This window comes from Campylobacter concisus (genome assembly GCF_002092855.1).
In the GTDB taxonomy this organism is placed as follows: domain Bacteria; phylum Campylobacterota; class Campylobacteria; order Campylobacterales; family Campylobacteraceae; genus Campylobacter_A; species Campylobacter_A concisus_AI.
Genome location: NZ_LVLC01000001.1, coordinates 1 through 57671, shown reverse-complemented (window position 1 = coordinate 57671; position 57671 = coordinate 1). Strand labels below are relative to the sequence as shown.

General features: G+C 37.5%; 59 protein-coding genes and 1 other RNA gene (1 of these 60 running past the window's edge). 24 read left to right on the top strand and 36 right to left on the bottom strand.

Annotation, left to right across the window (positions count from 1 at the left end; translation table 11 throughout):
* The 4 genes in view from A3223_RS00300 to A3223_RS00285 are tightly spaced (at most 24 nt apart) and all read right to left on the bottom strand, a layout consistent with a single transcriptional unit that may run on beyond the window.
* Window positions 1-382: the 5' portion of a tRNA1(Val) (adenine(37)-N6)-methyltransferase gene (locus A3223_RS00300; protein WP_084107876.1), read on the bottom strand. It extends 326 nt beyond the left edge of the window; only the first 382 of its 708 coding nucleotides appear in the window; it begins with the start codon at window positions 380-382; its stop codon lies off the left edge, out of view.
* Window positions 379-2631 carry a vesicular transport factor Uso1p gene (locus A3223_RS00295; RefSeq protein ID WP_084107875.1) on the bottom strand — a complete coding sequence of 751 codons (2253 nt, stop codon included), beginning with the start codon at window positions 2629-2631 and terminating at the stop codon, window positions 379-381. The genes A3223_RS00300 and A3223_RS00295 overlap by 4 nt, the downstream gene beginning before the upstream one ends.
* 2 nt (window positions 2632-2633) lie before the next feature.
* Complete coding sequence (locus A3223_RS00290; RefSeq protein WP_072594292.1) at window positions 2634-3590, bottom strand: NAD(P)/FAD-dependent oxidoreductase; 957 nt, start codon at window positions 3588-3590, stop codon at window positions 2634-2636.
* A gap of 24 nt (window positions 3591-3614) precedes the next feature.
* Window positions 3615-4955 (bottom strand): class II 3-deoxy-7-phosphoheptulonate synthase, encoded by a 1341-nt coding sequence (locus tag A3223_RS00285; protein WP_084107874.1) that lies wholly within the window; start codon window positions 4953-4955, stop codon window positions 3615-3617.
* Between the two features lie 145 nt (window positions 4956-5100).
* Here A3223_RS00285 and rarD (A3223_RS00280) point away from each other — a divergent pair, with 145 nt between their 5' ends.
* The 5 genes from rarD (A3223_RS00280) to A3223_RS00260 are packed head-to-tail and all read left to right on the top strand — an operon-like array spanning window position 5101 to window position 10392.
* Window positions 5101-5988, top strand: coding sequence for an EamA family transporter RarD (rarD, locus tag A3223_RS00280; protein WP_084107873.1), 888 nt, complete (start codon window positions 5101-5103; stop codon window positions 5986-5988).
* Window positions 5972-6859 carry an EamA family transporter RarD gene (gene rarD / locus A3223_RS00275; protein ID WP_103644755.1) on the top strand — a complete coding sequence of 296 codons (888 nt, stop codon included), beginning with the start codon at window positions 5972-5974 and terminating at the stop codon, window positions 6857-6859. The genes rarD (A3223_RS00280) and rarD (A3223_RS00275) overlap by 17 nt, the downstream gene beginning before the upstream one ends.
* Complete coding sequence (locus tag A3223_RS00270) at window positions 6852-7304, top strand: aryl-sulfate sulfotransferase (RefSeq protein WP_084107871.1); 453 nt, start codon at window positions 6852-6854, stop codon at window positions 7302-7304. The genes rarD (A3223_RS00275) and A3223_RS00270 overlap by 8 nt, the downstream gene beginning before the upstream one ends.
* 54 nt (window positions 7305-7358) lie before the next feature.
* A complete protein-coding gene (locus A3223_RS00265) occupies window positions 7359-9230 on the top strand; it encodes an McrB family protein (protein ID WP_084107870.1) in 1872 nt (623 codons plus the stop codon).
* Window positions 9202-10392 carry an McrC family protein gene (locus A3223_RS00260; RefSeq protein ID WP_084107869.1) on the top strand — a complete coding sequence of 397 codons (1191 nt, stop codon included), beginning with the start codon at window positions 9202-9204 and terminating at the stop codon, window positions 10390-10392. Before A3223_RS00265 ends, A3223_RS00260 begins: the two co-directional genes overlap by 29 nt.
* A 17-nt stretch (window positions 10393-10409) precedes the next feature.
* Here the strand turns inward: A3223_RS00260 and A3223_RS00255 are convergent, their stop codons facing one another.
* The 14 genes from A3223_RS00255 to A3223_RS00190 form a co-directional block, all read right to left on the bottom strand.
* The gene (locus tag A3223_RS00255; protein ID WP_084107868.1) at window positions 10410-11465 is read right to left on the bottom strand and encodes a glycoside hydrolase family 3 N-terminal domain-containing protein; all 1056 of its coding nucleotides are present in this window, start codon (window positions 11463-11465) and stop codon (window positions 10410-10412) included.
* On the bottom strand, window positions 11462-12352 hold the full coding sequence (locus tag A3223_RS00250; protein WP_084107867.1) for an NAD(P)H-dependent glycerol-3-phosphate dehydrogenase: 891 nt from the start codon (window positions 12350-12352) through the stop codon (window positions 11462-11464). The genes A3223_RS00255 and A3223_RS00250 overlap by 4 nt, the downstream gene beginning before the upstream one ends.
* A 12-nt stretch (window positions 12353-12364) precedes the next feature.
* Window positions 12365-13786 carry an Asp-tRNA(Asn)/Glu-tRNA(Gln) amidotransferase subunit GatB gene (gene gatB / locus A3223_RS00245; RefSeq protein WP_084107866.1) on the bottom strand — a complete coding sequence of 474 codons (1422 nt, stop codon included), beginning with the start codon at window positions 13784-13786 and terminating at the stop codon, window positions 12365-12367.
* Between the two features lie 162 nt (window positions 13787-13948).
* Window positions 13949-14632, bottom strand: a complete 684-nt coding sequence (locus A3223_RS00240; protein ID WP_084107865.1) for a F0F1 ATP synthase subunit A — start codon at window positions 14630-14632, stop codon at window positions 13949-13951.
* Window positions 14633-14697: 65 nt separating this feature from the next.
* A complete protein-coding gene (locus A3223_RS00235; protein WP_084107864.1) occupies window positions 14698-15459 on the bottom strand; it encodes a TSUP family transporter in 762 nt (253 codons plus the stop codon).
* Window positions 15460-15613: 154 nt separating this feature from the next.
* Window positions 15614-16150 (bottom strand): superoxide dismutase family protein, encoded by a 537-nt coding sequence (locus A3223_RS00230; protein ID WP_084107863.1) that lies wholly within the window; start codon window positions 16148-16150, stop codon window positions 15614-15616.
* A 66-nt stretch (window positions 16151-16216) separates the two neighbouring features.
* Window positions 16217-16984, bottom strand: a complete 768-nt coding sequence (locus tag A3223_RS00225) for a TIGR02757 family protein (protein ID WP_084107862.1) — start codon at window positions 16982-16984, stop codon at window positions 16217-16219.
* Window positions 16981-18852 carry a flagellar hook-associated protein FlgK gene (gene flgK / locus A3223_RS00220; RefSeq protein WP_084107861.1) on the bottom strand — a complete coding sequence of 624 codons (1872 nt, stop codon included), beginning with the start codon at window positions 18850-18852 and terminating at the stop codon, window positions 16981-16983. The genes A3223_RS00225 and flgK overlap by 4 nt, the downstream gene beginning before the upstream one ends.
* Before the next feature lie 4 nt (window positions 18853-18856).
* Complete coding sequence (gene flgN / locus A3223_RS00215) at window positions 18857-19288, bottom strand: flagellar export chaperone FlgN (protein ID WP_072594306.1); 432 nt, start codon at window positions 19286-19288, stop codon at window positions 18857-18859.
* A gap of 13 nt (window positions 19289-19301) precedes the next feature.
* Window positions 19302-19505, bottom strand: coding sequence for a flagellar biosynthesis anti-sigma factor FlgM (locus tag A3223_RS00210; protein WP_180378683.1), 204 nt, complete (start codon window positions 19503-19505; stop codon window positions 19302-19304).
* A gap of 58 nt (window positions 19506-19563) precedes the next feature.
* Window positions 19564-19863 (bottom strand): rod-binding protein, encoded by a 300-nt coding sequence (locus tag A3223_RS00205; RefSeq protein WP_021091392.1) that lies wholly within the window; start codon window positions 19861-19863, stop codon window positions 19564-19566.
* Window positions 19863-20915: a flagellar basal body P-ring protein FlgI gene (locus A3223_RS00200; protein ID WP_084107860.1), complete on the bottom strand. Its 1053-nt coding sequence runs from the start codon at window positions 20913-20915 to the stop codon at window positions 19863-19865. The genes A3223_RS00205 and A3223_RS00200 overlap by 1 nt, the downstream gene beginning before the upstream one ends.
* A 64-nt stretch (window positions 20916-20979) precedes the next feature.
* A complete protein-coding gene (gene rsmD, locus A3223_RS00195) occupies window positions 20980-21534 on the bottom strand; it encodes a 16S rRNA (guanine(966)-N(2))-methyltransferase RsmD (RefSeq protein ID WP_084107859.1) in 555 nt (184 codons plus the stop codon).
* Window positions 21531-21875 carry an ornithine carbamoyltransferase gene (locus A3223_RS00190; protein WP_084107858.1) on the bottom strand — a complete coding sequence of 115 codons (345 nt, stop codon included), beginning with the start codon at window positions 21873-21875 and terminating at the stop codon, window positions 21531-21533. The genes rsmD and A3223_RS00190 overlap by 4 nt, the downstream gene beginning before the upstream one ends.
* A 119-nt stretch (window positions 21876-21994) precedes the next feature.
* On the opposite strand from A3223_RS00190, the gene A3223_RS00185 reads away from it, so the two are divergent.
* The 4 genes from A3223_RS00185 to A3223_RS00170 are packed head-to-tail and all read left to right on the top strand — an operon-like array spanning window position 21995 to window position 24754.
* Window positions 21995-22390 carry a FlaG family protein gene (locus tag A3223_RS00185; RefSeq protein WP_084107857.1) on the top strand — a complete coding sequence of 132 codons (396 nt, stop codon included), beginning with the start codon at window positions 21995-21997 and terminating at the stop codon, window positions 22388-22390.
* Between the two features lie 2 nt (window positions 22391-22392).
* Window positions 22393-24153 carry a flagellar filament capping protein FliD gene (fliD, locus tag A3223_RS00180; protein ID WP_084107856.1) on the top strand — a complete coding sequence of 587 codons (1761 nt, stop codon included), beginning with the start codon at window positions 22393-22395 and terminating at the stop codon, window positions 24151-24153.
* 9 nt (window positions 24154-24162) lie between these two features.
* On the top strand, window positions 24163-24534 hold the full coding sequence (gene fliS, locus A3223_RS00175) for a flagellar export chaperone FliS (protein WP_035167483.1): 372 nt from the start codon (window positions 24163-24165) through the stop codon (window positions 24532-24534).
* A complete protein-coding gene (locus tag A3223_RS00170) occupies window positions 24527-24754 on the top strand; it encodes a hypothetical protein (RefSeq protein ID WP_084107855.1) in 228 nt (75 codons plus the stop codon). Before fliS ends, A3223_RS00170 begins: the two co-directional genes overlap by 8 nt.
* 14 nt (window positions 24755-24768) lie before the next feature.
* On the opposite strand, the gene rnpB is transcribed toward A3223_RS00170, so the two are convergent.
* From rnpB to A3223_RS00150, 4 genes are all read right to left on the bottom strand, one after another.
* Window positions 24769-25094, bottom strand: an RNA gene (gene rnpB, locus A3223_RS00165) — RNase P RNA component class A.
* Window positions 25095-25239: 145 nt separating this feature from the next.
* Complete coding sequence (locus tag A3223_RS00160; protein WP_180378682.1) at window positions 25240-25857, bottom strand: Type 1 glutamine amidotransferase-like domain-containing protein; 618 nt, start codon at window positions 25855-25857, stop codon at window positions 25240-25242.
* Window positions 25858-26312: 455 nt separating this feature from the next.
* Window positions 26313-27437 carry a tRNA pseudouridine(13) synthase TruD gene (truD, locus tag A3223_RS00155; RefSeq protein WP_084107853.1) on the bottom strand — a complete coding sequence of 375 codons (1125 nt, stop codon included), beginning with the start codon at window positions 27435-27437 and terminating at the stop codon, window positions 26313-26315.
* Window positions 27415-28236: a thiamine-phosphate kinase gene (locus A3223_RS00150; RefSeq protein WP_084107852.1), complete on the bottom strand. Its 822-nt coding sequence runs from the start codon at window positions 28234-28236 to the stop codon at window positions 27415-27417. Before A3223_RS00150 ends, truD begins: the two co-directional genes overlap by 23 nt.
* Before the next feature lie 60 nt (window positions 28237-28296).
* Between A3223_RS00150 and A3223_RS00145 the strand changes: the two genes are divergently transcribed.
* Window positions 28297-29310, top strand: coding sequence for an HdrB C-terminal domain-containing protein (locus A3223_RS00145; RefSeq protein ID WP_084107851.1), 1014 nt, complete (start codon window positions 28297-28299; stop codon window positions 29308-29310).
* A gap of 11 nt (window positions 29311-29321) precedes the next feature.
* Here the strand turns inward: A3223_RS00145 and A3223_RS00140 are convergent, their stop codons facing one another.
* From A3223_RS00140 to A3223_RS00110, 7 genes are all read right to left on the bottom strand, one after another.
* On the bottom strand, window positions 29322-29762 hold the full coding sequence (locus tag A3223_RS00140) for a hypothetical protein (protein ID WP_084107850.1): 441 nt from the start codon (window positions 29760-29762) through the stop codon (window positions 29322-29324).
* Entirely contained in the window at window positions 29759-31183 is a 1425-nt protein-coding gene (locus A3223_RS00135) for a Mur ligase family protein (RefSeq protein ID WP_084107849.1), read from the bottom strand. The genes A3223_RS00140 and A3223_RS00135 overlap by 4 nt, the downstream gene beginning before the upstream one ends.
* Window positions 31180-31965 (bottom strand): alpha/beta fold hydrolase, encoded by a 786-nt coding sequence (locus A3223_RS00130; RefSeq protein ID WP_084107848.1) that lies wholly within the window; start codon window positions 31963-31965, stop codon window positions 31180-31182. Before A3223_RS00130 ends, A3223_RS00135 begins: the two co-directional genes overlap by 4 nt.
* Complete coding sequence (locus A3223_RS00125) at window positions 31955-32185, bottom strand: type II toxin-antitoxin system Phd/YefM family antitoxin (protein ID WP_072594322.1); 231 nt, start codon at window positions 32183-32185, stop codon at window positions 31955-31957. Before A3223_RS00125 ends, A3223_RS00130 begins: the two co-directional genes overlap by 11 nt.
* A 64-nt stretch (window positions 32186-32249) precedes the next feature.
* Window positions 32250-33290, bottom strand: coding sequence for a D-alanine--D-alanine ligase (locus tag A3223_RS00120; protein ID WP_084107847.1), 1041 nt, complete (start codon window positions 33288-33290; stop codon window positions 32250-32252).
* Window positions 33291-33301: 11 nt separating this feature from the next.
* Window positions 33302-33856 (bottom strand): Holliday junction branch migration protein RuvA, encoded by a 555-nt coding sequence (gene ruvA, locus A3223_RS00115; RefSeq protein WP_084107846.1) that lies wholly within the window; start codon window positions 33854-33856, stop codon window positions 33302-33304.
* Window positions 33857-33873: 17 nt separating this feature from the next.
* Window positions 33874-35787 carry a flagellar assembly protein A gene (locus A3223_RS00110; RefSeq protein ID WP_084107845.1) on the bottom strand — a complete coding sequence of 638 codons (1914 nt, stop codon included), beginning with the start codon at window positions 35785-35787 and terminating at the stop codon, window positions 33874-33876.
* Window positions 35788-35910: 123 nt separating this feature from the next.
* Between A3223_RS00110 and murJ the strand changes: the two genes are divergently transcribed.
* From murJ to A3223_RS00060, 10 genes are all read left to right on the top strand, one after another.
* On the top strand, window positions 35911-37311 hold the full coding sequence (murJ, locus tag A3223_RS00105) for a murein biosynthesis integral membrane protein MurJ (RefSeq protein ID WP_084107844.1): 1401 nt from the start codon (window positions 35911-35913) through the stop codon (window positions 37309-37311).
* Entirely contained in the window at window positions 37298-38692 is a 1395-nt protein-coding gene (gene cysS / locus A3223_RS00100) for a cysteine--tRNA ligase (RefSeq protein ID WP_084107843.1), read from the top strand. The genes murJ and cysS overlap by 14 nt, the downstream gene beginning before the upstream one ends.
* Window positions 38685-40409 (top strand): ABC transporter ATP-binding protein, encoded by a 1725-nt coding sequence (locus A3223_RS00095; RefSeq protein WP_084107842.1) that lies wholly within the window; start codon window positions 38685-38687, stop codon window positions 40407-40409. The genes cysS and A3223_RS00095 overlap by 8 nt, the downstream gene beginning before the upstream one ends.
* A 53-nt stretch (window positions 40410-40462) precedes the next feature.
* Complete coding sequence (locus A3223_RS00090; RefSeq protein ID WP_084109233.1) at window positions 40463-41536, top strand: quinone-dependent dihydroorotate dehydrogenase; 1074 nt, start codon at window positions 40463-40465, stop codon at window positions 41534-41536.
* Between the two features lie 11 nt (window positions 41537-41547).
* A complete protein-coding gene (locus A3223_RS00085) occupies window positions 41548-42789 on the top strand; it encodes a M16 family metallopeptidase (RefSeq protein ID WP_084107841.1) in 1242 nt (413 codons plus the stop codon).
* A 26-nt stretch (window positions 42790-42815) separates the two neighbouring features.
* Complete coding sequence (gene dapA, locus A3223_RS00080) at window positions 42816-43685, top strand: 4-hydroxy-tetrahydrodipicolinate synthase (RefSeq protein WP_219336695.1); 870 nt, start codon at window positions 42816-42818, stop codon at window positions 43683-43685.
* A complete protein-coding gene (locus A3223_RS00075; protein ID WP_054196728.1) occupies window positions 43685-44473 on the top strand; it encodes an enoyl-ACP reductase in 789 nt (262 codons plus the stop codon). The genes dapA and A3223_RS00075 overlap by 1 nt, the downstream gene beginning before the upstream one ends.
* A 33-nt stretch (window positions 44474-44506) precedes the next feature.
* On the top strand, window positions 44507-45052 hold the full coding sequence (pgsA, locus tag A3223_RS00070) for a CDP-diacylglycerol--glycerol-3-phosphate 3-phosphatidyltransferase (protein ID WP_084107839.1): 546 nt from the start codon (window positions 44507-44509) through the stop codon (window positions 45050-45052).
* Between the two features lie 195 nt (window positions 45053-45247).
* Window positions 45248-46357, top strand: a complete 1110-nt coding sequence (rseP, locus tag A3223_RS00065; RefSeq protein WP_084107838.1) for an RIP metalloprotease RseP — start codon at window positions 45248-45250, stop codon at window positions 46355-46357.
* A complete protein-coding gene (locus A3223_RS00060; protein WP_180378681.1) occupies window positions 46354-46992 on the top strand; it encodes a YggS family pyridoxal phosphate-dependent enzyme in 639 nt (212 codons plus the stop codon). Before rseP ends, A3223_RS00060 begins: the two co-directional genes overlap by 4 nt.
* Window positions 46993-47072: 80 nt before the next feature.
* On the opposite strand, the gene A3223_RS00055 is transcribed toward A3223_RS00060, so the two are convergent.
* The 5 genes from A3223_RS00055 to lepA form a co-directional block, all read right to left on the bottom strand.
* On the bottom strand, window positions 47073-47642 hold the full coding sequence (locus A3223_RS00055; RefSeq protein ID WP_084107837.1) for a ComF family protein: 570 nt from the start codon (window positions 47640-47642) through the stop codon (window positions 47073-47075).
* Complete coding sequence (locus tag A3223_RS00050; RefSeq protein ID WP_084107836.1) at window positions 47642-48199, bottom strand: YajG family lipoprotein; 558 nt, start codon at window positions 48197-48199, stop codon at window positions 47642-47644. The genes A3223_RS00055 and A3223_RS00050 overlap by 1 nt, the downstream gene beginning before the upstream one ends.
* Window positions 48200-48210: 11 nt before the next feature.
* Window positions 48211-48933 (bottom strand): hypothetical protein, encoded by a 723-nt coding sequence (locus A3223_RS00045; protein WP_084107835.1) that lies wholly within the window; start codon window positions 48931-48933, stop codon window positions 48211-48213.
* The gene (locus A3223_RS00040) at window positions 48927-49157 is read right to left on the bottom strand and encodes a 2-hydroxymuconate tautomerase family protein (protein WP_084107834.1); all 231 of its coding nucleotides are present in this window, start codon (window positions 49155-49157) and stop codon (window positions 48927-48929) included. The genes A3223_RS00045 and A3223_RS00040 overlap by 7 nt, the downstream gene beginning before the upstream one ends.
* 215 nt (window positions 49158-49372) lie before the next feature.
* Complete coding sequence (gene lepA, locus A3223_RS00035; RefSeq protein WP_084107833.1) at window positions 49373-51163, bottom strand: translation elongation factor 4; 1791 nt, start codon at window positions 51161-51163, stop codon at window positions 49373-49375.
* A gap of 136 nt (window positions 51164-51299) precedes the next feature.
* Between lepA and A3223_RS09900 the strand changes: the two genes are divergently transcribed.
* The gene (locus A3223_RS09900; RefSeq protein ID WP_084107832.1) at window positions 51300-54464 is read left to right on the top strand and encodes a restriction endonuclease subunit S; all 3165 of its coding nucleotides are present in this window, start codon (window positions 51300-51302) and stop codon (window positions 54462-54464) included.
* Between the two features lies 1 nt (window position 54465).
* Here the strand turns inward: A3223_RS09900 and A3223_RS00025 are convergent, their stop codons facing one another.
* Both A3223_RS00025 and A3223_RS00020 read right to left on the bottom strand, forming a co-directional pair.
* Entirely contained in the window at window positions 54466-55386 is a 921-nt protein-coding gene (locus tag A3223_RS00025) for a cation diffusion facilitator family transporter (protein ID WP_084107831.1), read from the bottom strand.
* A complete protein-coding gene (locus tag A3223_RS00020) occupies window positions 55364-56248 on the bottom strand; it encodes an ABC transporter six-transmembrane domain-containing protein (protein WP_084107830.1) in 885 nt (294 codons plus the stop codon). The genes A3223_RS00025 and A3223_RS00020 overlap by 23 nt, the downstream gene beginning before the upstream one ends.
* Before the next feature lie 161 nt (window positions 56249-56409).
* On the opposite strand from A3223_RS00020, the gene A3223_RS00015 reads away from it, so the two are divergent.
* The 3 genes from A3223_RS00015 to A3223_RS00005 form a co-directional block, all read left to right on the top strand.
* A complete protein-coding gene (locus A3223_RS00015; protein WP_084107829.1) occupies window positions 56410-56784 on the top strand; it encodes a cupin domain-containing protein in 375 nt (124 codons plus the stop codon).
* Between the two features lie 36 nt (window positions 56785-56820).
* Window positions 56821-57327 carry an NAD(P)-dependent oxidoreductase gene (locus A3223_RS00010; protein ID WP_084107828.1) on the top strand — a complete coding sequence of 169 codons (507 nt, stop codon included), beginning with the start codon at window positions 56821-56823 and terminating at the stop codon, window positions 57325-57327.
* A 115-nt stretch (window positions 57328-57442) separates the two neighbouring features.
* The coding region (locus tag A3223_RS00005) for an Rrf2 family transcriptional regulator (RefSeq protein ID WP_141081786.1) at window positions 57443-57671 on the top strand (229 nt) is incomplete at its 3' end.

Sequence of the window (57671 nt, the reverse complement as noted above, 5' to 3'; positions counted from 1 at the left end):
AAGAGCTTGTGTATCTACTAGCCTTTATATGCTCATCTTCGCTTTGTTTTGCACCCTCGTGATAAAATGGTGGATTTGATACGATGAGGTCAAATTTCTCACTATCTTTAAAATCTACAAAATTAGCATTTATAATTTCTGCCTCCAAGCCGTTCTTACTGGCATTAAATTTAGAAATTTCACCATTTATCTGCAAGATATCAAGCAAGCTTAGGCTGGAATTTTTAAAGTCACGTTTAAGCAAAAGCCCAAGTATCCCGCACCCTGCGCCAACGTCTAAAATCCTGCCTGAAAAATTTTTCAAACTTGAGCTTATAAAATCATAAAGTACCAGCGTATCGCTGTTGTAGCGATAGCCACTTTTTAGCTGAGCCAAGATCATCTATAAACCTTGATGATAAAGCCACGCGTGACATCTTTTACGATCACTTCGGAGCTAAAGCTTATCCTTGCAAAATCGCCAAATTCTTCTTTTATAAGCTCGGCTGCTGCCTTTGCGCGCTCTTTACCAACGCCATAATTTACATAGTTATTTAGCCTGCCAAGATCATCTTTTTTGATGCTTTGCGCTACATTTGATGGGATGACAAAATTTTTCTTATCTACGATCGGAATTATCTCATAAAGGTAGTTTGAGTTAAATCTTTGCAAAAATTCGCTCACCCTATTCTTACACATCACGCTAATCTTATCTTTTGCGTCCATGTCATCACACTCAAGGCTAGAGATCAAAACTAGCTTTGTTGGAGTTTCAGGTTTTGTCGTAGCTTGCAAAATATTTTTTAAATTTACATTTTCATTTTCAAGCTCATCTTGCCTATTTAAATTTTGCTCGATATCTTTTTGAAGTTCGATGATCTTGGCATTTACTGGACTTCCTTTTACGCTAGATGAGCTAAGTTCATTTATTTTAGAATTTAACCTCTCAATCGTCTTATTACTCTCGTTTAATTTATGTTTTGCGCTTTCAAGCTCGTTTTGTAAGCTTAGTAAATTTTTACCGCCGCTTTTGTTGCTATCAGCAAAAAGAGCTGATGTATCAGCTATCTTTTTTTGCAAAATATTTATTTGCTGACGCAAAATTTCATAATTTTGCATATCGATCTTTAGCGTCCTTTTTTGAGCTTCTAGCTCACTTTGCTTTGCTGCTAGCATTTGACTTGTTTGCGTGAGATTATTTTCCAGCTCTTTTATCTTTTCATCTTTTAAATTTATCTTTGCACTTAAATTTTTCAACTCGCTGTCATTTAAACCAAGCTTTTGAGTCTGCAAAGAGATAGTTTGATTTTGCTCAAACAAAGTTTTTAAAAATTTATTCGTCTTTGTATCAAGCGTCTTTAGCTCATCTCGTGCATTTTTAAGGCTCTCTTCACTCAAATTTAGCTTTTTATTTAGCTCACTTAAACTTGTATTTACATCTAAATTTTGCTTCTCTAGCTTTTTATTTAACAAATTTACCCGTTCAAGCTCTTTTTTAAGCAAGCTTATATTTTCATTTGCGAGTTTATTTTCCTGCTCGCTTTTAAGATTTTTTTCTTTTAGATCATTAAAACTTTTATGAAGTGCCGCAAGAGAGGCATTTAGCTCTAAATTTTTACCATTATAGTTTTCAACTGCCAAATCTTTTGAGTTTAAATTTTTCTTTATCTCATCAAGTTCATAAATTCTATCTTTTAAGGCAGTCTTGCTTGACTCAAGAGCCTCCTCAAGATCAATTATCTTATTTGCCTTTTTTGAAAGCTCATCCTCCATAACACTCTTTTGCGTTTCAAAGCCATCAGTTAGTGCATTTATCTCTTTTTCGTAGCTAAATTTTTGTGTATTAGCGTCATTTTTTGCTCGCTCGATCTCCTCTTTTAAAAGCAAAATTTCTTTTTTTTCGTTTTTATCTTTTTCATTTTGAGTATTTTCATACTCTTTTATTAGCGCATCTTTTTGAGCCAGTGTCGTATTTAGCTCTATATTTTGCTCTTTTAAAGCTGTGTAATTTGCCTCAGCTGCCTCTTTAAATTTAGCAAAATTTGCTTCAATGTCTTTTACCTTACTTTCATCGCCATTTTTTGCCTCATTTATCGCATTTTCAAGGTCTATTATCTTTTTTTCATAGGCTTTTGAGCTCTCTATCATATCAGCTTGAGCTTCATTTAGCCGTTTTGTGAGAGTTTGTATATTTTCAAAGTGTTGTGCTTCAAGCTCGCCTAGCGTCTTTTGATTTTTTTCAACTATCTCATTTTTTTCATTTTCGATATTTTTTTTCATCTCTGAAATTTTGCTTATAAAGTCCAAATTTTTCTCGCTGATATCGACATTATCGGTAGCTAAAATTTTATTTTTTTTACTTAGCTCACGAACTTGTTCTTGAAGTTCATTTACATCATTTGATAAATTTTGATCGCTCGTTTCAGTAAAATTTTGGATATAGCTTTTTGGAGTTATATATCCGCCATATTCGTAAAGATCGTCTTTACTGATGTATTTTTGTCTCTCTTCTTCTGGCAAATTGTCAAAATTTATAGAATAAATCGTTTGATTAGTATCTTTCGGTGTCTCATCTTCTTTTGGAGATTTAAAAAACGATAGGCAAAAGCCAACTATCAAACAAAAAATAGCTAGTAAAATTTTATTTATCAAGCTTATGCCTTGCCCTTTAAAATGTCTTTTATGACGTGATGAGCGTGATTTAGAGCAACGACTATTGAGCCGCCATTTTTTAGCACGATGTCACCGCCCACATAAAGTCCTGGCACGCTACTTTGGTAGTTACTATCAACTATTGGAGTGCCTTTTTCATCGATTTTTATCTGACATTTTTGTAAAAAATCAACCGGACTTGAGCCGCCTATTGCATAGACAACTCTGTCATAAACGCGAATTTTACCATTTTCGTAATGCACTCTAACTTTGCCTGATTCGTTATCTATCTCTTTTATATCGTGATTTAGCCTAACTTTTATCTTGCCGTGCTTTTCTAACTCCCAAAGTGCGCTTAAATTTGTCTCATTTACGCGGCTAAAATTATCTTTTCTATAAGCGATTGTGGTTTTATTGTATTGGCAAAGCTCGATCGCATACTCAACTGCTGAGTTTCCGCCACCTACAACAAGCACCTTTTCGCCGTTTGTACAGCTATCGAGGTTAAAATTTACAACTGAGTTTAGTGAAGGTGGGATTTTATAATCAGGCTTATTTGGTCGTCCCATTTTGCCAATTGATATCATCACATTTTTAGCTTCATAGACGGCTTTTGAGGTAGTTACTTTAAAAATTTCTCCATCTTTTTTTACGCTCTCTACTTCAGAGTTAAAAAAAGCTTCAATCTTTTCAGTATCAAGCAGCTTATCAAAATAATCAAGCGTACTCTCTTTCGTGCCATCCTCAAATGAAACTACACCATGTATCGTACTATCTTGCCCTTTATACTCTTTATCTACGCGTTTATTATCTTTATAAAATTTTCTTATCGTTTGGCTGTGATTATCGCCTTTTTCAAGAAGCAAAACGTTGTTTAAACCATTTCTTTTTGCCTCAACTACGCTAGCAATTCCACAGGGTCCGCCACCAACAACAATTAGATCATAAACATTTACCATCTTTTTCTCCAAATTTTATAAATTCTAAGCTTTTTTAACTAGATCAGCCATCAAAAATGCAAGCTCAAGTGCCTGATCAGCATTTAACCTTGGATCACATTGTGTTTCATATCTTTGCTCAAGCGAACTTTCAGTGATATTTAATGCCCCACCAGTGCACTCTGTCACGTCTTGACCTGTCATCTCAAGATGTACGCCGCCAGCCCTTGTGCCCTCAGCTTTGTGAATTTCAAAAAAGCTTCTAACTTCGCTTATTATCTTGTCAAATTCTCTGGTTTTATAGTTATTTGATGTTTTTACAGTATTGCCATGCATTGGATCAATACTATAAACGATATTTAGTCCTTCTCGCTTTAGCTCTCTTAAAATTTTTGGTAAATTTTCGCCTATCTTGTCAGCGCCCATTCTGATTATCACATTTAGTCTGCCAGCTTCATTTTCTGGATTTAGTTTATTTGCAAGTGCGACGACATCTTCAGCCTTTGCACTTGGTCCGATCTTTACACCGATAGGATTTTTCACACCACTTAAAAAATGTACGTGAGCATCATTTGTACCACGCGTCCTTTCACCTATCCAAAGCATATGAGCCGAGCAATCATACCACTCACCGCTAAGACTATCAACCCTAGTTAGCGCCTCTTCGTAAGGGAGTAAAAGTGCCTCGTGAGATGTATAAACCGCGGTTTGATTTATGACTGGCGTATTTGCTGAAGTGATGCCACAAGCTGCCATAAATGAAAGCGTCTTTGTTAGTTCATCAGCTAGTTTTGCGTATTTCTCGCCGATCTCTGGCTTTTTAACAAAGCCTAAATTCCACTTATGCACTTGATGAAGGTCGGCCAAACCACCTCTTGAAAAGGCTCTAAGTAAGTTCATCGTAGATGCGCTTTGATAATACGCCTCTATCATACGTTTTGGATCAGGCACTCTTGCCTTTTCGTCAAATTCAAAGCCATTTATGATGTCGCCTCTATAGCTTGGAAGCTTAACGCCATTTACCTCCTCAAAATCGCTACTTCTAGGCTTTGCAAACTGCCCTGCTACGCGGCCCACTTTGACCACAGGATAGCCACCAGCAAAGGTTAAAACTATCGCCATTTGAAGTAAAACCTTAAACATATCTCTGATGTTATTTGCATTAAAATTTGTAAAACTCTCAGCGCAGTCGCCACCTTGAAGCAAAAATGCCTCGCCATTGCAAACTTTTGCAAGTTCTTCTTTTAAACTTCTAGCCTCGCCAGCAAAGACCAAAGGAGGAAGTCCTTTTAATTTTTCTTCGACCTCTTTAAGCTCTTTTAAATCTGGATAATTTGGTTGTTGCAAGATATTAAATTCTCTCCAGCTATCGCGGTTCCAAGTCATTTATTTTCCTATCTTTTTTGCCTTAAATTAGACGCTGATTATATCACGCAAAACTTAAAAAATAAAAGCCATTAATGGGCTATTAAAGATATTTTGCATACAATCGCTACTTTAAATTTACCCAAAAAAAGAGAAGATTTTTTTCATGATAAAAGGCATTTTTTATTCGCTTTTGGCATCAGTTTTATTTAACTGCATTTACTACATGTCAGTGCTCATGAACCCCATCAGCACACAAGCTCTTATTGGATACCGCATGATCTTTGCCATGCCTTTTGTCATCGCCGCCATTTTTTTGTTAAAACAGCAGCGAAATTTCAAATTTTTACTTCTAAAAATAAAGCTAAAACCTAAAATTTTACTAGTTTTGCTTGCTACCTCGCTCATTGTCTCATTTCAGATGTGGCTCTATCTCTGGGCTCCAAGCAACGGATCAGCGCTAAAAGTCTCTATCGGCTACCTCATCATGCCAATAGTCATGGTCCTTTTTGGACGGATATTTTTTAAAGAGCACCTCTCTAAAACAAAGCTAGCCTCGATATTTTTTGCAGCCCTTGGCGTCTTTAGCACAGCTATACTAAGCGGCGGCATCTCGTGGGAGAGCGCTGTAGTTTTTTGCCTTTATCCAGTCTATTTTGCCATTAGAAAGTACTACAACCTTGCAAATTTCTCAAGCTTTGTTATAGAGATAATTTTTATGTTTTTATTCTCATTTTATTTTGCGCTCACAGCCGATATGAACTACGTGATGAGCCAAAATCCAAACATCTACTATCTGCTCATCTTGCTTGGTGCTATCAGCGGCATAGCCCTCATCGCCCAGATCCTCTCAAGCACGCTCGTGCCGATAAATGTACTAGGTTTGCTTACATATTTTGAGCCTATAATGATGCTTTTTGTCTCATTTGCTATCGGCGAGAGACTGGAGAAAAGCTCATACTTTTTAATGATCTGCCTAGCCATCTCGGTCACACTTTTGATGATAGATAGTATAAATTCTATAAAAGGCGACAAAAATACCAAGACTAAATGAGAGCCAAAAAGGCGTTATTCTCGCGCTTAGCGCCTTTTTTATGTGGGGGTTTTTGGCGGTTTATTTCAACCTCTTTAGCAAAGATGTCGATGCTTATGAAATTTTAGCCCACAGAGTCATTTGGTCATTTTTCTTAATGGCTGGAGTGCTTTATTTTAGTGGCAAAATGGGTGAAATTTTTACTTTACTTAAAGATATTCGTTCGCTAAAAATCCTATTTTTGAGTGGCATATTTATCACCACAAACTGGGGCGTTTATGTATATGCGGTTAGCAATGGCAAAATTTTAGACACAAGCTTAGGATATTTTATAAATCCCTTAATAAGCATGCTCCTTGGTGTTATCATCTTTAAAGAAAGGCTAAATAAAAGCGGAATTTTAGCCATTTGCATAGTCGTTTTAGCCATTAGCGTACAAATTTATGCCCAAGGCGGATTGCCATTAGTTTCCATCATCTTGCCACTTTCATTTGGATTTTACGCAGCAGTTAGAAAGATGGCAAAGATTAGCGCATTTAACGGGCTTTTTATAGAAACATTTTTTATGTTCCCATTTGCACTTGCTTACGTTTTTTACATAGCATTTTTAGGTAAAAGCCACTTTGGACTAAATGAAGACTCGCTTTTAATGATCGCCTCAAGCATCGTAACCATCGTGCCACTTGTCGCTTTTAACGCAGCGGCAACAAGGATAAATTTAACAACGATCGGCTACTTGCAATACATCTCACCAACCATCGCGATCCTTTGTGCGGTCTTCATTTACGGCGAAAATTTAGACGGCTACAAGGTCATCTCGTTTTGCATGATCTGGCTGGCACTTGCGATAATTAGCATAGATAAATTTAGAAAAAGGAGTAAAAATGAATAATGTGACGATTTATTTGCTGCTTGGGTTTTTTGCAGCGCTTATTTTATATTTTCAGATACAAAAACTAACCAAAAAGCTCGACGAAGAGGGAGCGGTGCCAGCTTATCAAAAGGCTACGCAAGAGGTTTTAGAAAATTTAAGCAATGCTGAAAAATATCCAAAATTTTGCAATGTAATATTTAAAAAAATAAACGCCTTAAGGCAAGATATTTTATTTGAAGATGCGCTAAATAGCGAGTCTGATAAAGATAAAGCATTAGATGCCTTAGAGCAAATAAGAGAAAAACTGGAAACTTTATCAAAGCAAGAAAATTTAAGCTGGGAGAGTGAGCTCTTTGCGATCTTGGACGATCTAGATGGCTTTATAAAGATAAATTTCAAAAACGGCGAAGATAGAGCTGAGAGCTTAAGAGACCAACTAAAAAAAGAATTTGATGGGTTATAAAAAGATATTCAAAAGACCTAAAGTTATAAAATAATAAAAACTAAGGATAGAAATATGATAAGCGATAATTTAAAAAATGAAATTTTGGATGGATTTGATTTTTACAAAAATAGATACGCCGAAAATACAAAATATAGATCGGACGACAAAATAACGTATGATAAGTTAAGTAACTTTCGTAAAAATTTAATAACTTTTTCTGATGATATTTTTAATGGCTTTAAAGTTATAGATCATGGAAAATGGCAGAATAGTGGAAATATTTCAGAGTATATATGGAATAGATACAAGCCCCATGGAATAGAAAATAAAACAAATTTAATTATTTGTTTTGCCGTCTTGGCTGAGCCAGCTAGTTTTTATATATCTATTGACCTAATCAAAGATAATATAAATAATGAAGAAAAAAGGCAAAAAGATAAAATATATGAGTTTTTAGAAACCGAATGCAAAAAGATACATATATCTGGCTTCAAACTTGATAAACTTGCATGGGAAAAGTATATATACTTTACCATAGAAAATATATATACTTTTACAACTCTTGACTACACAAGCTTACTAAAAGCACTAACAAATGTATATAGGTTGGCATATGAGAAATTTTATAAAAATACGGAAAGCAATCAACAAAACAATAGTGATAATGAAGGATATAAAATGACCGACAATGACAAGAAATTAACTTATCCACTTAATCAAATTTTATACGGTCCTCCTGGAACTGGAAAAACATATAACGTTGTTCGTAAAGCACTAGAAATTATAGAAGGCAATGCGTCAGATGATATGTCTAAATTTAAAAGGTATATTGAAAGCGGACAAATAAAATTCGTAACATTTCATCAAAGCTATGGATATGAGGAATTTGTTGAGGGTATAAAACCTATTTTTAACCAAGATAAGGGATTAGAATACAAAATAACAAATGGAGTTTTTAAAGATATTTGCAAAAATGCAATTTTTAATGTAGGAGATACGATAGAAGGATATACAATCTCTTATGTTGGAAGTGAACTCATAAAACTAAAGAAAAAAAATATAGAAGGAGAAATTCCTGTCCCAATCTATTTAATAGAAGAATTAGTAAGATTATTAAAAAATGGGTCTATTACAATAGAAGATATTAAAAATAGGAGTGCAGCAGAAAAAAATCCAGAAATACTCGAAAAATATATAGTAAATGGTTATACAAATTTGTTCACGTATTTAGTTGAATACTATATGGAAAAATCAAGCATAAAAACAAAAAAACGAGTATTAATCATCGACGAGATCAACCGCGGAAATATATCTAAGATTTTTGGGGAGCTCATAACTCTTATAGAGCCATCAAAAAGGCTCGGAGCAGATGACGAGATAATGGTCGAGTTGCCATACTCAAAAGAGAAATTTGGAGTGCCGTCAAATTTATACATAATAGGCACGATGAATACGGCAGATCGCAGCATAGCTCTTATGGATACGGCGCTTAGAAGAAGGTTTGAATTTGTGGAGATGATGCCAGAATACAATAATCTAAAAGAAGTTGCTGGCATAGATATCGGACAAATGCTAAAAACGATAAACGAACGCATAGAATATCTTTACGACAGAGACCACACGATAGGACATGCTTATTTTATAAATGTGTCAGACATGGAAACGCTTGCAAATGTCTTTAAAAATAAAATTTTACCGCTGCTACAAGAATATTTTTACGACGACTGGGAGAAGATTAGGCTGGTTTTAGGCGATAGTCAAAAAGATGAAAATTTACAGCTTGTTAAAATCAAGAGAAATATGGCAGTTGAAAAACTATTTAGAGGAAAAATCGACTATATAGACGATAAGATTTTATACGAGATAAATAGCGAAGCTTTTAACAATCCGCAAAACTACATAGAAATTTATAAAAATGCAACAAAGCCAGATAACGATAACTGAGTTCGAGCGTATATATCAGCACGATATATACAAAAAAGACTTTGACGATATAGAAAATTTTATTCTTAAAAATAGCGATGAAAATGCGCCTTTTTTAAGGATAGTAAGCGGGGTTGGCGGAAAATTTATACAGGCAAGAAACTATGTCGGCGTTTTGCAAACAAAAAGTGGCTTAACGATAGAGATTTTGCCAAAAATAGCAGACAAAAACGACGCCGAAAGATCAAAAGTGGTTTTTATAAAAATGCTAAATACGTTAAAAAATTTCCCATTTAAAAGCTCAAATTTAGCCAGTTTAAAAATACAAAATTTACCGCTTTTGGAAATTTTCATCTCTATGTTTTTGTGCGAGCTTGAAGCTCTTGTAAAAAAGGGGATAAAAAGCGACTATGTGACGCTAGAAGATAACCTAAAATTTCTAAAAGGAAAGCTCAATATAAACGAGCAGATCAAAAGAAATAGTATCCACAAAGAACGGTTTTATGTAGGATACAGCGAATTTTTAAGCGACATAAAGATAAATCAAATCATAAAAACAACGCTTAAATTTCTATACAAAAAGTCAAATTTCAGTAAAAATCAACAAAAAATACGCGAGCTTTTGTTTATATTTGATGACGTTTCGACATGTAGCGATTATAAAAACTTCTTTGCCAACTATGCCATAAACCGCCAAGTAAAGCACTACGAGCAAACTCTTTTATGGTGCAAGATCTTTTTGCTTAACAACTCATTTACACCGCACAAGGGCGATGATCTAGCCCTTGCCTTGCTATTTGATATGAATGCGCTTTTTGAAAGCTATGTTGGAAATTTTATAAAGAAAAGCTTTCCAGGCACAATATTACAACACTCAGAAAAACATCTCGTAGAAAACCCAAAAAGCTTTAGGCTAAGGCCTGATATATTTTTAGAAGGCAAATTTATAGCCGATACAAAATGGAAGATCATAAGATCAAGAGATGATATATCGCAAGCCGATCTATACCAGTTATATGCCTACGGCAAAAAATACGAGTGCGATAAGCTCTATCTAATATATCCAAAGATAGATGGCATAAAACAAGAGTCTATGGATTTTAAATACGACGATGAAATGCGGCTTAAAATTGTATATTTTGATCTTGAAAAAGACGAAAATAACGCAAATTTACTAACATAACTTTCTAAAAGCCAAATTTAAAGCTTCGCTTTTAGAGCCATTATCCTCTTATATGAAACGTCAATTCGCTCTTTGCTGATTTTTTTCTCATTTACAGCATCGATTATGATCTGAGTGATAAGATCAGCCGTTCTTTGGTTATTTATCTTAAACTCGCTAAAGAGCAAGATGTCGCCACCAGCGTTTATAAATTTCACCACTTTTTGAGTCAATGTCTCGTCGCCGACGCCTTTCATTAGCATATCATCGCTTATGACTACGCCATTAAATTTAAGCTCATTTCGCAAAAGATCGGTTATTATTTTTTTAGAAAGTGTGGCTGGATTGTCCTCGTCGATACCTTTTACAAAAAGGTGTCCGACCATGATGATCTGCGCTCTACCAGTGCTTATGGCGTCTTTATATGGTAGCAGCGCATCCTTGCTTAGCGTGACCTCGCTCTTATTTTTATGCGAGTCCTCTTTTGAGCTGCCGTGTCCCGGAAAGTGCTTAAGTGTCGTTAGGATGCCCTGCTCTTTAAATGCGTCCATAAAGGCATCAGCGTAGATCACTACCTTGCTTGCATACTCGCTAAACGCCCTTTGCTTTGCAGCAATTATCGGCGAGTTTTCGTCGTGTATATCTACCACTGGGGCGAAATTTAAATTTATGCCACACTCCTTTAAATTTATAGCCATTTTTGAGTAGAGATCGTATGCGCTTTTGATATCAAGCGTGCTTGCGACCTCGTATGCGCTAGGATATGGGCCATCAAAGCTCTTATCTTTCATACGGCTTACGTTGCCGCCCTCTTCATCGATAGCGATGAAAATTTTAGGACTTTTCTCTTTGATAGCTTTTATGCTAGCTTTTAGCTGGGCTTTACTAGTGACGTTTCTACCAAGTAGCATCACACCGCCAAACCTCTCATATCCAGCGTCGCTTAGCATCGCACGAAATGCAGCGTCTTTTGTGCTAGCTCCGTTAAAGCCAACCATTATCATCTGCGAGACCTTGGCTCTTAGGCTCACTTCAGCGCCGCTTAGCTCTAGAGCAAAAATAGCCACAAAAAATATAAATTTAAAAGCTTTCATCTTCTTCCCAAAAGCGATTTAACGCTTTCAAAAACGTCTTTGCCATTTAGCATATTTTCAACCTCACTGGCAATCGGCACATATATGCCCTTTTCTTTAGCGATCTTACTAATAGCCCTTGCAGTATCGACGCCCTCTGCCACCTCACCAAGCTCATTTAAAATTTTCTCTAGTCTCTCGTGCCTTGCGATACCAAGACCTACGCGGTAGTTGCGTGAAAGTATCGATGAAGCGGTTAAGAAAAGATCCCCTGCACCGCTTAACCCCATAAATGTCTCATCTTTTGCGCCAAAAAATTTACCAAATCTAGCCATCTCTACAAGCCCACGTGAAATGAGGCTTGCCCTTGCATTGTTGCCAAGACCAAGTCCGTCACAGATGCCACCAGCTATGGCGATCACGTTTTTATAGGCACCACACACCTCAGCGCCGATCACGTCATCAGAGGTGTATGCTTTCATGTAGCTTGGGAAAAATGAAGCAAATTTTGAAGCTAAATTTTGGTTTTTAGAATTTACCACCAAGGCGCAAGGCAGCTTTTGCATGATCTCTTTTGCAAAGGTCGGCCCTGAAAGAAAGGCTAAATTTTCTCTATCAACAAAGTCTTCATAAATTTCATTTAGAAATTTAAGATTTTCCGTGTCTATGCCCTTGCTGGCGACTAAGATCTTTTGACCTTTGTTTTTGTAGTTTTGCTTTAGCCATAAATTTGTAGCTTGCGTTGGGATCGTGCAGACTAGGTATTCGCACTCCAAAGCTTCATCCAAGCTTACAAAATTTGGCATCTCTCTTGGCGTTCTTGAGCTGATGACACACTCGTTATTTTCACTAAATGCGTGAAACAGTGCACTGCCCCACTTGCCAGCTCCGATGACTGCTATGCTCATTTTAGCCCTTTTTTAGCCTATTTTGGCCTTTAAAAGCTCATTGACCTTGCCTGGATTAAAGGCACCCTTGCCCTCTTTCATCACCTGACCAACAAAGAAGCCAAACATCTTATCTTTGCCGTTTTTATACTCTTCGACTTTATCGGCGTTTACAGCTAAAATTTGATCTATGATCGCGATGATCGCTGAGTCATCGCTCACTTGTTTTAAGCCAAGTTTTTCTATGACACTATCAACGCCCGCGTCGTTTTCCATTATGTAGTCTAGCACCTCTTTTGCAGCCTTGCCGCTTATCGTGCCATCTTCTATACGTTTTAGTAAATTTATCATCTTAGCGCTGCTAACTGGGCTTGTCTCGATCGTTACGCCGTTATTTAAACGACCAAGAAGCTCGACTATGAGCCACGTAGTAGCAAGCTTTGGTTGAATTCCAGCAGCGATCAGCTCTTCAAAATACCTAGCCATCTCAACGCTTTGAGTTAAATTTAGTGCATCACTCTCTTTTACGCCTAGCTCGCTAACATATCTTGCGACCTTTTGCTCGGCAAGCTCTGGAATTTTTATCGCTTCGTTATACATCTGCTCTGACACTTCAACAGGCAGCAAGTCAGGGTCAGGAAAGTACCTATACTCCGCGCTATCCTCTTTGCCACGCATTGATCTTGTCACTAAATTTGTCGTGTCAAACAGCCTTGTCTCTTGATAGACCTCTTCGTCATATTTGCCATCTTCCCAAGCTGCACTTTGGCGCTCTACCTCGTAGTCGATCGCTTTTTGGATAAATTTAAATGAATTTAGGTTTTTTATCTCAACTCTTGTATAAAGCTTGGTATCACCTTTTGGACGGATAGAGACATTTGCGTCGCAACGAAAGCTACCCTCTTGCATATTTGCATCACTGATGTTTAAAAAGCGAAGAATCGAGTGCAATTTTTTAAGATAAGCCACCGCCTCATCACTGCTTCTAAGATCTGGCTCACTGACTATCTCAAGAAGTGGCGTGCCAGCTCTATTTAAATCAACTAAACTTTCGGTTTCTTCGTGGATGTTCTTGCCAGCGTCCTCTTCAAGGTGTGCTCTTGTTACACCGATGCGTTTTTTAGTACCATTTACGTCGATGATGAGCTCGCCACCTTCTACGATAGGTATCTCAAACTGGGAAATTTGATATGCCTTTGGAAGGTCTGGGTAGAAGTAGTTTTTTCTATTAAAGACTGATTTTTTATTTATCTTAGCGTTTATCGCCGTGCCAAAGCTGATAGCCTTTTTTACAGCCTCTTTGTTTAGCACAGGTAGCGCTCCAGGCAAAGCTAAGCAGGTCGGACAAACGTGAGTATTTGCCTCGTCACCGAAGCTAGTTGAACAAGAGCAGAAAATTTTAGTTTTTGTATTAAGCTGAGTATGAACTTCTAAACCGATAACGACTTCAAACATATTTTTACCTTTAAATTTATGCAAATTTTTAAGGCGTATTTTAGCGATACTTTCTTTTAAAATATCTAAAAATGAGCGTTTTGACTGGAAAATAAAGAAGGTAATTTAAAATTTAAATAGTTTTAAAAAGGAAAAAGCCATATAAAAATATGGCTTTAAATTTTAATGCTCGTGCTCACTAATAGCAACGGCACCAGCTAGATAAACGTAAGTTAGCATCATAAAAATAAATGTTTGCAAAACAGCCATAAGCGTTAGAAGCGCAAAAGCTGGAAGCGGAGCAAACCAAGGTGCAAGTGTAAGCATCGCAAGCAAGAATAGATCATCTCCCTTAATATTACCAAAAAGACGAAATGATAGCGAAACTACACGTGAAAGATGTGAGATGACTTCAACTGGAAACATAATAGGAGCTAGAAATTTATTCGGTCCCATAAAGTGCCCAAAGTACTTGAAAAATCCATTTTCTCTAATGCCCTCAAAGTTGTAATAAACAAATACAACCAAAGCCAAAACTAGAGTTAAATTTAGACTTGATGTTGGTGACTCAAATCCAGGAATAATACCTACAACATTTGAAAAAAATACGATAAAACCGATAGTTGCAACAAGTGGAAGATATTTCCTAGCTAGTTTTTCACTGCCTAAAGTATCTCTTCCCATCGATATAACGCCCTCCAAATAAGCTTCAACAATATTTTGAAGACCTCTTGGTACAAGCTGCATTTTGCTCCTTGCTATATAAGCAACTATGATAACAATCAAAGCTACAAGCAGAAAGTGAAACGCATAGACAAAGGCGTGGGAGCTATTTAGGAAATTTGAAAATAGAAACAAATCTTTCATTAATTTACCTTGGATTTAGAATTTTGCGTGATTGTAACAAAATTATTGTTAAAACATTTTTAATTTTAAACTCTGAAATAATCGAAAATCAATTTACAAATAGTCACTGCAACGACTGCTAAAAACATTGTTCTAATAAATTTGACCTCTTTTTTAATGACAAGATTTGATCCAAAATATGCGCCTAAAATTTGACCAACTGCCATTAAAAGTCCAACAGCCCAAAGCATCTGTCCGCCGGCTATAAAAATGCCAAGAGCAACGATATTGCTAGTAAAATTTAAGAGTTTCGTATGAGCAACAGCCTTTTTTAAATTTAGCCCAATTAATGCCACTATAGCAAATGTCCAAAAAGAGCCTGTTCCTGGGCCAAAAAAACCATCATAAAAGCCAAGTATCAGCCCAAAAACTACATAAAATAGCTTTTCATTCATCTTTGCAGCTCTATCATTTTCACCGACTTTTGGCATAAAAAGCGTGTAGATAAAAATAGCAATCAGTAAAAATGGGATAATTATCTTTAAAAAATTTGTATTTAAAAATAGGATAACCACCGCTCCGATGATAGCTCCAATGAAAGTAAAAACGATACCTACAAAGCACTCTTTATAATTAATTAATCCCCGTTTTGTGAAATTTAGAGTCGCCGTAAAGCTACCAAAGACACCTTGAAGCTTATTTGTGCCAAGTGCAAGATGTGGTGGTACGCCCATCGCCATAATAGCTGGAAGCGTTATAAGCCCACCTCCACCAGCGATAGAATCGATAAAACCACCTAAAAACGCAGCTATAAAAAAAACGACATAGCTAAGTAGATCAAATTCCATTTTTTGCTCTTTTAATAATTGAAATAAAAGCAGATTGTAATTTATTTGTACTTATCTTTTTGTAAAATTTTTATATTTGAAATGAGAGATTTTTAAAATTTATAAATTTTAACGAGCCTTTGGATCTAGCTCAAAGACTCGTTTATTAAAGCGATTACCTAATAACGCCACAAAGCATTCTAGCGCCGCCACCGCCAAGTGCTTTTGGGTTGTCGCTGTGATTATCGCCACCAACATGAACCATTAGTGAGTGACCTTTTAGCTCGTCAAGACTTTTTATCTTTGGGGCTAGCACTGGATAGTTTGCATTGCCCTCAGCATCTACGTAAAGTGCTGGCAAATCGCCTTTGTGACCCTTATCATCCCATGCAAAAGAGTGCATCTTTGTGCCAGCTGGATCCCAGTGACCGCCTGCTTTCATACCAAGGCCTTTTTCAGTCGCACCACAGTCAGCATTTTCATGGATGTGAAAGCCATGTAGTCCTGCAGTAAGTCCTTTTAAATTTGGAAAAAATGCGACGCCATAGTTTGTCTTAACAGCTACTACTTCGCCGACACTCTTATCGCCCTTCTCGCTTAGCTCATTAACAGGTATAACTAGATGTTCACCAGCTTTTGCATCAAAGTGATGACCTTCGTGAGCAAAAAGCAAAGTTCCTAAAACTGCACTTAGTAAAACGATTTTTTTCATACAAGCTCCTTATGGATAAAATTGTATGGCAAGTCTACCCTAAATTTAAAAATTTAGCAATAATTTTTATTGATTAAGATTTTTTATGATAGTTTCTAACTCTTTACTCTGCCCTATTCTATAAAGCGCAAAGTCGTATTTTATCGGATCAAACTCGTCAAATTCTCTAAGTTTTTTTGTAAGATCCATGACTGCTTTGAAATCGTAGCTCTTTCTGTTTATAAGTCCTAAATTTAAAGAAACTCTATGCGTATGAACATCAAGTGGCATCAAAAGCCTATCTTTTGGTAAATTTTTAAATAGCCCAAGGTCAATATCACTATCCCTTACCATCCAGCGAAGATACATGTTATAGCGTTTATATGGGCTTTGTGGCTCTTTGTCAAAACTCTTACCAAAGAAAAACTCATATCCGTCAGAGCGGTAAGAATTTAGCTTATATATAAATTTAATAAGCTCATTTACGCCATCTATCATTTCGCCATTTTTTGCAAGACCTTGGCGTAAAATTTCCTCTATCTCGCCCTCTTTTTTAAGGCGTGAAAGAGTGATAAAAATTTCTCTTACATCATTTTCATTTTGAAAGCGGTATTTGAAATTTGATAAATTTTTTTTGATATTTTGCTCACTCTCATCAAGCAAACCAAAATCAAGCGAATTTAGAAATTTCACTATCATTTTTGCATTACCATAAGCAAATAACGCACAAATGAGTGCTATGTTTGGCTCTTTAAATTTAGTGGCTACTTGAAGTGGATCTGGGGCTTCAAACAGCCCCAAATTTGTATTTTTGCTAAGTACGTGTGAGTCTAAAAGGCTCTTTAGCTCACTCATTGTTTTAATGAAAGAAGCGTGTCAAGCATTTGATCAACTGTTGTGATGATCTTTGCCGCTGCGCCGTAACTTGCTTGAAAGCGGATTAAATTTGTAAGCTCTTCGTTCGTATCTACGCCACTTGTTGATTGAAATTCCTCTTCAGCTGTCTTTTGCAAAGATGTATTTGTATCGTGGATCGTATTATTTGCCTCTGTATCACTCGCCATGTCAGTCGTAAGATAGCGGTAATATCCCTCGATCGTCTCATCTCTATCAAGCGCTATACCGCTTGAGTAAAAGGTCTGCTTTTGATACTGAAGCTGGATCATTTTATTTGCAACTTCATTATTTCCGATAACTGGCTTTGAGTAGGCACGAAGCTTTGTGTGGTCTTGGGTAAAATTTTGATTTATGCCGATACTATTTGAGTCGGTACCTGAAAAAAATCTATTTATGCCAACAGCACCTGGGAAATTTGTGCCGTGATCGACTATCGATATGCTATAAAGCCCTTGAGCTTGTTTTGGAATGAGAGAAAATGTGCCTTTTTTAGTATTTTTATCATAAAAATATGACGCCTCAAAAAAGTCATCAACATCATTTAACATATTATTGTCTTTATTGTCATCTGAGTTTGAGTTAAAGTCTTTGACGATAGAGTTGCCATATCTTGTATCATTCATCGTCGTCGTGCCATTTACATTTATAGTTTTTCTGGCCACGACATTGCCTTTGTTATCATAAACAATAGCTTCAAAACTTCCATTCCTTATACTATTATCATGATTCATCAACGTCTTATCGCCTTCTAAATAACTTATCGGATCTGAGTTAGAAATTTCAACTGCGGATTCGGCATAGATATTATTTGTACTTGTTATCAAGGTTTTACTAAATGTATTTAGATTATCAATGTATTTTTGGATCGTTCCGTCACTAAATTTATCATTATCTGGCTCGTAGTTTCGACCCCTAAGATCAAGTGCAGCTCCGATTTTACCGCCTGTGATCTTTTCTTCCATTGGTATTCTTCTGCCATCTTCTCTTTCATAATAAATTTTTGTATATCGTCCACTTTCAGTTGAACTCATAGAAATTTCATGAAAATTTACACCATCAACGATACTTACACCGCCAATGTTTAGATTGTAGTATTTTCCTTGATCTGTTATTCCTGTATCTACCCTAGAATTGCTCTTTAGATCGCTTTTATAAACTGCTGTATTTACCAGCTTTGACATCGCAAGCTCAAGCTCATCACGTTTATCACGAAGATCATTTGCATTTATTTTTATACCAGCGTCCGCACCTGATTCTATTCTTTGGATTTGCTTATTAATATTTGCTATTTGTCTGCCTAGCGAATTTATCTCATTTATATTTATTTTTATCGTTTCATCAATCTTTTCATGCATATCATAAAGCATCTTTGACGAGCGGTTAATACTTGCAGTTAATACACTTGCTTTATTTATCAAATTTACTTTCTGAGCACCTGCATTAGGGTTTGAAGCAAAGTTATTCCACGCGGAAAAATACTCCTGAATATCTTTCACCATTCCATTATCTTTTAGATCAGGAAAATATTTTGTAGCTTCTTGCAGAATTCTTTGTTTATAGGCTGTATTTTCTAAATTTGACGATGAGTATTTTAATCTTGAATAGGCAAACTCATCATGAAGTCTTGTTATAGTATCTACTTGTGTGCCTGTGCCAACTCCACCAGGTACTGTATTCATCGCTGGAGATGCGGATTGGACAACACGCTGCCTTGTATAGTAGTTGCTATCGGCGTTTGCGATATTATTTCCGGTTGTACTTATTTGAAGCTGGGCCGCATTTAGTCCTGAAACACCCGTGCCTAATGACATAAAAATATTAGCCATTTTTTTAAACCCTTGATTTATAAAAATTATTATCTATGCTGTTTCCATCTTGGCCGTATTCACTTGTTTTAGTTCCAAAAATTTTTTCATTAAGTGAGTCAAAAAATTCTTTAACGGCAACAACATGCCTTGCATATTCTTTATTAACTTTATGTAAATTTTCAAGCTTTGAACGCATAAGAACAAGCTTTGACTTCACTTCATCGTCTAAAACACTAGCAAGTGTAGTCGTACCGCTCTCTTTTGATACCTTTAAAAGCTCTTTATCTAGTGCTCTTTTTGTATCTTCAAATGCACGAACTAAGGCATTTTTTTTCTTTACACTCTCATCAACACTTGAGTGCTTTGCCTCTTTTATATTTGCGATATCTTGTATGGTTAAATTTATAAGCTCATCAAGCTCACCTATAGCCTCGTCCAAAAGCTTTTTTATCATTTAAATTCCTTAATTACAGCAACGCATCAGCCACAGCCCTAGCCGTTTTTGAGATATCAACCTGATAAGTGCCATTTGCTATGGCATCAGCTATCTCTTTTAGCTTTACGTTTTCGTTTGTTCTTACTTCTTTACTCTGAGTTTCGACCTTGGCATCGCTATTTTTATTTAGCGTATTTGCCTGAAAATTTGGTCTTTGATTCAAAGGCCTTATCATATTCATACCTCTTAAAATAAAATATTTATATCACTACATCGGCAGAATATAAATTTACTTAAGAGTCTCTCTTTAAAAAATCGTATAAAAGTTCTGAAAAACCAAGATTTCCACTCAATGCTTTACTCATTGCATCGTTATACATCGACCTATAAATATCACTACCAGCAGCCTTTGGATATAGCGAGTTGTGCTCGTCTTCTTTTAAAGCAATATCAAGCACAGCCTTTACCATATATGCCTCAAATGCATCAGTTTGCTCTTTTAAAAGCGCGTCTTGTTTAGCATTTGCGTTTTTTATCTTATTTGCCGAAATTTCATTGTATGAATTTAGCGCTAAGGTGTTATCTATTTGCATTATATTATCTCCAGATCGACTTGTATCGCACCAACTCGCTTTAAATTTTCAAGTATCGATATGATATCACTTGGTGTTGCCCCAAGCTTATTTAAAGCTCTTGTTACATTTGCAACGGTAGTTTTTTCACCTGAAATTTTAAGTAAATTTTGGCTAGGCGCGACCGACGTATCGCTTCCTATATTTACATCGTTTTGCGCTACTTCGTCATAGCTATTTGGCTCTATTTTTATTGTGATTGCACCATGCGTTAATACAACTGGACTAACCACAGCATTTATACCACTTACTATCGTGCCAGTTCTTTCATCAACCACTATCTTTTCATCTGGCTTGTACTCTACATCAAGATCGAGCACAGCGCTTGCAAGCTCGATAATACTAACATCATCTGGCTTTTTAACGATAACCGTTCTTGGATCGATCGCCTTTGCGGCATCATCAGAGATATTTGCATTTATAGCATTTTGGATATCAAGAGCGGTTTTAAAATTTGTATCTTTTAGGCTTAGTCTTATGCTATCTTGATTGTAAATGTCATAAGTCACTTCTCGTTCAACCAAAGCTCCATTTAGAATAGAGCCAACGGTTGGGTGGTTGCCACCTGATCTACCCACACTTTTACCACCGATGCTTAAAGCACCCTGAGCCAAAGCATAAATATCACCATCAACGCCTTTTAGTGGCGTCATGAGAAGCGTACCACCTTGCAAGCTTTTTGCATCACCGATAGATGAGATCACGACATCAAGCTTGTCGCCATGCCTTGCAAATGCAGGAAGCTTAGCTGTTACCATAACAGCAGCAGCGTTTTTGGACTTGATATCATCTGGATTTATCTTTACGTTTACACCTTGGAGCATGTTTGATAGAGACTGTATCGTAAATTTCGACGTTGAGCCATCACCTGTGCCGTTTAGTCCAACAACTAAGCCGTAGCCTATTAGCTGGTTATCTCTTACGCCAACGATGTTTGCAAGATCTTTTATCTGCGTAGCAAAGGCTGAAGTAGCTATCACTGAAGCTGCTACAAAAGATAAAAATTTTTTCATATTTTTTCCTAAAATTTAGCTATTTTAGGTTTTTAAAGCAAAAGATGTTCCAAATTTTTATAAATTATTGGAAGTAAGAGAGTGAAGTAGCTCCAAATTTTTTAAATTTTACAAGTTTATATGTAGAAAATTTAAAGTCGCTGTTGTGCTCAAAAACTATCATATAAATTTTTTCTTTTTTTAGCTGTGAGATTAAATTTACAAGCTTTTCATAGATACCATCAAAGCCAGCTCTTATGTCAAATGGCGGATCCAGATAGAGCAAGACCTTGCCATTTTGCGAATTTACAAGATCAGGCAAAATGGCGAAAGTGTCCCCATTTATTGCTTTTAAATTTGCGGCTTCAAGGCTGGCAAGATTGCTTTGCGTGATCTTAAAAGCGGCTCTATCTTTTTCGATAGCGATAGCCTCACGTGCTCCGTTACTAATGGCCTCACATGCCATTACACCGCTTCCACCAAAGCCCTCTATAAATGTAAGTGAGTAAATTTCATCTCTAATGACGTTAAAGAAGGACTCTTTTACGATGCTTTTTGTGCTTCTAGTCGTGCTTAGGCTTGGTAGTTCAAGCCTTTTACCTTTAAATTTACCACTTGAAATTTTGGTGTATAGCTTCACTGGTTTGCCCTTAAAATTTCAAGAAGATCAGCTTTAAATTTATCTATTAAAAGTGAAATTTTCTCTTCTAAGTTCTTTTCATTTTTAGTTTCATTAAGCTTATTTGCTTTTGAAATTTGCATAGCTGAGTAAAATTCTTCAAGCGTATCAAGAAGTGTCGCCTTGGTGAAAGGATGAGAAAGGTGAGCATTCTTTCCTATTATAAATACTGGTTTTTTTGTCACTATTTCATGATCGCTCACTATAAAATCACAGTCTTTATGATGAGCGGCTAAATTTCCACAAAAAAGCAGTAGCGTTTTTTGAAGTAAAATACACTCGCACTCAAATGAAATTTTCATATCTCTTCCTATAAATTTTGCTCGATTTTAACCTAAATAATCAAAAATTTATATAAATACTAAAGGATTTTAAAAATTTACCGATGTAGAAGCTAACGTAAGTTTTAAGGAGTAAAACTATGGAAATTTTCAAGGCAGCAGCGAATCAAGTACTAGATACAAGCATGAGCACATCCGCTCAGCGTCAAATAGATAGCAGACCTATTGAGCATTCTGATGTTAAATTAAGTGCTGATAAAAACAATGAAACCAAAGATGTTAACGAGCTAGACGGACTTAGCAACGAAGAGCTTGCCAAAAGAACAAGAGAGGTCACTGACAAGCTAAATTTTCAAATGCAGCAGCTTGATACTAATGTAAGATTTGCTTACAACGAGAAGCTAAATTTAATGGTCGTACAGGTAAAAGATGCCAAAACTGGCGAAGAGATAACACAGCTTCCAAGCAAAGAGGCTATAAGAATAAGTGAGTATTTCAAAGAAAGCATAGGAATACTTTTTGACAAGGAGAGTTAAAAATGGCAGTAGGTAACGTAACAAATTTAGGAATCGGTACAAAAAATAGCGGACTAAATGATGATCTTATCAAGAAATTAAAAGAAGCAGATGAAGCAGGACAGATCAAGCCTTTAACAAAAAGGCTAGAAAGAAATGACCTAAAGCAAAAAGACCTTGCAGCACTAAAAACTCTAGTTAGCAACGTAAACGTAAGTGGCAAAACACTTGGTGGAGAGGCACTTTATCTAAAAAGAACTACAAATAATGCTGGCAAAAGCGTAACAGCCTCAGCGGCAAATGGCGTTAGCGTGCAAAATTTTAGTATCGATGTGCAAAAACTTGCTCAAAAAGATACATTTCAAAGCTCAAATTTCAAAAACGCTTCAAACTTAGTAGGCGCGACAAATAACGGCTCTTTTGATGTTGAGATCGATGGACAAAAATTTTCTATTAGCGTAACTAGATCAACCACATATCAAGATATTGTAGACAAGATAAATGATATTAGTCGTGGTAAATTGCAAGCTAGAATTTTAAATGTTGGCGGAGATAAGCCAAATCAAATCATGCTTCAATCAGGCAACACTGGCGCAACACAGACTATTAAATTCTCAAATGATACAGCTGGTGTTTTAGATAAGCTTGGCTGGGATAGTACGCAGTTTCAAGATAAAGATGCAAATGGCACTCTACTAACAAATCCTGATGGCACACCAAAGATGACATCAAATTTTGAAAAAAATAGAATTCTAAAAGCACAAGATGCAGAATTTACATATAATGGAGTAAATGTAAAAAGAAGCAAAAATACCTTCAACGACTTAAGGCCGGGAATTTCTATTACATTAAATGAAACTGGTAAAACAAACGTAAGCGTCTCTCAGGATACAAAAGAGGTAATAAAAGCGGTTGAAGAATTTATCAAAGACTACAACCTAATGACCATGAACCTTGGCATAGCTACAAAATATGACGAGGAAAAAGGAGCTGGCACTTTCCAAGGCGTTAGCGAAATTTCAAGCTTAAGATCAAACATTGGTCGTCTTGTAAATGGGCAAGATAGCGAAGGCAAAGCATTAAGCAAATATGGCATAGTGCCTGATAAAGACGGACAGCTTCAGCTTGATCTAAATAAGCTAAATGCAGCTCTTAGCAAAGATCCTGAAGAGATTCAGAAATTTTTCATGGGATCAAGCAAGATCGAGCCAATAAGCTATATGGGAGCATCGACTGTTAGCGCTGGAGCATTAGACATAAAAGCTGGCGATCTTACGATAAACGGCAAGTCGGTTACATTCTCAACTACAGCCACTGCCACAGCCGAAGAGAACGCACTAAAACTTCAACAAGCTATAAATGACGCTGGTATAACTGGAGTTACAGCCAGTCTTGATAAGAGTGGCAAAAGAATCGTCTTAAAAAGAAGCGATGGCGAAAATATCGAAGTAAAAGGTAAAAATTCAGCCTTAACAGCTCTAGGTATGAATGAAGCTACTATAAATCCAGTAACTAAAAAGACAGATGGGCTATTTACAAAGCTAGCTAAAATGCTTGATGGTGTCGTTGGTAAAAAAGGCACAATGATCGCTATGCAAAATCAGCTAAAAGACGAAAACGAGTCGATCACAAAAAATAAAGAGAGCACACAAAAGCTTTTAGATGAGAAATATACAACAATGCAAGAGCGCTTTATCAAGTATAACGCTATCATCGCAAGCTTAGAAAATCAGTTCTCAACACTAAAATCAATAATCGATGCAGAGATAAATAGCAGAAAATAAGAGAGAAAGATGAATCAAAGTGCATATAGTGCATACGCACAGTCTAGTTTTGGGGGCATTGAGTCCCCAACTAAATTAATAGAAATGCTTTATGACGGAATTTTAAAATTTATATTTCGTACCAAAAAGGCGATAGAAGCTGGAGATATAGAGAAAAAAGTTTATTATATTAATAGGACAAACGCTATTTTTGTTGAGCTTTTAAATTCGCTTGATTATTCTCAAGGCGATGTAGCTCACTATCTTAGCGGCCTTTATACAAGACAGATGCAGCTTCTTGCTATGGCAAATATACAAAATGATATCGCAGCTTTGAATGAAGTAACAAATGTTGTAAAACAACTATCAGAAGCATGGAGAGAGGTAACTTCAGGTGAATAGTTGGATCAATGAATTTAAATTAGCATTGATAAACGAAGACACGAGCAAGATAGCTGCTTTATCACAAAATTTTAGTGAGGATATGTTTACGAGCCTAGCTTCAGCACAAGAAGCACAAGCATTAATCGGCGGTGCAATAGAGCTTTTAAAAAACAAGTCTTCGCACATCCAAAATGAGCTTATAAAACTACAAAAAGCTCAAAAATACGTAACAAACTAATCTATTTTTATAAATTTAAAGGCACGGCGTTAAGCCGAGTTCTGTCTTGAGCGATCATTTATCTACGCTTGCTTTTACAAACAAACTCTAGCGAAGGGTTTTAATATAAGACCAAAACCATCCCTTCTTGCTGCAGGTTGGGTTTATATGGCCACGCAAGTTACCAAGCGTGCCGGTGGGCTCTTACCCCACCGTTTCACCTTTACCGCCAAAGCGGAAGTTTACTTTCTGTTACACTATCCCTTAGGTTTCCCTAGCCATCCGTTAGATGGAACCTTGTCTTATCGCAGCTCGGACTTTCCTCTTTTGCAAAAACAAAAGCGATCGCTTACCGTGCCAGAGCGAAATTATAGCGCCTTTGGCTTAAATTTCTAGCTTTAAAAGCTTTAGACTTTTAACTTTATGTTTTTATTTACAAGGTAGATTCGCAGGCAGATAGAGTGCTTTGAGTAAATATTTAGCGTATGTTTTGTTAAAAATTTATCTCAAAGCGCGATAAATTCAGCATTATTTATAGGTCGTAAATCGTACAAGCTACCAAATTTCTCCATTATCTCGTGTGTGGCCTGCGTAAAAGGCTCGCAGCCAAAGTGCGGTACGACGTAAAAATCAACCAAATTTAACCCTGCAAAATCGCTCATATTTGCACTATTTTCATCCATTAGCGTAGCATATCTAGTATCTGGTGCTGCTATGATCGCACCTGCTGACTCGCCGATATAAATTTTACCCGCTTTGACCGCGTTTTTTATAGCTTGCCAGACGTGCGATTTTCTCAGCTCATTAAGCAGATAAAACGTATTTCCACCGCTAACGTAAATGATATCGCACTGACTAATGGCAGATAAAATTTCATCTTCACAAGATGGCTCATCTTGGCTAGATACTAGCGCTACCGAATCCTTGGCGCAAGAGACGTCAAGGCGTCTTAGCTTCGCACCAAAATTTTCTAAAATCTCCGCCGCTTCGCCAACATAAAAATTTACCTCTTCAAATTTTGCTGCCGTATCGATAAAAACAATATCTTTGCCTTGAAAATTTACCACTTCATCAATCTTGCTCGCAACCTCCGCAAAATAAGAACAAAGAAAAATATTCGCCATTTTTAATCCCTTTAAAATATAAATTTGCAAACCCATTATATCCAAACGAGCCTAGAAACGCTTGTATTTTACGTCGCTCGCGTCTTGCTCCACGGGTAAAATTTAGCGGGTTTAGGATACGGGTCTTGGCGCGAAAATCCAATAAATTTAGCCTCAAATTTGAGCTTAAAACGACAATGTAAAGTTTTTGCCCCGCTTCGCTCACAGCTTTTAAAGAGCGTTAGGCGAGGTGAATTTTGATTTGCAAAATTTAAACGTAAAAGTTAAGGTGAAGTCTTGCGAGATGGTTTTAATTGTTTCCTACGTCGCTATGCTCTTAGCTAAATAGAAGAAGTAAAATTCGTCCCAAGATAAGGCATACAGCCTATCACGGAGCGAATTTTATACTCTGCTTGCAGTTGCGAGTACAACGAAGCAAAAAGCATTTAAAAGCGCTAGCAAGGCGAGCCGCCGCCCTACTCAAAGATATTTTTGTGCAAGATTTCTTCTAGCACAACAGTCGCATAGCTTCCTTTTTGCAGCGTGAAATTTATCGTAAAGTGCGCCTTTTCCTCGTTATATTTGCAGCTTGCATCCTCCAAATAGCACCACGCAAAGCGCCTAGATCCCGTCATTTTAGCTTTGTATTCATTTGCTTGCGCGAAAATTTGATCCTCGACCATTCTCGCCAAGCCCTGCGCCTCATACGCCTTCGCACCCGCTATCAGCCCGCAGCTAGTGATATCTCTATCGTCAAAGCGCGCGCCCTCCGCGTCCAAATCCTCGCACAAAAAACATTTGCCGTGAGGGTAGTGGCCCAAAACTTCGCCCTCTATCAGTTTAAAAAATCTCTTTTGCGATTTTAAATTTTTCAAAATCGCGTTATCAAGATACGGGTAAATTTGAGCTAGCTCGCCTAGGCTAAAATCCTGCGCAAACCTCGAAATCTCCACGCGTTTGCTAAGCCAGCGATTAAAAAGATCACTTTGATATGCCGAGATCAAAAAGTCGTTTAGCTTTACATTTTTGCTCTTTTTGCCGTTTATCGTCCCGTTTTTAAGTAGCTCCAGTCCAGTTTCAGCATTATCGCCAAATTTACCAAAACGCTGATAGCCAAAGTAGTTTGCATAGCCAATTTTATCGATACTAACAAATGCTTGCTCTAGCTTTTTGGCATTACTTGGTAGCACCTTTTTTAAGCGAATAAAAAAGCTATTTCCCTTTAGATGTCCGATGCGAAGCTTATTTTTATGCACATTTAGGCTTAAAATTTTCATCTTTTCGTGGCTAAAGTTTACTAGATTGCTCTCAAATTTACGTGGCATTGAGATAAACTGAGTCGTCATGCCTTGCTTGTCCTTTAGCCCAGCGTAGCCAAAATCACGCATCTTAGCTCCTGTAACCTCGCTTAAGACATGCAAAGCCTCTTGTGTCGTCATATCTTTTTTAGAAATTTCAACGATCAAGTGCTCGCCGTCACCGCTAAACTCGTAAAGTGGTATCTCACGCACGACAAAATCATCTGAATTTTTAGAAAAGTAAGCCTCAATAGGTGCATGAGTGAGCGCATAAAGTGGCTTAAAAGTGGTGGTTTCTTGCATTTTGTTTTAACCTTTTGTTTGAAATTTTTGCAAAGACGTTAATCTTAGTCCGTGTTTTTGCGGCGATCCTTTTGATAGCGTTTAAATTTTTAGGACAAAAAGTAAATAAAATTTCATACTCTTCGCCGCTACTAAGCTCAAATTTACTTAGCTTTTTTGTAAATTTAGCACCCTTTTTGCTAGCCTTTAAAAGCTTAGCAAGATCGGCATTTAGCCCATCTGAGATGTCCATAGCGGAGTTTATAAGATGAGCTGCTTTGTAGAAAAATTTATCTCTTAAAATAGGCTTTTTAAATCGTGAGTTTTTTGAAATTTGAGCTAGCCTTAGAAGCGAATTTAGCCCCTTTTTACTACCTCCAAGCTCGCCAGTAAAAGCCACTAGATCACCGTATCTTGCATTTTTCCTAAGCACGGCTTTGCCATTTAGCTCGCCAATTACACTAACGCTTATATTTAAAATTTTGCTACTTATCGTGTCGCCACCGATTATCTTTACGCCAAACTCCTCGCAAGCTCTATTTATGCCGCCACTTAGCTCTTTGATTTGCTGCGGCAAAAAATTCTTTGGCAAGCTAAGTCCAAGAAGCGCAAATTTTGGCTTAGCATTCATCACGATCGTATCTGAAAAATTTACGATCATCGCCTTGTAGCCGATCTCTTCAAGGCTTAGCCAGCCATGCTTAAAGTGCGAATTTTCAGCAAAGATATCCTTGCTAAAGACCTGCATGCCAAGCACAGCCGCATCATCGCCAATATAAGCGTTACCAAAGCATTCAATCGTGAAATTTTCTTTATCCATCGAGCCATTATAATGAAACTCCTTTTAATTTTAGGATAAAATAAGCCAAAAAGGATTCAAATGCAAAAAATAGAAATTTTTAGATTTAATGAAAAAAAGGATATTTTGTCGTATTTTAAACCATATTTTTTAGAAATTTTAGATTACGCAAACCTTGATGAACTATTTTTGCATGTTAAAAAAATTGATCCCTATTTTCAGCCAATAACTGGCTTTGTGAAAGTAAATGATGTCGTAGTGAACACTGCTGAGCCATTAGTAAATTTATATGAAAAATTTGCAGACGAGCTTGTAATTTCGCCACTTGATGAAAAAAGAGCAGTTTTAGATCTTGAGATAAATGATGACGACTTTTGGGAGAAATTTAAGCCATTTGATAAATTTTGCTATCAAGCAGACAAAGAATTTTATACAAGCTTAAAGCCATATTTTTATGCTGATTTTGTGAGAGAATACGAGCCAAATTTTATAGGTACAGCGGCCATCATACTAGCTCATCATCTTTATAAAAAAGAAAAAAATGATGAGATCATGAGGCTTATCAACAATGAAAATGGTATTTTGATAGCTTGCAAGATTGATAATTTTATCTTTGGCGGAAGCGAAATTTATAACGAAGCGATTAGGTTTTTTAAAGAAATTTTAGGAATAAAAGAGGATAAAACCTCAAAAAACGAGCTTGAAAAGATAAAGAGCTTGGATAAATTTAAAGGATTTAAAATAGCCGTAAGTGATAAAATCCCTGCAAATTTAGATAAATTTAGAGCAAATTTTATAAATCTAAACAATAAATTTCCTTGTGGTTTTGAACTTTTAAAAGTAAACGAAAAGCTTGCGTTTGCACTTGCGAGCAAGACCATTTTTAATGCGTTTGATAGTGGGGCTGATTTTTTACTAGCTAGCAATGAGACTGAGTTTTATATGTTTGACACGCTTTCAAAAAAGCTTGAAAAATTTGCAAACAGAAGTTTGCAGGATTTTTATGTTTTAAGAGTTAGCGAACTGATCGAGCTTGAAAATGGCAAAATTCCAGCAAGCCTAAAAGAGCATACGCTAAAAGTAAATCTAGTCTAAAACTAGAGAATTTATTTTTGCAAAGTCGCATTTTGCTCGCTTAAGGCTTCTTCTCTTTCGTCTTCTTGTCTTATCTCATCGTACCTTGCTTTGGCGTTTTCATAAACACCAGCTGGTAAGCTTATGTTTAAATCGTCCCTTAAGCTCATCACATCATCACAAGCATTTTGGTAGCCAAGGTCGCAACTTTTCATATAATAACTCACGCCAAGCTCGATATTTGAGTGTTTTTTTAGATCACTATCCATTTGCTCATTTATATCTTCATTTATAAACATATCGCCCAAAGCTTCGCACGAAAGCACATCTTTTTGCTCACAACCATCATAAAAAATTTCATACGCAGCTACGTAATCTCCAGCATTTAGCGCCTCAATACCTCTGTCATAATCATCGATGTCAAAGCCAAATGCTAAATTTAAAGCTAGGATTAAAAAAACTATCTTTTTCATATAAAGCTCGGTGCGTCGTTTGAAAATAGAATAAGATCGCCAGCATGCGTATTTTGAGCTAGAATTTCTTGCATTTTATTTTTATCCTTTAAGATGATGATCTTTGGCTTTATGATGTACTTTAGTAAAACTTCGGCGTTTAGTGAGCTTGTGATGATAACAAGGTCAAAAATTTCATTTATCACCTTGGCTAAATTTGCATTTTGTTCCGCATCGCTCTCGACGATGCCTGGTGTTAGTAGCACTTTTCTGCCAGCGTAGGTGCTTACAAGCTCGTAGCTTGCGCTCATACCTGAGAAATTTCCATTAAAGCTATCGTCAATTATCAGCTTGCCACCAGCCTCGATCTTGCTTAAGCGGTGCTCGACGTTTTTCATCTTAGATAGCGCTTTATTTACTGCTTCATCGCTCATTTTCAGATATCTTGCCACCTTTATACAAACGGCTAAATTTGTAGCGTTAAATTTTCCAAGCAGCGGCGAAGCGTAACTCTTGTCATCAAGCATAAATGATATTCCATCTAAATTTGCATTGATATCTTTTAGACTTTCATCGTAAATTTCTAAATTTTGGCTTGGCTCTTTCTTTGTCGAGCTATGTAAAAATGCCATTTGCAAACGAGTGCTTTGAAGTGCTTCAAGCTTGGTAGAGCGGATATTATCAAGCGTTTTAAAATACTCAATGTGCTGTGCGCCGATCTCGCCAACAATTACGATTTGTGGATTTAGAAATTTTGTGATCTCTAGGATGTCGCCCTTTAGCCTAGCGCCTGCTTCTGCGATGTAAATTTGCGTTTGCTCGCTTAAATTTTCATTGATATCTTTGATGATGCCAGCCATTGTATTTACACTGCGAGGTGTTTTGTAGCAGACAAAGTTATCTTTTAAAATTTCAAAGAGGAAATTTTTGATGCTAGTTTTGCCGTAACTTGCTGTGATCAAGATGATTTTTAGATCTTTATTTGCACCCAGTTTTTTAAGCGCCTTGTTTTTAAATCCTTGAAATTTAATCTTTTCTAAAATTTCACTAAAAAATAGGCTCACAACCAAGACAAAAAGTGGCATCGGAGCTAAAAATACCTTGTGAATGATAAAATTTAGAGCGTAGTTTAAGATAATAGCGCAAGCAAGGATTACAAAAAAATGCTTGATCCTAGCAGTAAAAACTAACTTTTTATCAAGTTTTTTGTGCCAAAGATAAAGAGCTGGCAAAAGTGCAAAGTAAAAATAGATAAAAAACCACTTGCCAGTCGTATAAAATAGCACCAACGGCACGATAAAGAAAAAGACGTGCCAAGCAGGCTTTGTGAAGTGAAAGAGCACACGCTCAGGCCTATATGAAAACCACTGAAAGCAAGTAATCACATAAAAAGCGAGTGCAAAGATAAATAAAACTGTGCTTATGCTTAAAAATATACTCATCTTATCTCCTCAATCCCGCTCTCATCGTCATCTATCACGACATTTTTAGCCTCATTTAGCTCAAAATTTATCCCTTTTTCTATCTCGTCACTTATAAATTTAGCGTGAAGTAAAAAGAAAAAATGATCACCATTAAGCGGAAAAAATGAGCTATTTTTTATGAGCTTATGTATGCTCTCCCCGCTTGTTATGGGCGTTGCCTTGTCATTTTCGCCCCAAAATATCAAAGCCTTGCCACTAAAGTTAGCAAAATGCTTTGTAAAATCCTCATCAACTACGTTTTTTAGGGTCTCATACATCACTCTACTCATACCGCTCACATCCTTTGTGGCAAAGAGTTTATAAAATTTTCCAAATCCAAAAAGCTTAAAAATTTTAAAAATAACGATCTTTGCGCGCACGATAAATGGCTTTTTGACAACTATGCCAGCTGAGCTCAAAAGCACAAGATATGGCGGCTTTAGAAGCGTTGCGACCTTGCCACCAAAGCTATGACCTACTATAATATCTGGCTTTATGCCAAGCTCAGCGCAAAAATTTTCAACGATTTTTGCATAATCACTTGTTTTTAAAGGATCAGTAATTGAGCTTTTACCAAAACCTGGCATATCGATATAAACGTGGCAAAACTCGTTTAGATAGTGCCCAAAAGCCTTTTTCATTATCTCTTTGTTTGCACCCCAGCCATGCAAGAAAAGCACTATTTTTTTGCATTTTGGATTTACTACTTCGTAGCTGATCTCATACTCGTCTGAGCCGTACTTTACCGCCCTACTCGCCATCGTTCTCTCTTTTTTTTGCAGTATAAATGCTCTCAAGCACGTTCACTGCTTCGCAAAGACGCTCATACTCTTCCATATTTAAAAGCACAGCTTCAAATTTATTATTTTTAACAATGACCGCTCTTTTTAATTCATTAGCTCCCACACGAGAGAGCACTGAACTAAAATTTCTAACCACTTCAGTTGCTGTATAAATTTCGTCTTTTGTAAAAGTTACCATTGTCGCTCTTTGTGTAAAATTTTACGTAAAATATCACAAACTACTTTATAATCTACTAAATGGTCTAAATTTTCCCGCGACCTTTTACTGAAGTGATCGAGTTTATAAAGCTATAATCGATCTTTATATTACGCTCTCTTGGAAGTGAGTTTGCAAGAGCATTTAAAGTGCTCTCAAAATCCTCAAATAGATAGTTTGCAAGGCTTCCTGGATTTGGATTTATCTCATTTAGATAGACCTCATCATCTATCACAAAAAAGTCGCATCTAATGATCGCTCCGTCAAATCCACAATCATAAATTTTTGAAAAGTTAAATTTAAGCTTTTGTTTTAGCTCTTCAGAAATTTCAGCCTCTTTTACCTTGTTTTCATTTGAAAAGCTAAGATATTTCTGCTCATAGTCAAGAAATTCTTTCTTTTTTGGCTCTTCGATGATAGAAAATTTTATCTTTCCATCTACCTTACAGCCTGCAAGGTTGTACTCTTTTACTCCCTTTATAAAAGGCTCGACAAGCACATCTTTATCGAACTCAAATGCCACGTCTTTTGCATAAGCTAGCTCACTGGCGTCATGCACTATATTTACGCCAATACTACTTCCAAGTCTTGCTGGCTTTAAGATAATAGGATAGTGAAATTTTGGCTGGCTCTCACGAGTTAGCATCTCATAATCAAGCGCCTTTACACCAGCTTTTTGCGCTAGAAATTTAGTAAGCTCTTTGTTGTAGCTAAGCGCACTTACTTCAAGCCTTGGACCTATATATTTTATGCCGTAAAAGTCAAAAAGTGCCGCTATCTTGCCATCTTCGCCGTCCATGCCGTGGATCAAATTTATAATGACATCACACTCTACTTTTTTATCGCCAAAGAGAGAGTGTATGAAAAATCCACCTTTAGATAAAATGAGCTTTTTTGAATTTTTGTATTTACCAGAGCTAAAGAAATTTGCTCTCATATCTTTCTCTTCGATAAGATAAAAATCTCTATTTGCATCGCAAAATATAAATTTTAGCTCTTGTTTTAGGACATTTTTTAAAACTATCGCACTAACTATGCTTATCTCATGTTCATAGCTCTTTGCTCCAAATATCACACCTAAATTCATTTTTTTAATCCTTATCCTAATTTCTTTAATGCTTCTTTTATAAGATCACTTGTATTTTCACTCTTGCACTCAGGCAAAATTTTCACTATCTTCTCACGTTTAAAGCCAAGTGCCTCAAGTGCCAAAAGTGCTTCGTTTTGGTAGCTTGGCACGCTCTCATCACTTATTAGCTTTGCGTCGCTTAGCTCAGCTATAATGCGTCTAGCAGTCTTTGGTCCGATGCCTGGCACACTTTTAAAGGTATCTGCGTCGCCGCTTATTATGGCGTTTGTAAATGCCTGCGAGCTAAGGCTTGAGCAAACCGCCATAGCCGTGCTAGCCCCGATGCCATTTAGCTTTATTAGCATCTCAAACATCTTTTGCTCGTTTGCATCCAAAAAGCCGTAAAGTAAATTTGCATCTTCTCTTATGATCTGTGTTATGGCAAGCTCGACTTTTTCGCCCTTGCTAAGCTTGGCTGAGCAAAAAAGCGAGATAAAAATTCCATAGCTTACGCCGCTATTTGTCTTAAGTATCACAAATGCGGGATCTTTTCTGCTGACGACGCCTTCGATCGCTTTTATCATCATTTAACCTTTTATTCTTAAAAATTTGTATCTGTGTAGTCTTCTAATTTATTTGACTTTTTGATCTTATACTCAGCCTCATCGCCATCGCCGATCTTCTCCAAAGTAATAGCATGAGCGGTTTCATTTTGCTTTGAGATATAAGTGACATTTTGTGGAGGATCAACGATAACAAATCTAATCTCATTTAATTCAACCCAGTTGCCTCTATTTATCACTTTTGCAGAAAATATTCCATTTTGCATGATCTCAAGCTCATCTTTTAGAGTAGCTAGCAACTCTTTTTTATCTTTAAAAATTTTTAGCAAAGTGTTGTATTCATTGACTAGACCTTGATACTCTTTTAGCTTTTTCATAAAGGTAACTGGCGGTATCACTTTAGCTTTTGAGAGCTCTTCTACCTTTGCTTTTATGGTATAAATCGAATCTTTATTTTCATTTATGACATTTTTCTTTGTTTCAATATTTTTTAGAAGTGAGGCAAGCTCTGCTTTTGTATATTCGATCTTATTTAATTGCTCTTGCGTAGCCTCAGCACTCTCAGGCATTTTGCTAGTATCGATTATAAATTTATTGTCAGTGCCTCTTAGATATCTTACGTCTATTAAGTGTGAAGCTGTGATAGTGCAGTTTGAGCCAAGCGTGTTTATTTGGATATTTTGAGCAGTTATAGAACCACCAACGACGCTATTTATCTTAACTCTTTTTGCTACGACATTTCCGCCTTCTAGTCTATCTATCTCGACATTTTCAGCTTCAACCTTACCGATGTGGATAGAAATTTTTGCATTCTTTGCATAAATTTTAGCCTTTTGATGTGTTTGACCGCCGATTATTACTTCATTTGCTTTAACCATCGCATTTGCACCGACATTTCCTTTTACCTCTATCTCGTCAGCCTCTACGATGATGCCAGTGCCGATGGCGTCTTTTATAGTATCAGTTTCCCTAACTACCAAAGTCACATTTGTATCAGTACCTGCTTGAATAGAGCCAGTTGTTTTAAAATTTGCTTCATTTATCTCTATACGCTCTTCGATGTCAAATGAGCCATTTTTCTCAACTACATATCCTGATTTTTTAGCGATATATATTATGCTATCGTCATTTTCTACTCTCTCTATATTTTCGCTTATACTTATCTCTTTGCCAGTATCTTCTTTTGGCTTTTCTACTGCTAATAATTTACCTCTCGCATCACGGCCATTTTGCCCTTCGTGAGACTTTTTCTCTTCCATTATCACTTCATCTTGTGCCACGCCAAAAACAAAACCTCTATCAGCATAATCAATCTTATCTTCTTCTTTTATCGCATCAAGTTTATCTTTGTAGTAGTAAAGTATCTTTGCATCGGTAGCTTTTTTTGGATTTATACCTTGTGTTATGTTTAGTATGTAGTCTTTATCAAGTTCGCCCTTTACATGCACAACTGAGGCGATTTGTTTTAACTCATCTTTTAGTTTGCCGATCCTTATACCTATTAAAATTTGAGCTTTCATAAGCTGTTTGGCGATGTATTCAAAAAGTTTATCTTCGTAATGCTGTTCGTATTCACAATCTTTTGTAGCTTTTACCTTTGCGACTACTTTTGTAACCGTTGAATTTACACCGATTTCTATCTTTGGAAGCTTTGGAACAGCATTTAGCCTAATATCAAAAAATTCCACGTCATAGACTTGCTCGATCTCTAGTGTCTCGTCAAGATAAAATGCATTATCATCAAAAAAGTCTAAATTTTCTTCAGGGACAAAAACTGGCTCTTCATTATCTTTATTTTTATAATAAGTCAAAATATCTAAAATTTTAAAATCTATAAATTCTACCGGTACGCTGTATTGCTTGCTTAGTTCTTTAAGCGATATATAAGGTGTTGAAGTTTGAATTTGCGTTGGCGGTAAAAATCTCTCGTTTTCTTGCACGATCTCGCTCAAAATTGATCCATTTCACATAAAATTTGGCTCTTATTATCGCCAAAATTTTATTAAATTTGGGTTATGTAAGCTTTAAAGCATCTTTTGTTACTATTGCGTTTTCAAATTTAATTTAGGTGAGCGATGTTTATAAAAGGCTTTTTCTCAAACTCAGTTGGCATCATGACTTCAAGGATTTTAGGACTTATAAGAGATCTTTTAACGGCTTCTATCCTTGGTGCTGGCATATTTAGCGACCTCTTTTTTATAGCATTTAAGATACCAAATTTATTTCGCCGCATCTTTGGCGAGGGGGCTTTTACACAGGCGTTTTTGCCAAATTTTGCAAATAGTAAGAAAAAAGCGGTCTTTCAAGCTGAAATTTTTATCAAATTTCTACTTTTTATAGGCATTTTGACGCTTCTTGTAAATTTATTTACGCCCTACTTTATAAAAATAATCGCAAGCGGTTTAAGCGAGCAAAACGTAACCGATGCAGTGCCGCTCGTGCGCATAAATTTCTACTATCTGGCCCTTGTTTATATCGTCACTTTCATGGGTGCGCTGCTTCAGTATAAAGGGCACTTTGCCACGACTGCATTTTCTACTGCGCTACTAAATTTAGCCATGATCGCTTCACTACTATTAGCTCGTGGCAAGAGCGAGAGCGTGGTCGCACTTTATCTTAGCTTTGGCGTCGTTGCAGGCGGCATTTTGCAGGTTTTAGTGCATCTAATCGCTATGAAATTTAACGCCTTAAATAAAATTTTCTGGGGCGGTTTAAGCGGATATTTTAAGGGCAAAAGAGCGCAGAGCAAAGGGTTTTTTATAAATTTTTACCACGGCTTACTTGGCTCAAGTGCAATGCAGATAAGCGCATTTATGGACACTTGGCTAGCTAGCTTTTTGGTAAGTGGCTCGATAAGCTACCTCTTTTATGCAAATAGAATTTTTCAGCTCCCACTTGCCATCTTTGCGATAGCGCTCTCACAAGCACTCTTTCCAAAGATCACTAGGCTTTTAAAGCAAAAAGACGAAGCAAATGCTCTAGTTTGGACGAAAAAGAGCTTTTACTTGCTACTTTGCGCCCTGCTAGCAGCTACGATCACAGGCGTAGTGATGAGCGAATTTATCATCTGGCTCTTGTTTGAGAGAGGGAATTTTGTAAGGGCAAACACCATTGAATGCGCCAAGGTGCTAAGCGCCTATTTAATGGGGCTTACGCCATTTGGACTGGCTAAAATTTTCTCACTTTGGCTTTATGCAAATATGAAGCAAAAAGAGGCGGCCAAAATTTCTATCATCTGCCTTGTGATAAATTTGATCCTAGCTGTCATTTTGATGCAGAAATTTGGAGCTGCTGGCCTTGCATTTGCAAGCTCGCTCGGGGGATTTTTACAGCTTATTTTATACATTAAAGCCTTTGGAGCTAAGCGATTTTTAGCTATAATCGAGCCTAAATTTATAGCCGCCATCGCTATTTTGGCGGTTTTGCTCTATTTTGGTTTAACATTTTTAAAGGATATATTTAATGCGAATTTTTGATACTTCTAAAAGAGAAAAGGTTGAGTTTAGCCCTATTAAAGAAGGCGAGGTCAGCGTCTATCTGTGCGGCCCAACGGTCTATGACGACGCACATTTGGGACATGCAAAGTCAGCCGTTAGCTTTGATCTTTTAAGAAGGGTCTTAAAAGCGCTTGGCTACAAGGTCAAATTTGCAAGAAATTACACCGACATCGACGATAAAATTTTAAACAAGATGGCGCAAACTGGCCAAAGCCTAGAGGAGATCACAAACAAATATATAGCGCACTACGAGAGCGACATGGGTGCTTTAAACGTGCTTGATCCAGACTTTAAGCCAAAGGCTACGCAGTGCTTGGAGGCGATCATTAGCTACATCGAGGTGCTTATGGATAGAGGTGTGGCGTATAAAACCAGCGATGGAATTTACTTTGATACGAGCAAGGATAGTGGATATTTTAGCATTAGCGGCAAGGATAATAACACCGATCTAATCGCACGAGTGGCAAGTTTTAGCGAGAAAAGAGATGAAAAAGACTTTGTGCTTTGGAAATTTGACGAAAAATGGTATGAGAGCCCATTTGGCAAGGGTCGCCCTGGCTGGCACACTGAGTGCGTAGCGATGATAAGGGAGTTTTTAAGCGATAAAGAAAATGATAAATTTGAGATCGACATCCACGCTGGCGGCATCGACCTACTCTTTCCACACCACGAAAACGAGGCAAGTCAGTGCAGATGTGCCTATCACAAAAATTTAAGCAAATACTGGATGCACAATGGCTTTATAAAGGTAAATAACGAAAAGATGAGTAAGAGCCTAAATAATAGCTTTTTTGTAAAGGACGCCATAAAAAACGTTCATGGCGAAGTGCTTAGATATTATTTGCTTACGAGCCATTATAGGGCTCATTTTAACTATTCAGATGAAGATCTAGTGGCTTCAAAAAAGAGACTTGATAAAATTTACCGCCTCAAAAAAAGGGTCGATGGCGTGCAAGCAGGACCAGCAAATGAGAGCTTTAAAAGCGAGCTACTTGAGGCACTAAGCGATGATCTAAACGCCTCAAAGGCGCTTGCAAGTGTTGATGAGTTTGTAAAAACAGCAAACGAAAGGCTTGATAATAGCCCAAAAGATAAAGCCTACAAGGCTGAAGTGGTGGCAAATTTGGAGCTTATAAGTGAAATTTTGGGCATTGCTAGCACAAATTATGTTGAGTATTTTCAGTTTGGTGTAAGCAACGAGCAAAAGGAGCAAATTAAAAGGCTTCTTGATGAGCGCGGGGTAGCTAAAAAAGAGAGAAATTTTGCAAGAGCTGATGAGATAAGAGATGAGCTAGAAAAGATGAATATCTCTATCATGGATACGCCAAATGGCGCAGTTTGGGAGAGAAATAATGAATAACTTTGGCTTAAAAGATGTGCTAAAACGCTTTGGTCCATATTTTAAAGAATACATTCCACACTTTATCCTAGCCTTCATCGGCATGGGGCTTGCAAGTGGTGGAACGGCGGTGAGTGCGTACCTGGTGGAGCCAGTACTTAATAAAATTTTCGTTGAAAAAAACGAAACGTTACTTTATATGTTGCCATGTGCGATTATTGCCATTTATGTGTTAAAAAATATAGGTACATTTATGCAGGCTTATTTTACGGCATATATCGGCCAAGATACGATTAGAAGATTTCGTGAAAAGATGGTCGAAAATTTACTAAATTTGGACATGAAATTTTTTAATGATTTTAGAACAGGCGAGCTAATAAGCAGAACCACGAACGACATAGAGCGCATAAGATCTATTGTTTCAAGTTTCATACCTGAGCTTATTAGAGAGCTTGTAACTATCATAGGCCTGCTTTGTGTAGTCATATATCAAAGCCCTAAATTGGCGTTTTTTGCACTTGTGGTCATGCCAGTAGCCATTTATCCGATCTCACGCCTTGCAAAGAAGATGAAAAAAATTTCAAAGCAGTCGCAAGAAAAGACATCCGATATCACTTCAGCCTTGAGTGAAATTTTTACAAATATCGAGATCATCAAGGCAAATAATGCCCAAAAATACGAGCATTCACGTTTTGTTGAAGAAAATAACAAATTTTTCAAGCTAAATCTTAAAACCGTAAAAATTGAGCAATCAGTAAGTCCGCTTATGGAAACGATAGGCTCTATTGGTGTCGCAGCCGTTATTATCGTAGGAGGCAAAGACGTCATCGACGGAAATATAAATATGGGTGCATTTTTCTCGTTTTTAACCGCGCTTTTTATGCTCTACACTCCACTAAAACGTATCGTAAATATATACAATAAAATGCAAGACGCGATCGCCGCAAGCGAGAGAACATTTTTCTTGATGGATAAAGTAAGCGATATAAAAGATGGTGAGAAAGAACTAAACGAAGAGATAAGACTTATCAAATTTAACAATGTCTACCTAAACTACGGTGACAAAGAGGTTTTAAAAGGTATAAATTTAGAGGCTCGTGAGTCAGAATTTATAGCTCTTGTTGGCTCAAGTGGTGGCGGAAAAACCTCGCTCATGAATCTGCTTATGAGATTTTACGACGTAAATAGCGGAGAAATTTTAATAAATGAGACAAATTTAAAAGATATCAAAATCCACTCACTTCGCCAAAATATCGGCCTTGTAACGCAGCGTGTCTATATCTTTAACGATACAATCGCTAAAAACGTGGCTTACGGCAGAGAATTTAACGAAGATGCCGTGATAAATGCACTAAAAATGGCAAATGCTTATGAGTTTGTAAGCAAACTAGATGATGGTATCCACTCTATCTTAAATGAATTTGGCACAAACCTTTCAGGCGGTCAAAGACAACGCATCGCAATAGCCAGAGCACTTTATCAAAACCCACAAATTCTTATCTTTGACGAAGCTACTTCAGCGCTTGATAACGAGAGTGAAAAAGAGATCACAAAGGCTATAAACAACCTAAGAAACAAAAAGATCATCTTTGTCATCGCTCACCGTCTAAGCACGGTTGAGAGTGCTGATAAGATCGCTGTTTTAAGTGGTGGAAAGGTCGTTGATATCGGAAGTGATGAAGAGCTTAGCAAGAGAAATGAAATTTATGCAAAACTTAAAGGCAAAGCCTTAGTTTAAGGCGATTTTTGCTAAGATTTGCACAAATTTTTAGGCATTTTAAAGAGGTTAAAATGAGCTTAAACTACGATACTTTAAAATCTATATTTTTTAAATTTGATCCTGAAACTGCCCATAAAATAGCAGAACTTGCAATGATCGGAGCAAATAAAATTTTTCCAGGATCATTAAGCTTTGTAGCAAATAAGTGCGTGGTCGATGACAATGCGCTAAAACAAAATTTATTCTCAAGCACTTATCACAACCCAGTTGGTATAGCTGGGGGCTTTGATAAAAACGCCACAATGTTTGAAGCGCTCACAGCTCTTGGATTTGGGTATTTAGAATTTGGCACATTTACTCCAAAACCTCAACCTGGCAACGACAAACCAAGACTTTTTAGGCTCGTAGACGAAGAGAGCATCCAAAATGCGATGGGCTTTAACAACGACGGCTGTGAGGCTATTAAAAATAGAGTCAAAAAACTTTATCCTTATACTTTGCCAATCTGGGCAAATATCGGTAAAAACAAGGTTACACCAAACGAAGACGCAATAAAAGACTATGAAATTTTAGTAAGAGAATTTAGCGAAATTTGCGATACATTTGTCATAAACGTTTCATCGCCAAACACGCCAAATTTAAGAGCCTTACAAGATGAGAGCTTCATAAAAGAGCTTTTTAGTGTCATTTTGCCACTTACTAAAAGGCCGATCATCTTTAAAATCGCTCCTGATATGAGCCACGAAGATGCGATCAAGCTTTGTAGTTGCGCGGTAGAAAACGGCGCTAGTGGTGTGCTTGTCTCAAATACAAGCGTTGATTACTCGCTCTCTCGCTCGTCAAATTTAAAGGATTTTGGCGGACTAAGCGGCAAGGTAATCGCTCAAAAGTCAAAAGAGATCTTTAAAGCCGTGGCAGACGAACTTTATGGCAAGACGACGCTTATCGCATGTGGCGGCATAGATAGCGGTGCAGAAGCATATGAACGCATAAAAATGGGAGCAAATTTAGTGCAAATTTTTACAAGCTTTATCTTTAAAGGGCCGATGATCACAAGAGATATAAATTTAGAAATTTTAGAACTTTTAAAAAGAGATGGCTTTGCCTCTATTAGCGAAGCGGTCGGCATAGATGTTAAAAAATAAAAGGCAAAAGATTGATAAAATTTAATAAATTTAAACTAGAAAACGGACTTGAAATTTATCACGTACCAGTAAATCCTGGTTCAAAAGTGATAAGCGTCGATGTCTTTTACAAAGTTGGCTCAAGAAACGAAGTGATGGGCAAAAGTGGTATCGCCCACATGCTAGAGCATCTAAATTTCAAATCAACTAAAAATTTACGTGCTGGTGAATTTGACGAAATAGTAAAAGGTTTTGGTGGCGTAAATAACGCAAGTACGGGCTTTGACTACACCCACTACTTTATAAAAGCTTCAAATGAAAATTTAGACAAAACGCTTGGTCTTTTTGCTGAGCTTATGAAAAATTTAAGCCTAAAAGACAAAGAATTTCAACCAGAGCGAGACGTAGTGCATGAAGAGCGTAGGTGGCGAACAGACAACAATCCTATGGGATATCTCTACTTTAGGCTCTACAACCACGCATTTATCTACCATCCATATCACTGGACTCCGATAGGCTTTATAAAAGATATCGAAAACTGGAACATTAGCGACATAAAAGAATTTCATGCTACTTTTTATCAGCCCAAAAATGCTATTTTGATGATAAGTGGCGACATCGGCAAGGACGAGGCATTTAAACTAGCTAAGAAAAATTTTAGCAGCATAAAAAATAAAAGAGCCATTCCAAAATCTCACTGTAAAGAACCTGAGCAAGATGGAGCTAGAAGAGCCATTATCTACAAAGATAGCCAAACGCAAATGCTAGCGATCGCTTATAAAATCCCAAATTTTAAACACGCTGATCAAGTGGGACTAAATGCGATAAGCGAATATCTAGCTACTGGTAAAAGCTCTGTTTTACAGCAACGTCTAATCGATGAGCTAATGCTCGTAAATCAAATTTATGCTTATAATATGAGCTGCGTTGATGAAAATTTATTTATATTTTTAGCAGTTTGCAACCCAGATGTCGAAGCAAACGTGGTTGAGGCTGAAATTTTAAAGATCATAGATGATTTAAAAAATAAGCCAATCGACAAAGATGATGTTTTAAGAGTTAAGAATTTGATAAAAACTGATTTTATTTACTCATTTGAGAGTGCAAGCAAGGTTGCAAATTTATATGGCTCATACCTTGCTAGAGGCGACATAAAGCCACTTTATGAGCTTGAAAAAAATATCGATAAGATAGATGCCAAGCTTTTAAAAGAGATAGCAAATAGATATTTTAATGAAAAAACCAGCACAACAATAATTTTAAAAAAGGAATAAACGTGGAAAATTCGCTTCAAGGTGCGATGACCGCACTCATTACGCCATTTAAAAATCAAAAAGTAGATGAAGTCAGTTTTGAAAAGCTAATAAAAAGACAGATAAAACACGGCATAGATGTCGTTGTGCCAGTTGGAACTACCGGCGAGAGTGCAACACTAACGCATGATGAGCATAGAATTTGTATCGAAATAGCCGTAGATGCATGTAAAGGCACAAATGTAAAAGTACTAGCTGGAGCTGGCAGCAACGCGACTCACGAGGCTATTGGTATCGCTAAATTTGCTCAAGCTCATGGCGCTGATGGTATCCTCTCGGTTGCGCCCTACTACAATAAACCAACGCAGGAAGGGATTTACGAGCACTACAAAGCTATTGCAAATAGCATTGAAATACCTGTACTTCTTTACAATGTTCCAGGTAGAGTTGGCGTGGATATCTTGCCAGCGACCGTTTTTAGACTTTTTAAAGAGTGCAAAAATATTTACGGCATCAAAGAAGCTACAGGCAGCATAGATAGATGCGTAGATCTACTAGCTCACGAGCCAAATTTAGTAGTCATTAGCGGTGAAGATGCGATCAACTATCCTATCATATCAAATGGTGGCAAAGGCGCTATCTCAGTTACTGCAAACCTATTGCCAGATCAAATTTCAGAGCTTACGCACCTTGCGATGAACGAAGAGTACAAAAAAGCAAAACTAATAAACGATAATCTATATACTATAAATAAAACGCTCTTTTGCGAAAGCAATCCGATACCGATCAAAGCAGCGATGTATCTAGCTGGACTCATCGACTCTTTGGAGTACCGCTTGCCACTTTGCAAACCAAGTAAAGAAAATTTTAAAAAGATAGAAGAAGTAATAAAAAATTACGAAATAAAGGGTTTTTAATGAAGGACACACTAAACGAATTTAAAGGTAAAACACTAGTCATCAGCGGTGGAACTAGAGGCATTGGTAGAGCCATAGTCGAAGAATTTGCAAAAGCTGGTGTAAATATAGCATTTACCTACAACTCAAACGAAGAGCTTGCAAAAGAACAAGCAAAAGAGCTTGAAGCTACTTATAAGATAAAAGCAAGAGCATATGCGCTAAATATCCTTGAGCCAGAGACTTATAAAGAGCTATTTTTAAAGATAGACGAGGATTTTGATAGGATTGATTTTTTCATCTCAAATGCTATCATCTCAGGTCGCGCAGTAGCTGGTGGATACACTAAATTTATGAAGCTAAAACCAAGAGGCATAAACAATATCTTTACAGCAACAGTAAATGCCTTTGTCGTAGGCACTCAAGAAGCTGCAAAACGCATGGAAAAAGTGGGTGGCGGCAGCATCATTAGCCTATCATCGACTGGAAATTTAGTCTATATCGAAAACTACGCAGGTCACGGCACAGCAAAAGCAGCCGTTGAGGCGATGGCAAGATATGCCGCAACTGAGCTTGGCGAGAAAAATATCCGCGTAAACGTCGTAAGTGGCGGCCCTATCGAGACAGATGCACTAAGAGCCTTTACAAACTACGAAGAGGTTCGCGATATGACGGCAAAGCTTAGCCCACTAAACCGCATGGGACAGCCGACTGATCTAGCCGGAGCATGTCTATTTTTGTGCTCATCTAAGGCTAGCTGGGTGACAGGACATACATTTATAATAGATGGCGGCACAACTTTTAAATGAGAAAATTGAAAATTTAAGCATAAAGGCATATTTGTGAGTTTAAATTTACCAAACGCATTGGCATTTTTTAGGATACTACTGGCTCCGCTTATGTTTTTTATGCTCGTAAATGCGCCAGGAATTTTTACGCGAATTCACATAAGCTGGATAAACTACTTTGCAGCTCTTATTTTTGTGATCGCCTCGGTGACTGACTTTTTTGACGGCTTTATTGCCAGAAGCTGGGATCAAAAGACCAAGCTTGGCGCTATCCTTGACCCGCTAGCTGATAAGATGCTGATCTTGGCTGCATTTTTAGGCCTTATGATGCTTGGTAGAGCGAGCGCTTGGGCTGTTTATCTCATCTTGGTAAGGGAGTTTTTTATAACTGGCTTTCGTGTCGTGATGGCAAGTGATGGTGTCGAGGTCGCTGCATCAATGGCTGGCAAAGTAAAAACAGTCTCGCAGATGTTTGCGGTTGGATTTTTACTGATGAGCTGGCCTGGTGGCGAGCTTTTGCTCTGGATAGCTGTTGCGCTTACGCTTTATTCTGGATTTGAGTATATTTTTGCCTATGTAAAGGCGATGAAAAAGAGCTAAAATTTCTTTCGCTCGTAAGACCCAAAGTTTTTACTTGCAAAAATTTATATAAATAATCAAATCTTCATTTTCAAAATAAGTAAAATCAAGTTAAAAATTTCTCCTAGCTAAAAGAAATTTTTAGTTAAATGCCGTTTGAGAGTAAATTTATAAATTTTGGCTAAAATCTCATCAATTTTTCAAAAAAGGTAAGTTTTGAAAGGCATTCTCTTCACGCTAGTCCTACTTTGCCTTGGACTTTATGCGTATTCGTTTTATTTTTTAGTGACCGTTTTAGCCATTAGTTTTCTCATATTTTTTCACGAACTTGGCCACTTTTTAGTAGCAAGAATGCTCGGCGTCAAAGTAAATACCTTTAGTATCGGCTTTGGTGAGAAAATTTATACCAAAAACATTGGCGGCACCGACTACTGCCTAAGCGCGATCCCACTTGGTGGATACGTACAACTAAAAGGGCAAGACGACACCGACCCAAAGGCCAAAAACTACGACGCGGACAGCTACAACGTGCTAAGTCCGATAAAGCGTATCTACATCCTCTTTGCTGGGCCATTTTTTAACTTTATCTTGGCGTTTTTTTTATATATATTGCTTGGATTTATCGGAGTTGAAAGACTTGCACCAAGTATCGGCCACATAGCTGAAGGCTCGGCAGCTGCGAGCGCTGGACTAGCTAAAAATGATAAAATTTTAGCAATAAATGGCGTAAAGATAAACGAGTGGGATGAGATCAGTAAAAATGTAAAGCTTGAGCCAAGCACCATTTTTATAGATCGCAACGGCTCGCAAATGACTATAAATTTAACACCAAAGATAGGCGAGACGATAAATCTATTTAATGAAAAGGTGCAACGCCCACTGATCGGAATTTCTCCAAATGGAGAAGTGATAAAAATTTACCACACTGGTCTTGCAGGCATAAATTTTGCCTTTAGTGAGACGATCGAAGCATCAAAGCTCATCTTTAAAAGCTTTACCAAACTAGTAAGTGGAGCTGTGCCGCTAAAAGAGGTCGGTGGCATCGTACAGATCGCTGATGTCACTTCAAAAGCCGCAAAAATAAGTCTTGGCGTACTTTTGACGATCGTCGCTTTAATCTCAGTAAATTTAGGTGTCCTAAATTTATTCCCCATCCCAGCACTTGATGGTGGGCACATACTTTTTAACTTATATGAGCTAATTTTTAGACGTGAGGTAAATGAGCGAGTGCTTGTTACGCTTACCTACTGCGGTTGGGCGCTACTGCTTGGCATAATGGTACTTGCAACTTTTAATGACATTATGAGATTAAGTGGAGGTTTATGATGATAGTTTTAAAAGAGCTACTTGAAAAAATCGAAAATTTAAGCAAAGATGTGACGCTCATCGCCGTTAGCAAAAATGTGACATGCACTGAAGTAAGAGAGCTTTATGCGCAGGGGCAAAGAAATTTTGGTGAAAATAGAGTCCAAGAGCTAGCCAAAAAAGAGCTAGAACTGCAAAATTTTACTGATATAAAATGGCATATGATCGGCCGATTGCAAAATAACAAAATAAATCAGATGATAAGTCTAAAGCCAACACTTTGGCAAAGCTGCGATAGCTTTGAAAGAGCTATAGAGGTCAATAAAAGGCTTAGCTATAAGCTAGATACCTTGCTTCAGATAAACTCAGCTGATGAAGATACAAAGCAAGGTGTAAGCGTAGCAAATGCGGCAGAAATTTATGAGCGCATCCAAAGTGAGTGCAAAAATATCAATCTAAAAGGCGTGATGAGTATCGGAGCGCATGTGGATGAGCCAAAAGAGATTCAAAAGAGTTTTGAACTAACTTATAAAATTTTTGATAGCCTAAAGCCAAAAGGCGCAACTATCTGCTCAATGGGCATGAGTAACGACTTCGAGCTAGCGATAAAATGTGGCTCAAATATGATTCGCCTTGGCACTATGCTTTATTTGTAATTTTATCGCTTTTGTCTGATTTGCCTTTGCTGCTGGAGCTTGATAAATTTTTACTAAAAAGACTTGAGAAAAATTAAAATTTAATATTTAGCGTCAGCTAAAACTAGAGCAAAAAGTACTTTTACGCCAGCTTTTTCTAGAGTGTTTTTAGCCTCAAGTATCGTAGTGCCAGTGGTTACGATATCGTCTACTAAAATAACTGGCACAGTGATCTTTTTTAGGATTTTAAAATTTCTTGGGTTATTTTGCCTAAATTGCAAATACTTGCCACTATAGCTAATCTTACTGGTCGCATGCAGTGCGTGAAATATGGGCTTTAGATTTTTAGCCCTTAGTGCATTTGCCAAAATAGCCGTGTGCGAGTAGCCATGATGCACTCTATCATCTATCGGCAAGGCGTAAATTTGCTCCGGAAAGCTAAAGCTTTTAAAAAATTGATTAAATGCAAATTTGGCTAAGTTTTTATATATAAAATATCCGTGCATTTGGTGCTTGGAGTGGATGAGTTCTTTTATTTCAGAGTAGCCGTAAAAGCTATAAATTTTAAAGCCCTCTAGTTCTCTTACTATCGGGCTTGGCTCGATTAAAATTTGTGAGCAAATTTTACAAAACGTATTTAGCGTAAAGCTCTTGCAAAACGCACAAAACATTAGCTATTTAAAATAGCAATTGCAGTGCGTTTGATAGCGTCATTTATGATCTCAGTCAAAAATGATTTAAATGCTCCACCTGTGGGAATTAACTCAAATTTGGTTTGATTATTTGAGATATTTTTAACGATACTTTGATCGCCTTTTTGGATCTTAAGTGTGATCTTAATATTGCCTTTTGTGTTATCAGTACCGTATCCACTCATATTTGCTTCAAATTCGTTGATAAAAATTTCAACTACAACGCCACCCATACCATTTACATTTGCACCGCGCGCCATAAGCTCTTTTTTGAGAGAATCGCTAAAATAAGTAGCAAGATCGTTTTGAAGCACGACATATTCTTTTACTGTGCCTTTGCTATCAGTGATCGTAGCAATGGTACTTTTATTTTTGCGGTTATCATGCACTGCGCTTATATAGGCCTCAAAGCCACTATTTTGCTGGTTCGCAGCAGCCTTATATGGATCAAATGCGACAACACTTTGACTTGGTGCACAACCAGTTAAAAATAAAACAAAAAGTCCAAAAATAGCTAAAAATTTAAATTTATTCATCGTTTTTCCTTTTAAAGTTTAGTGATCTCATCGGCTACTTTTATCGCGGCTTGTTTAACCAAAAGTGCGATAAAAAAGTCAAACTGACCAGACTCTGAGGCCTCTAGCTTCTCCACATGGTGCCTAGTCGAGATAGGTAACGTTTTTTTGAAATTTATATTTGAAAGAATAAGAAGCCCATTTAGATGTCCATTTAAAATTTCTGAACTTCCTGAATAGCTTCCTCTAAGCTCGTCAAATCTAAAATCAAGCCTATATGTGTAAGGTGATGTTTGAGTATCGACAACAACGATTCCGCGAGAATTTAACTCACGCTGCAAAAACATATAAAAAAGCACTTCAAGGCGTGGATTTGAGTTAAAAACTGCAGTATTTCCTTCAACGCCTGTGTAATATATCGATCTAGCGCTACTTCTAGCATCAACGATTCTGTGGAAATAAACCTTTTTTAACCCAACATTAGTATCGATCATGTTTTTTTCCAAGCAGCAGTTTATTGCTACATCACTTTTGTATTTAACACCATTTATAAAAAGACCATCGCCCCTGCCTTTACAAGCGCTGCAGTCAGCCGGTATCCTCATAACCTCTTCAAAATACATCTTATCTTCGCTATTTATGCTCGCACTTTGCACGCCGTCTATACCCTCACATGAGAGGCAAAGGCTGGCTTTTGCCACACAGCCAGTTAGAAAGACAGCTGCAAAAACTGCCAGTAATGTCATTCTTAGCATTTTACTTCCTTTTGCTCGTTTTGTTTTTTACGAAGATTTTTCACACTCTCGCCTGCGATGCCGTAGTTATTCGTATCAATCTCATCGATAATGACAACGGTATTTTGAGCGCTTCTACCTAAAATTTCGCTTATTAGCTTTGTAACTCCGCTTATCATCTTCTCTTTTTGCTCCACACTTGGGCTATCACCCTCTTTTGTCACACAAATTTTCACAAACGGCATAGCACTCCTTTTTGTAAATTTAGCACTTAAATTTTAATCAAAACCTATCCACCAAACAAGCTCCCAAATGCGGATATATCGTCACCTCGAAACAAGGCGAGATATTTTGTGATGATTTTGAAAGCTGTGACGTGAAATTTTGGTGCGGATAGAACATGTAGTTCATCAAGCCAAAATTTCACTAACTCTTTCAAAAGGACACAAAAGATAAGCCGTTAGTCTATTTTTAGGACGGATAAAAATGCCTCCTGCGGCAAATTCACCTTTCCTATCGCCTTCATACGTTTCTTACCCTCTTTTTGCTTTTCAAGCAACTTTCTCTTACGCGTAATATCGCCACCATAGCACTTGGCTGTGACGTTTTTACCCATTGATTTCACTGTCTCACGAGCGATTATTTTATTGCCGATACTCGCTTGTATCGCTACTTCAAAGAGCTGACGAGGCACGATCTCTTTCATCGCCTTTACAAAGTCCCTACCCTTTGTCTGCGCCTTGCTCTCGGGCACGATGATAGAGAGTGCATCGACCGTCTCGCCAGCTACTTTGACGTCAAGCTTTACTAGATCGCCCACTCGGTAGTCACTAGGCTCATAATCAAAGCTTGCGTAGCCTTTTGTACTTGATTTTAGTTTATCGTAAAAGTCCATCACGATCTCGTTCATCGGTATGTCATACTCAAGCAAAACGCGGTCAGTCGTGATGTAGTCCATCTTTGTTTGTATACCACGGCGGTTGTTTAAAAGCGTGATGATGTTGCCCAAAAACTCGCTTGGCGTGATGATAGTAGCCTTCACGTATGGCTCAAGGATTGAGTCTATTTTATTGACTGGTGGTAGCTGGCTTGGGTTTTGGATTTTTAAATTTAGCCCATCAGTTTGGATGACTTCGTAAGTCACGGTCGGCGCTGTAGCAATGAGATCAAGGTCAAACTCACGCTCCAGCCTCTCTTTGACGACCTCCATATGAAGAAGGCCTAAAAAGCCAACCCTAAAGCCAAATCCAAGCGCGACCGAGGTCTCTGGCTCGTAGCTAATGGAGCTATCATTTAGCTTTAGTTTATCCAGCGCATCACGCAAATCTTCAAATTTATCAGTTTCTATCGGATAAAGTCCCGCAAAAACAAATGGCTTAGCCCTCTCAAAGCCACCAACTGGCTCTTTTAACGGATTTCTAGCCTGTGTAATCGTATCACCAACTTGCACGTCGCTAACATTTTTAAGTCCTAAAACTACGATACCAACTTCGCCAGCGCTAAGCGTTTTGGTCTTGATCGGTGCGATAGGATTTGGATACATAAGGTCAAGCACGATGTGTTTTTTACCTGTGCCCATAACTAAAATTTCATCATTTTTTGAAATTTCACCATCATAAACACGCACAAGTGCAAGCGCGCCAAGGTAGTTGTCAAACCAACTATCATAAATTAGCGCCTTTGTTGGCTTATTTGCATCACCATTTGGCGCAGGGATCCTCGTGATGATCGCTTCAAGCAGCTCTTTTATGCCAACGCCTGTTTTTGCACTCACTTCGATAGCCCCTGAGCAGTCAAGTCCGATGATGTGCTCGATCTCGTCTTTTACCCTAGCAGGGTCAGCCGCAGGTAGGTCAATCTTATTTATCACTGGAATGATCTCTAAGTTGTTTTCTAGCGCGATATAGACGTTTGCGATGGTTTGCGCCTCCACGCCCTGGCTAGCATCCACGACAAGCAGTGCGCCCTCGCAACTAGCTAGACTACGGCTTACCTCGTAGCTAAAATCGACGTGTCCTGGGGTGTCTATCAAATTTAAAACAAAATTTTGCCCATTTAGTGCGTAGTTTAGGCGAACAGACTGGGCTTTGATCGTGATGCCACGCTCTTTTTCGATGTCCATCGTGTCCATGATTTGCGAACTCATCTCACGGTCACTTACGGCGCCACACTCCTGAATGAGGCGATCAGCAAGTGTGCTTTTGCCGTGGTCGATGTGAGCTATGATGCTAAAGTTTCTAATGTTTTTCATATAAGCTTTACTTTTTCTGAGAATTTGGGCTTTATTTTGCCTAAAGTTGATTTAAAATTTGCATAATCTAATTTTAAATATTAAGTAAAAAGTAGTTAAAATCACAACTTTAAAAATAAAATAATGAAGGTTAAAAATGGCAATCCAAAGTGTAGAACCAAATGTGGCATATATGATAAATTCAGAGCTCAAATCATATAAACTTGATATCAAAATGGAACAAGAGAGCTTAAATAGTGAGATAGATAATGCCTTACAAGAATATGCTTCTAAGGGAGGTGGCAAAGGTGGCAACAAACCTGATGCTAAACTACTCTTGCAAGATAAGAGCTTAAATTTTTATCCTGTATTGATTGAATACAAAGGCTATGAAGATAAGTTAGAAAAACTAGACGCCGACGGCAATGTAGAAAATCGCACCGCCAAAAATGAACCAAATTTTAAAAATATAAAAGAATACGCTGTAAATGGAGCGATCCACTATGCAAATGCTCTGCTTCACCATACAAGCTATACTGACATCATCGCCATTGGCGTCACTGGTTTTAAAGACAACAAAGGCAAACTTCAAATAAAAATCGGAGTCTATTATGTTTCAAAGTCAAATTTAGGTATAGGTCAAAAAGTTGGCGACTTTAGCGACCTTTCATTTTTAAAAGGATCAAATTTTGATGAATTTGCAAAAAGCCTAAAAGATATAAATTTATCACACGATGAGCTTGAAAAGATAAAACAAAAGCGCGAAAAAGAGATCGATACAAGCCTAGTAAAGCTAAATAATGATATTTATAATAACGAAAAAGGACTTGGCGAAAACGACCGCGTCTATCTAGTCGCAGCCTCTATCATCGCTACTCTTGGCATACCTGGCAGGGTCGCTCCACTAGAAAAATCGCAACTAAAATCTTCACCAGAGCAAGGCAACACTGATGGCGAAATTTTAACGAGAAAGATAAAAGCTTTTCTAGAGTGCAAAAATATTCCAACAGATAAAAAAGAGCTCATTCTTCGCACACTCTCAAACACGATTTTGTCTGAAAATATAAATAAAATTTCAGATGGACAAACACAACTTAAAAGAGTATTTTGCAAAATAGTTGATGATTTGGGAATTTATTACAAAATCGGGCTCACCACTGATTTTACTGGCAAGCTATTTAACGAAATGTATTCATGGCTTGGTTTTTCGCAAGATAAATTAAACGACGTTGTTCTTACTCCCTCATATATTGCTACGCTTTTAGTGCGCCTTGCACGGGTAAATAAAGATAGCTATGTTTGGGACTTTGCCACAGGCTCAGCTGGACTTTTAGTAGCCGCTATGAATGAGATGATGAAAGACGCCAAAGCTACTATAAATTCACCTCAAGAACTCAAACAAAAAGAGCTAAAGATAAAAGCAGAACAACTTTTAGGACTTGAAATTCTTCCATCTATTTATATGCTAGCAGTTTTAAATATGATAATGATGGGTGACGGAAGCTCTAATATCTTAAACAAAGATAGTTTAAGTGATTTTAATGGTGAATATGGCTTTGGAGATATTAAAGAGAAATTTCCCGCAACCGCTTTTGTGCTAAATCCGCCATATTCTGCGCCTGGAAATGGCATGGTCTTTGTAGAAACTGCTTTAAATATGATGAGTAAAGGCTACGCCGCCATAATCATACAAAACTCAGCTGGTAGCGGAAGAGCACGTGAATTTAATAAAAAAATTTTAAAACACAACACCCTTGTCGCGAGTATCAAAATGCCAACCGATCTTTTCGTCGGCAAATCAAGCGTGCAAACAAATATCTACGTCTTTAAAGTAGGCGAAAAGCACGAAAAAGATGAAATGGTTAAATTTATTGACTTTTCAAACGACGGCTACGCAAGGTCAAATCGTAAAAAAGCGAGTAATAATTTAAAAATCGCCGACCGCGCACACGAACGCTACGATGAGCTGGTAAATTTGGTGCGTTTTGGCGCAAGTAAGCTTGAAATTTTCACGCAAAACGAATATTACGAAGCAACGATTGATCCGAACAATGGCGCTGACTGGAATAAATCTCGTCCAGTCGATACTATGCCGACGCTAGCGGATTTTAAAAAGAGCGTAAGCGATTATCTAAGCTGGGAAGTATCGCAAATTTTAAAAAAGGATAGTCCCAAGCAAAGAGTAATTTCGAGAAATTTAGAGAATTTGGAGCGTGAATTCAGGTCAAACGGCGGGGAATTTAGGGAATATAAAGTCACAAATTTATTCAATTACAGCAGAGGAACAAGATTAATCAAAAGCAATAGGCAAGACGGAAAATACCCGCTCGTAACAGCAGGAGAATTTAATCAAGGCGTAAAGGGTTTTATAGAACCAAATACGCAAAAAATTTACAACAATGCAATCACAATTGATATGTTTTGTAATGCTTTTGTGCATTTAGATGATTTTTGTTGCGATGATAATATCTTAGTTTTGCAAAGCAAAAATCCAATAAACCATAAAGCCTTATTCTATATAGCAACCGTGATGAACATGGATAAGTATAAATTCGGATATGGGAAGCAATACAGAATGAATAGCTTAGAAGCCCACAAAATCCTTTTGCCGACGCTAGGCGGTGAGATAAATTTTTCCTTTATGGAAAAATTTATCGAAGAGCTCGAGCGCGAACGCGTCGAAGAGCTCGACGCGTATTTACGCGCCACTGGGCTTAAAAATTATGAATTAACACAATCAGAAAAAACCGCTCTTGCCAAATTCGACGAATTTAGCCGACGGGGGATGGCGAAGGAATTTAAAATCGGCGATTTATTTAAAGTTGTCTCAAACCCACAACTTAATAAAAAAAGTTTTCATTTTAGCGATAATGGTGAATACCCATATTTTACAAGAACGGTTTTAAATAATGGAATAGCAGGATATGTTGATTATTTAGATGAAAAGCATAAAATCAATGGCAATTCACTAGCTGTTGGGATGCTTGGAATGCAATTTTTCTATATGAAAAAGGATTTTTACGCAGGTCAATTTACGAAAACGATTTATCCGAAATTTGATAATTTTAATAAAGATATAGCTCAATATTTTATATGTTGGCTTAATAAAAAACAAAATTTTTATCAAAGTCACTTAGTCCGTGACTTTGAAAGATTATTTAATGAGACAAAAATTTTACTTCCAATAAGCGAAGATGGTGAGATTAACTACAAATTTATAAAAGATTTCATAAAAGCCATCGAAAAACTGGTTATAAAAGACATCGTGCTTTGGGCTGACAAAAAGATAGAAGCAACCAAAAAAGTCGTTAATAAAGCCTAGATTAGTGATGATGCCCAAAATGCTCGTCTTTATGCGCGCTTTTTAGCTCGCAGATGAGACCATTTTTGTGTCCAAGACTCTCGCTCTCAAACTGAAGCGTGACATGACCGATACCAACGTGAGAAAGCTCGTGTTCGATGTGGTTTATCATCTTTGAAATTTCAGCCACGCTTAGCGCATCATCCACCACCACGTGGGCTATGAGCGCGTTTGTGCCAGCATTTATCGCCCAGATATGCAGGTCATGCACGATTTTAACGCCATCTACGCCCTTTATAACGCCTAAAATTTCATCCGTATCAAGCTTAAGCGGCACGGCTTCTATCAGGATATTAAAGCTATCTTTTAGCAAGCTAGCGCCACTTTTTATAATGAGTAGCGAGACAAAGATACTTGCGATGCTATCGGCCTGCGTGAAGTTAAATTTCATCACAAGAAGCGCTGCGACGATAGCGCCAACTGAGCCAAGCGTGTCGCCAAGCACGTGCAAATAAGCACCTTTCATATTTAAATTTTCTTTTGTATCAGCACTTTTATGCATATAAATAGCCACGACTAAATTTACCGCAAGACCCAAAATACTAACAAAAATCATCGTTTTAGCCTCTATCTCTGGCTCGCTAAAAAGCCTAATGATAGCTTCGACTATGACAAAGATAGCCAGCGCGATAAGAGCGATAGCATTTATGAAAGCAGCGATGATCTCGACCCTTTTGTAGCCAAAGGTCTTTTGTAAATTTGCCCTTTTTTCTGAAATTTTAAACGCCATGAGCGACAAAAAGAGAGCCGCAGCATCTGAGAGCATGTGAAATGCGTCGCTAATGAGCGCAAGCGAGTTTGAAACGAAGCCAAAAACAGCCTCAACTATCATAAACGTGAAAATTAGAAAAAATGAATTTCTAAGAACGCTCTTGTTGTGCATCATTATCCTTCTTTTGGGCGTCGATCCTCTTGCCTATATCTTTTAAATTTGAAAATTCCTCGATGAGCTTTGGCGAGTCGTCAAGGCTGATGACGAAATTCCATATATAGGTCATCACAGAGTAGATGTGGCCGGCATTTGTCTGCTGCGAGCTTAGCACTATTATCGCCACCAAAAAGAGCAGCGAAGCGCTAATGCCGATGATAAAATAGCTCATTGCCTCCCTATTTGAGATCGCTATACGAAATTTAGAAACGACGTCGTAGTGCCTATTTAGCGTGCTTTTGTTAAAAACACCTATCACTTTTGCCTCTTTTTCTAGGTGGTCATTTAAGCGAAGATAAAGGTCGTCATTTTTCTTGATATATCTTGGTAAAAATATAAGAAAAGCGATCATCACGGCAAAGCACGCCACAGCGACCTTTGGCTCGACAAAGATGAGCATAAACGCTGAGCCGATGATCGAAATAACCGATGTAAAAAACATAGGAAAATGCATCTCAAAGAAATTTACAAACTCTCGCGAGAGCGCTACTCTGGCGATAATGGCGGAGTCGTCTTTGGCATTTTGTTTTTCATTCATGATGACGTTTACAGCAAGCTTTGCGTAGATATTTGCAAAAACTTGCGTATCCACGCGGCGCCTAATGGCTCCTACAAGCCACGCTATGAGCACAAAAAGTGCGTAAATGAGGGCATTTAACGTATTTCCATGCATGATTGCGTTGATCGCAAAGCCCGCAAATATCGGGTAGGCTAGAAAAAGTCCGTTCTCTGCTAGCACCAAAGTAAAGGTCAAAATGAGCTTTTTGTTATGCTCGGTCGCTATGCTCTTTAGCGTTTTAAAGGCGTTCTTTTGCAAATTTTAACTCCAAGCTATCATAAATTTTTCGTAAATTTTAGCCTAAATTTGCAAATTTTGATAAATTTTTATTGTAACTCTTGACATTACAACAAAAAATCACTATACTTCGCTCATCTGTTGTAAGAAAAAAGATTACAACAAAAAATAAGGAGAACAAAATGAAAAATTTTCAAGTTGCAAAGATCGCAAATGCGCCAAGAGTCGAACTAAAAGAGGCTTTAAATTTAACTGGCTGTGAAGTATCTATAAACGAGCTTCCAGCAAATGTGAACGTGCCATTTGTCCATGCGCACAAGCAAAACGAGGAGCTTTACATCATCACTGAGGGCGATGGCGAGCTTTTTATCGACGGCGAAGTGATAAAAGTAAGCAAAGGTGACGCGGTGCGCATAGATCCAGATGGTAAAAGGTGCTTTAAAGCTGGCAAAAACGGCATCAAAATGATCTGCATCCAGACAAAACGCGGTAGCCTAGAGCAATACACAATGAGTGATGGCGTGATAGTTGATGACGTAAAGCCAAGCTGGCTCTAAAGAAATAAAGAGTATAAAAATACGAGTGTAAAGGTTATTTACAAAGATATTTTCGAGCTTACAAAGGCTGATCTAGCAGGCTTTGATGCTGTTATCAGTGCATTTGCAGCATGGAGTGAAGAAACCTTCCCACTTCACAAAAAAGTGGCCGCTCACCTTATAAATTTACTAGAAGGCGCTAGCACAAGGCTTATCGTAGTTGGCGGCGCTGGTACGTTATTTGTTGATGACAAGGACACAATGGTGATGGATACGCCAGACTTCCCAGCTGCATATATGGGCGTGGCAAAAGCGACTGCGGAGTCTTATTTTGAGCTAAAAGGTAGGAGCGATTTGCTTTGGACATACGTAAGCCCAGCAGGCGACTACGACGCAAATGGTGCTCATACTGGTAAATACGTGCTTGGTGGAGATAATCTCATCTTAAACTCAAAAAATGAGAGCTATATAAGTTATGCAGACCTTGTGCTTGCGATCATAGACGAGCTAAAAAACAAAAATTTTATACAAAAACGCTTCACAGCAGTTGGCGAGCGAGCATGAAATTATAGATTTGACATAGCTGGTACAAAAAGCTGGCTTGTCAAATCTAAACTAAAAAATAAACTTCTTTTAGTAAAAATTTAAAGTATAATCAGAAAAAATTTCAAGGACGATCATGCAAATAGGGATTAAGTTTTCAACCGCGATCCATGTAGTTTTAGCAGCTTGTTTTTTCAAAGACGAGAAAGTCACGAGCGAATTTATAGCAGGTAGTATAAATACAAATCCGGTCATAGTTAGGCGCCTGCTTTGCACTCTAAAGGCTGCAGGGCTCGTAAATGTCGCAGCCGGAGTTGGTGGTGTGAGTCTTGCGAAAGAGCCAAAAGATCTAACCCTCCTTCAAA

Excerpts from the sequence above, each read along its gene's own strand:
- truD (WP_084107853.1), bottom strand. The coding sequence starts at position 27,437 with ATGCAAGAAACCACCACTTTTAAGCCACTTTATGCGCTCACTCATGCA.
- A3223_RS00075 (WP_054196728.1), top strand. The coding sequence starts at position 43,685 with ATGAAGGACACACTAAACGAATTTAAAGGTAAAACACTAGTCATCAGC.
- A3223_RS00150 (WP_084107852.1), bottom strand. The coding sequence starts at position 28,236 with ATGGATAAAGAAAATTTCACGATTGAATGCTTTGGTAACGCTTATATT.
- murJ (WP_084107844.1), top strand. The coding sequence starts at position 35,911 with ATGTTTATAAAAGGCTTTTTCTCAAACTCAGTTGGCATCATGACTTCA.
- A3223_RS00270 (WP_084107871.1), top strand. The coding sequence starts at position 6,852 with ATGAATAATGTGACGATTTATTTGCTGCTTGGGTTTTTTGCAGCGCTT.
- lepA (WP_084107833.1), bottom strand. The coding sequence starts at position 51,163 with ATGAAAAACATTAGAAACTTTAGCATCATAGCTCACATCGACCACGGC.
- flgN (WP_072594306.1), bottom strand. The coding sequence starts at position 19,288 with ATGATAAAAAAGCTTTTGGACGAGGCTATAGGTGAGCTTGATGAGCTT.
- A3223_RS00260 (WP_084107869.1), top strand. The coding sequence starts at position 9,202 with ATGCAACAAAGCCAGATAACGATAACTGAGTTCGAGCGTATATATCAG.
- A3223_RS00205 (WP_021091392.1), bottom strand. The coding sequence starts at position 19,863 with ATGCAAATAGATAACACCTTAGCGCTAAATTCATACAATGAAATTTCG.
- A3223_RS00140 (WP_084107850.1), bottom strand. The coding sequence starts at position 29,762 with ATGAAAAAGATAGTTTTTTTAATCCTAGCTTTAAATTTAGCATTTGGC.
- A3223_RS00265 (WP_084107870.1), top strand. The coding sequence starts at position 7,359 with ATGATAAGCGATAATTTAAAAAATGAAATTTTGGATGGATTTGATTTT.
- A3223_RS00160 (WP_180378682.1), bottom strand. The coding sequence starts at position 25,857 with ATGGCGAATATTTTTCTTTGTTCTTATTTTGCGGAGGTTGCGAGCAAG.
- cysS (WP_084107843.1), top strand. The coding sequence starts at position 37,298 with ATGCGAATTTTTGATACTTCTAAAAGAGAAAAGGTTGAGTTTAGCCCT.
- gatB (WP_084107866.1), bottom strand. The coding sequence starts at position 13,786 with ATGTTTGAAGTCGTTATCGGTTTAGAAGTTCATACTCAGCTTAATACA.
- A3223_RS00040 (WP_084107834.1), bottom strand. The coding sequence starts at position 49,157 with ATGCCGTTTGTGAAAATTTGTGTGACAAAAGAGGGTGATAGCCCAAGT.
- A3223_RS00055 (WP_084107837.1), bottom strand. The coding sequence starts at position 47,642 with ATGTTTTGTGCGTTTTGCAAGAGCTTTACGCTAAATACGTTTTGTAAA.
- A3223_RS00230 (WP_084107863.1), bottom strand. The coding sequence starts at position 16,150 with ATGAAAAAAATCGTTTTACTAAGTGCAGTTTTAGGAACTTTGCTTTTT.
- A3223_RS00130 (WP_084107848.1), bottom strand. The coding sequence starts at position 31,965 with ATGGCGAGTAGGGCGGTAAAGTACGGCTCAGACGAGTATGAGATCAGC.
- A3223_RS00060 (WP_180378681.1), top strand. The coding sequence starts at position 46,354 with ATGATGATAGTTTTAAAAGAGCTACTTGAAAAAATCGAAAATTTAAGC.
- A3223_RS00200 (WP_084107860.1), bottom strand. The coding sequence starts at position 20,915 with ATGAAAAAATTTTTATCTTTTGTAGCAGCTTCAGTGATAGCTACTTCA.
- A3223_RS00285 (WP_084107874.1), bottom strand. The coding sequence starts at position 4,955 with ATGACTTGGAACCGCGATAGCTGGAGAGAATTTAATATCTTGCAACAA.
- dapA (WP_219336695.1), top strand. The coding sequence starts at position 42,816 with ATGACCGCACTCATTACGCCATTTAAAAATCAAAAAGTAGATGAAGTC.
- A3223_RS00090 (WP_084109233.1), top strand. The coding sequence starts at position 40,463 with ATGAGCTTAAACTACGATACTTTAAAATCTATATTTTTTAAATTTGAT.
- rarD (WP_084107873.1), top strand. The coding sequence starts at position 5,101 with ATGATAAAAGGCATTTTTTATTCGCTTTTGGCATCAGTTTTATTTAAC.
- A3223_RS00120 (WP_084107847.1), bottom strand. The coding sequence starts at position 33,290 with ATGAATTTAGGTGTGATATTTGGAGCAAAGAGCTATGAACATGAGATA.
- A3223_RS00190 (WP_084107858.1), bottom strand. The coding sequence starts at position 21,875 with ATGAAAATTTCATTTGAGTGCGAGTGTATTTTACTTCAAAAAACGCTA.
- A3223_RS00135 (WP_084107849.1), bottom strand. The coding sequence starts at position 31,183 with ATGAGTATATTTTTAAGCATAAGCACAGTTTTATTTATCTTTGCACTC.
- A3223_RS00240 (WP_084107865.1), bottom strand. The coding sequence starts at position 14,632 with ATGAAAGATTTGTTTCTATTTTCAAATTTCCTAAATAGCTCCCACGCC.
- A3223_RS09900 (WP_084107832.1), top strand. The coding sequence starts at position 51,300 with ATGGCAATCCAAAGTGTAGAACCAAATGTGGCATATATGATAAATTCA.
- A3223_RS00235 (WP_084107864.1), bottom strand. The coding sequence starts at position 15,459 with ATGGAATTTGATCTACTTAGCTATGTCGTTTTTTTTATAGCTGCGTTT.
- A3223_RS00145 (WP_084107851.1), top strand. The coding sequence starts at position 28,297 with ATGCAAAAAATAGAAATTTTTAGATTTAATGAAAAAAAGGATATTTTG.
- A3223_RS00045 (WP_084107835.1), bottom strand. The coding sequence starts at position 48,933 with ATGCTAAGAATGACATTACTGGCAGTTTTTGCAGCTGTCTTTCTAACT.
- A3223_RS00290 (WP_072594292.1), bottom strand. The coding sequence starts at position 3,590 with ATGGTAAATGTTTATGATCTAATTGTTGTTGGTGGCGGACCCTGTGGA.
- fliD (WP_084107856.1), top strand. The coding sequence starts at position 22,393 with ATGGCAGTAGGTAACGTAACAAATTTAGGAATCGGTACAAAAAATAGC.
- fliS (WP_035167483.1), top strand. The coding sequence starts at position 24,163 with ATGAATCAAAGTGCATATAGTGCATACGCACAGTCTAGTTTTGGGGGC.
- A3223_RS00250 (WP_084107867.1), bottom strand. The coding sequence starts at position 12,352 with ATGAGCATAGCAGTCATCGGAGCTGGCAAGTGGGGCAGTGCACTGTTT.
- A3223_RS00255 (WP_084107868.1), bottom strand. The coding sequence starts at position 11,465 with ATGAAAGCTTTTAAATTTATATTTTTTGTGGCTATTTTTGCTCTAGAG.
- A3223_RS00050 (WP_084107836.1), bottom strand. The coding sequence starts at position 48,199 with ATGAATAAATTTAAATTTTTAGCTATTTTTGGACTTTTTGTTTTATTT.
- A3223_RS00210 (WP_180378683.1), bottom strand. The coding sequence starts at position 19,505 with ATGATAAGGCCTTTGAATCAAAGACCAAATTTTCAGGCAAATACGCTA.
- A3223_RS00025 (WP_084107831.1), bottom strand. The coding sequence starts at position 55,386 with ATGCACAACAAGAGCGTTCTTAGAAATTCATTTTTTCTAATTTTCACG.
- A3223_RS00225 (WP_084107862.1), bottom strand. The coding sequence starts at position 16,984 with ATGAGTGAGCTAAAGAGCCTTTTAGACTCACACGTACTTAGCAAAAAT.
- A3223_RS00095 (WP_084107842.1), top strand. The coding sequence starts at position 38,685 with ATGAATAACTTTGGCTTAAAAGATGTGCTAAAACGCTTTGGTCCATAT.
- ruvA (WP_084107846.1), bottom strand. The coding sequence starts at position 33,856 with ATGATAAAAGCGATCGAAGGCGTCGTCAGCAGAAAAGATCCCGCATTT.
- A3223_RS00185 (WP_084107857.1), top strand. The coding sequence starts at position 21,995 with ATGGAAATTTTCAAGGCAGCAGCGAATCAAGTACTAGATACAAGCATG.
- A3223_RS00015 (WP_084107829.1), top strand. The coding sequence starts at position 56,410 with ATGAAAAATTTTCAAGTTGCAAAGATCGCAAATGCGCCAAGAGTCGAA.
- A3223_RS00125 (WP_072594322.1), bottom strand. The coding sequence starts at position 32,185 with ATGGTAACTTTTACAAAAGACGAAATTTATACAGCAACTGAAGTGGTT.
- flgK (WP_084107861.1), bottom strand. The coding sequence starts at position 18,852 with ATGGCTAATATTTTTATGTCATTAGGCACGGGTGTTTCAGGACTAAAT.